The sequence below is a fragment of the Sinosporangium siamense genome, assembly GCF_016863435.1.
GTDB classification, from domain to species: Bacteria; Actinomycetota; Actinomycetes; order Streptosporangiales; family Streptosporangiaceae; genus Sinosporangium; species Sinosporangium siamense.
The window spans coordinates 461,374-517,931 of record NZ_BOOW01000006.1 but is presented as its reverse complement, the minus strand read 5'-3'; the positions used below and the strand labels follow the sequence as shown (position 1 = coordinate 517,931).

Here is a 56,558-nt window from a genome sequence, read left to right as displayed (position 1 = left end):
TCGGGCCGTAGGCCTCCTGGCGGGGCGGGTTCGCATGGTCGAAACGCAGCTCGCGGGTCCGGTCCGCCTCCTCGTGCCGCGCCTCGGGAACGTCGGCAGGACGCTGCTCGCGCGGCGTGACCGGGTCTTGCGAGAATCGCAGCGACATGTCTTTCCTCATTCGGTGGTAGGCGGGGTCGGCAGGATCGGCGTCCTGGCAGACGAGCCGGAAGCGCAGCCGCAGGTCGCAGGGGCGGCTGATCGCCTCGGCGGGCAGGCGCACGGCGGGCAGCCGCACCCGGCCGCGCACGACGCCTTCGGGCAGCGCGACACGTTCGACGGCGGCCTGGACCGCCATGTCGAGGTCGAGTGAGGGGGCGTCCTCGACGTCGACCTTGAGCCGCTGCAACCGCGCGCCGTGGGGGCCGAGCCCGAGCACCTCCAGCGCGGGCAGGTCATACCACCCGTCGCGGGGGCGCAGCGTGAAGACGCCGAGCATGCCCCGCACGACCGCGCCGCTGCCGTCGGGGACCGAGGCGGCGATGCGCGGCTCCGGCGTCACTCAAAGCTCCGCAGCTTGTCGATCAGGTCGGCGTAGGGCGAACGCCGCTCCCCCGCCGCCTCGCGGGGCGGGGCGGAGCGCAGTTCGGCGGGGGTTGGGAATCTGCGGCGGGAGAGTTCGGCCTTGATCTGGGCCGCCGTGGAGCGCAGGGTGTCGGCGAGCCGGTCGGTGGCGACGTCGAGCAGCGCGGCGGTGAGTTCGCGGTGCAGGCGGCGCACGTGGATCTGGTGGCGCATCGCACCCCGCGTCTCGGCGCGGGTGAACGACGCGTCGGCGTGCCACGGCAGCATGTAGGAGTCGCGCAGGGGAAACCGCGCCGCCGGGTCGAGGCCGCCGCCGTCGCTCGCCACGGGCTCCACATCCGCCACCCACGGCAGTTCTGCGTACGGCGCGAGCCTGGCCAGCGGGCCGGCCAGCTCGGGGTGGTCGGCGGCCGTGCGGGCCAGGGAGGCGCGCAGCTCGGCCATACGCTCGGTCTGGCCGCGCCGCCACGCGGCGACGACGTCGCGGGCGATGGCGCCGATCACACCGCCGAGCTCGTCGTGGGCGTCGAGGAAGCGCTCCCGGAACGGCACGGTCGTGGCGGGCAGGTCGGGGCCGCCCTCCTCCGGCACCACGACGCCGCCGCGCACACTCGCATATAGCGGCTCCCATTCGGGCCAGTCGCTCACCATGCGCGCGACGGCGGCCTCGGTGATCTCCACGAGGGTCCGGCCGTCGCCGTAGGGGCGGCGGTGCAGGTCGCTCATCTCGGCCTCGACGGCGCGCTGCAACCTGGTGTACTCGGTGCGGAGCTTCTCCGACAGGCGCAGCAGCTCCCGCGTGGCGAGCTGCCCCTGCGGTGAGGCCTTCCTGCGGTCGGCGGCGGCCAGCCGCTCGGCGATGTCGCGGGCGGCCACCGCGGCGCCCGCGACCTGGCGGCCCACCTTCTCCGCGGCCAGGACCAGGCCGTATTTCGTTACGTGGCGGCCGATCACTTCGCGCAGCCGGCCCACTCCCCCGTCCTCGGCGAGGGCGGCGAGCGCCGTCGCGAGTTCCTCGTGCGACGGCAGGTCCTCGCGCAGCACCGCCGCGGCCGCCGCGTAGTCGTCGCCGCCGGGCGGCTCACGGTGGTAGTGCGCGGAGACCAGCAGGGTCTCGGCTGCCCTGCCGCCCGGCGAGGCGCGGCGGCACTGCTGCACGACGGCCGCGAGGTGGGCCGCCCGCGACTCCAGCACTGCGGAGGTCAGGGGCCTTGCCGCCTGGGCGAGCCACTTCACGTCGCCGTGCAGCAGGTCGGCCTTGGTGCCGCAGGCCAGGCGGCCGTGGTCGCGGCGGCTCTGGGTGGCCTGGCCGCCGACGTAGAAGTCCTCGATCATCTGGAACGGGGCGTGGTCGTGCGGGAGGCTCGCGTCGACGGCGACCAGGGAGACGGTGACGTGCCGCAGGTCGCGGCGGGCCAGGTAGCGGTCGCGCAGGCCGGTCTCGTTGTTGCCCGCGCCGGGGAAGTCGTAGATGAGGCCGCCGTCGCCGAGGAGCGTCGCGCCCCAGCTCCCGTGCGGCACGTCGACCGTGATCTCGATGTGGTCGATCAGGTCGAACACCGCCTCGGCGGTCTCCGCGGTCAACCTGTCGCCTCGCCGTACCTTCCGGACGGGGATCGCGGGGAGCACGGCCGACTCCTCGGCGTCCTTGCGGCGCTGGATGGCCGACACCTCGCGGAGGATCTCGTCGTCGACGACGAAGGTCGCGCCGAGCAGGTCCCTGCCGTTCTCGTAGGCGCCGAGCAGCCGGTTGAGCTCGGCCAGGCGGGTGCGCAGCGGGCTGATGTCGAGCCGCCAGGCACGCTCCAGGAAGGCGCGCAGCGCGGCGGTGTCGCCCGGGTCGGCGGCCTCCAGGGCCGCCGGGTCGGGTCCGCCGGGTACGGCGAGGCCGCGCACCATGGCGGCGACCGAGCCGGCCATGGAGGTGATGCACTGCCTGAGGTCGTCTTCGGTGAGAAACCAGACCTGGGTGCCGCTGCGGATCGCGGTGCCGACGTCGGCGGCCCGGAGCCTGAGCACGGTCACGTTTCCGGTGGTCGGGTCCCACTCGCTCGGCAGGAGAGCCGGGTTGCCGAGGAGTGTGCCGATGAGGCGGGACTTGCCGGAGCTGTAGCGCCCGATGAGCGCGAGGCGCACGGGTTCGGCGACCAGGGCGCGGATCTCGTCGGCGGAGGTGTGCAGGCGTCTCAGGGCCTCGCCCAGGTCGGGGAGCGGTCCGGCCGCCCGGAGGGCTTCGAGCAGGCCGTCCACCTTGGCCTGTGCCGCGGCCATCGCGGCCCGGTGGTCCGGCGTCGGCGCCGCGGGGTGTGCGCCGGTGTGTTGAGCCATCCCTGATTGCCCTCCCCGTTCGTGGCGATTCCCTACCAACACTACGTAAGAGCAGGCCAGGCCAGAATCCTCATTAATGGGGATAGCGGGGGAACTTGGCGCGTTCCACGAGCTTTTCCGAACTCGGCGCTGGGCAGGTTGTCACGTGATTAGGTGCATGATAAAAACACGAAAGGCCATGCGAAAGCACCTATTTCGCATGGCCTAGGGGGGCGGGTTGTGGTGGGGTGCCCGATCCTGGGGTTGGATGTGCCTCTTTAGCGCTGGGTGCGCAGGGGCCTGTTCAGGCGCCCCGGTGTGCTTCCAGCACCTCGTCGATCTCGGCGCGCAGCGGCATCGACGTGCTCGCCCCCTCGCGCTGCACCGCGAGCGACGCCGCCGCCGAGGCGAACCTCAGCGCCTGCGCGGGAGGCCGCCCCTCGGTCCGCGCCACCGCCAGCGCGCCGACGAACGTGTCACCCGCCGCCGTCGTGTCCACCGCGCGCACCCGGCGGGCCGGCTCGGTCAGGCGCTCACCCGTGCGCGAACCGTATACAGCGCCGCGTCCGCCGAGGGTGACGACCGCCTCCGGCACCAGGTCGAGCAGCGCCGACAGCGCCTTCCCCGGGTCGGAGCAGCCGGTGATCCCCTCGGCCTCGTGCTCGTTGGGCACGATCAGGGTGACACATTCCAGCAGCTCGGCGGGGAGGGCGACGACGGGGGCCGGGGTCAGCACGACCTGCACTCGCGCCTCGCGGGCGGCACGGGCGGCGGCGATCACGGCGGACATGGGGAGCTCAAGCTGGAGGAGCAGGGCACTCGCACCGGCGAGCAGCGCCCGGTCGCCGGCGTCGGGGCCGGTCAGGGTGCCGTTCGCACCCGGCACCACGATGATCGAGTTGCCGGCGCCGTCGTCCACCACGATGTGCGCCACGCCGGACGGGCCCGGCACCGTGCGCAGGCGTTCGACGGAGACGCCGGCGTCGGCGAGAGTACGGCGGAGCCCGGCACCGAAGGCGTCGTCCCCGACTGCGCCGAGGAAGGCGACGTCCGCGCCCGCTCTGGCGGCGGCGATGGCCTGGTTGGCGCCTTTGCCACCGGGGATCGTGCGGAACGCCCTGCCGGTCACCGTCTCGCCGCGCTGGGGGGCTTTGGAGACGTAGGCGACTACGTCCATGTTGGCACTGCCGTACACCGCTAGCAATGAAACTCCTCCTTGCTGAGGAGGCCCAGCGTACGGCGGACGGGTGGGGACGATTGTCCCCACCCGTCGTCAGATCACCGTCCTGCGGTGTTCTGCATGTTGCGCTGCGCGGCCGCCCGGAGAGGCGGTGTCAGGTTGACGAACGCGGTGCAGTTGCCGGGCCAGGCGGGGTTGCTGCCTGTGCCCGGGGTGGGATTCACGGTGCACGAGCTCTGCGCCACGCCTCCACCGCTGGTCAGCACGGTCACGTGGACGTCGTTGCCCATGGTGGACAGAGCGACACAGGTCACGTCGGCCGGCGCCTGGGTGATGGTGTGCCACGGCGGCGTTGTGCGCGGGTCACGGATCTGCACGGTGCCGTTGCCGGACGCGAGACCGATGAACTTGTTGTTGCCCTGGAAGGTGGTGCTGATGCAGCTGGTCGTTCCGGGAGGCCCGGGAGGACCACTCGGTCCGGACGGTCCGGGCGGGCCGCTCGGACCGGGCGGACCGGACGATCCAGGCGGGCCGGACGGTCCGGGCGGGCCGCTCGGACCGGGCGGACCGGACGATCCAGGCGGGCCGGACGGTCCCGGAGGACCGGACGGACCGGTCGAACCGCTCGGTCCAGGCGGACCGGACGGTCCCGGAGGACCAGAAGGTCCGGGCGGACCGGACGGTCCAGGCGGGCCGCTAGGTCCGGGAGGACCACTCGGACCGGGAGGACCACTCGGACCGGGCGGGCACTTGCACTTCTTGTGCTTGCAGCACCGGTGCCTGACCCAGTCTTCCCATTCAGGGTTGCTCGCAGTTCTAGGGTCGAGCCGGGCTGCTTCAGCAGGGGCCGGCTCCGGAGCAACCCGGGACATCTCCGCACTGTGCTTGGCGGCTACCCCCGACGCCGACCCCGTCAGCCCCGACAGGCCGGTCGTCACCGCCACGGCCAGCAGGCCGACGCGCAGACTCTTGCTGCGTGTCAGGCCGGCTATCCGGCTTTTCTGATGAGGAATCAACCTCTTCCCCCCGTATCCCTCTATAACCGAGAAAGTCGCGCGACGTTCTCGGCACCATGATCATTGGTGCGGATCGAGAGATACCCCGGTCAATGTCGGAGGATGCCCGACGGACCACTCAGCCTGGCAAATAAACGCTATAAGCCAGGAAAGCAAATCAGCGCTTCGGGCTTATACGTCGTGGAGGGGAAATCATATAAAGGCCGAGAATATCCGGCGGATCCGCCAATCCCGGACCACCCGCGCGGACCCACGCCGCGATGTCGTCCGCGGCCTCCGCCTGGTTGACCAGCCCCAGCCACACCGGGCGCCCGCCCGCGGCACGCCCCTCCCGTGACGGCCTTACGACGATGACGTTGGCCTGCTCGCACACGTCCAGGCAGTCGACGACCCGCACCTCCGCGACCTCCGACAGGCGCCGCACCTGCTCATCGTGATCCAGGGCCGGCACCTTGCGCACGGTGCCGCAGCAGCATCCCCGGCAGACGACGACCCCGCTCACCCGGCTCCCCCGCCGTGCCGTACGGCTCGCGCCCACTGCTCACGGCGCACCTCGGGGTCGAGCAGGGCGCAGTCGCCGCACAGGGCGTCCGGGGCCACGCGGTAGTAGAGGCAGCAGCTCCGCCGTACGAAGAAGGTGTGGCCGGGGGCCGGCTCCGCCAGCTCGCCGTTGCCGCGCAGCCGCCCGATCTCCAGCAGCGCCCGGCCGAGCGCGCCCGCGGTCTCCGCCGCCCCGGCCCGCTCACGCTCCACGGCGCGCATGGCCTCGGCGACGCAGGAGGCCGCGTTGCCCCAGAGCAGGCCGGGCGCGATCTTGACGATCTCGCGCAGGGTCCCGGCGAGCGGCTCCAGCACCCCTTCCACGACCATGCGGTACAACCCCTCGGCCAGCTCGCCGGGGCTCGCCGTGCGGCGGCCGGTGGGCCCGGCCGTTTGCGTAACCTCACCGGGGCTTGCCTCGTGCGGGGCGGTGAGCCCGGCCGTTCGCGTAACCTCGGCGGGGCTTGCCTCGTGCGGGCCAGTGGGCCCGGCCGTTCGCGTAACCTCACCGGGGCTCTCGGCGTGCGGGGCGGTCACGTCTCCGGGGTCCGCCGTACACCGTGCGCTCCACACCCTCGTCGCATCGGCGTGCACGGTCCGCAGGGGCAGCGGGCCGCTCGGCACCGGCCGCCAGTGCAGACGGTCAGGCGTGAAGTCCACGAGCAGGCCGTGCACGGCGGCCACACCGAACGGCGGCGACAGGAAGCGGGCCGCGAGCCCCTGAAACAGGATGGACGCCGCGATCCGGCGCTCGGACGCGCCGAGCCGGTCGGCCACCAGCGTGACCCTCTCGTCCAGCACGGCCTTGTCGCCGAGCAACTCCGTCAGGGGGCGCCACCCGGTGTCCGCGGGGCCGATCTGCAAGGAGAAGAAACCGCCGATGGCGGAGATGTCGGCCACCGCCAATCCGAAAATGTCACATGGCACCGGCGACACAGGCAATCCCATCCTCTCTTGGGGAGATCCGCCCCAATTTCCGTGAGGAGGTGACCGCGTGAGTCTCCTGGCTTTCGGGTCACAGCTCGTCCCGGCCTTCCCACCCATATGCGGGCAGTGGCGGTGTCGGGATCCGCTCGCCGATCACAGTGGCGGGACCGCGCCGGAGTCGCACCGGCTTCCTCGTTCCGCCGTCACCTTCGCCGTCCATGGTCGCATAACCCACATTGCGCGCAAAGCACACGGCCCCGCTTCTTCCCGGCGGGGCCGTGTGCTTTGCCTGCAGCGAGCGTGACGCGTCAGTAGTGGTAGGGATAGTCCGACCAGTCGGGGTCGCGCTTCTCCAGGAACGAGTCGCGGCCCTCGACCGCCTCGTCCTGCATATAGGCGAGGCGTGTGGTCTCCCCGGCGAAGATCTGCTGGCCGACCAGGCCGTCGTCGATCAGGTTGAACGAATATTTCAGCATGCGCTGGGCGGTCGGCGACTTGCCCATGATCTTCCACGCCCAGTCAAGCGCGGTCGACTCCAGCTCGGCGTGGGGCACGGCGGCGTTGACCGCCCCCATGCGGTGCATCTGCTCGGCGGAATATGCCTCGCCGAGGAAGAAGATCTCCCGCGCGAACTTCTGCCCCACCTGGCGCGCGAGATAGGCCGAGCCGTAGCCCCCGTCGAAGGAGCCCACGTCGGCGTCGGTCTGCTTGAAACGTGCGTGCTCGGCAGAGGCCAGGGTGAGGTCGCAGACCACGTGCAGCGAGTGCCCACCGCCCGCCGCCCAGCCCGGCACGACCGCGATGACGACCTTCGGCATAAACCGGATCAAACGCTGGCACTCCAGGATGTGGAGCCGCCCGGCGCGCGCCGGGTCGACGGTCTCGGCCGTCTCGCCCGTGGCGTAGCGATAACCGGACCGGCCGCGGATGCGCTGGTCACCGCCCGAGCAGAAGGCCCAGCCGCCGTCCTTGGGAGAAGGGCCGTTGCCGGTGAGCAACACGCAGCCGACGTCGGGGCTCGTCCGGGCGTGCTCGAGTGCGCTGTAAAGCTCGTCGACCGTGTGGGGGCGGAACGCGTTGCGCACCTCGGGGCGGTCGAAGGCGATGCGCACCGCCCGCTTTCCGGACCGGCTCTCGGCCGTGCGGTGATAGGTGATGTCGGTGAATTTGAATCCCTCGACTTGCACCCACGCTTCCGGGTCGAAGAGCTCGGAAACCCTGTCGTCTGCCATGCCCGGCATTATAGCCGTCCGTCCCCGCGGCTTTTCCGGCATGCCCTGCCGCGCAGGGCCTATGGCCTGGCCGAGGTTGCGGAGAACCACCTGTCCGGACTTTTTCCAGGGACAATTCCCATGCCCAGGGCCACATTTTCACGCCGCCTTCTGCAAATGCTCACGGAAAAGCGGGAAAACGAGTGCGGCAGGGCCCCGCGATGCCGCCGTCAGCGGTCGAGGTCGACCGGGCGTCCCTGGGTGCGGGCGGAGTCCGTGACGCGGTTGACGCCGGTGGTGTGCACCAGGATCCGGGTGCGGTCGGCGCGGAACAGGTCGTGGGAGAACTCGAAGGCCACGCCGCCGGGGTCGCGGGTGGTGCGGGTGATGGCCAGCAGCGGGGCGTTCTCGGCGATGTCGAGGACGGCGGCCTCGGTCGGGCCGGCCGGGATCGCCTCGATGCGCTCGGTGGCGTCACCCGGGCGCACGCCGTACACCTCGCTCAGCAGTTCGTAGATCGAGCCGCCGAGGTGCATGTCGAGCAGGCCGGGGAAACGCAGCGCGGGGAAGCGGGCGTTCTCCAGGGAGATGGGGTGGCCGTCTGCCAGACGGATGCGGACGATCTCGGTGACGAGGTCGCCGGCCTGGAGGGAGAGCGCGGTGGCGGTCGTCTGGTCGGCGCCGGTGATGGACGCGCTGACGACGCGCGACCCGGCGGTGAAACCCTGTTCGCGCAGCATCGCGGGGATGCCGACGACCCGGGAGAGGTCACGTTCGATCTTGGGGCGGCTCACGAAGGTGCCGCCGCCCCGGCCGGGAACCCTGCGCACGGCCCCGGTCTGCTCCAGCAGGACCAGTGCCTGGCGGAGCGTGGCCCGGCTCACGCCGAGGTCGAGGGAGAGTTCGCGCTCGGCGCCGAGGCGCTCACCGGGCTGGAGTTCGCCCGAGGAGATCATCTCCAGGAGGCGGCGGTGTGCCCCGGCGACGGCGGTCTTCTCCCCTGTGCCGGGAACCGTCCGGCCCGCCGTGCTGTTGGTGGTTTCTCCCGGCACGCAGTCACCCGCTCGTGTTGGTCTCTAGAGGCTTCAGGATATGGTCAGACCGGATCACGGGCCGGTCAACGGCACGCGCCGATCGGGGCGGGGCACGGCTTTCGGCGGCGCCGTCCCCTTCGGCGGCGTCTTCGCCTTCAGCGGCGTCTTCGCCTTCAGCGGTGTCTTCCGAGCGTGGGCAGCCGGCCGGTGAGGTAGCGCTCGGCGAGCTCGCAACTGCCCAGCGTGTAACCCGCGCCCAGCTCCCCCGCGATCTCCGCGCCCGGGTGGGTGCCGATCCAGGCGACCAGTTGCAGCCTGCGGAACATCACGAACGTCCAGATCTCGGCCTCGTCCTCGGCGGGGAGGTCGAGCACCGTGCGATAGCCGCGCAGCCACGCGTCGATCATCTCCGGCACCCTCGGGTGGTGCTCGATGAAGCTCAGCGCCGCCGCCAGATCGTAGAGATACCACCCGTGGCCGCAGTCGTCGAAGTCGATGACGCTCGGCGTCGGCGAGCCGTCCACCAGCAGATTGGCGAGCCGCAGGTCGGCGTGGATCAGGCCGTAGCGGTCCGCGCCCGTGCCCCACGCGCCGAGCCGCCCGCGCAGCTCACGGTCGAGCCGCCCGAGCACGGCCAAAGCCTCGCCGCCGACCCCGACGCCCTCCTGCCAGCGCCCCCAGCGCGCCACGGCCCCCAAGGCGGCCTCGTAGTCCCAGTGAAACCTCGTGAACCCCTCCGGCGCGGCCCAGGACCGCGCGTGCACGTGCATGCGGGCGGTGAGCGCCCCGAGGGCCTCGAACCCCTCGACAAGCCCCTCCTCGGCGGGCTCAGCGCCCGGCAGGAACTCGAACATCACACACCGCCGGGGCTCGCCCTCCCCGGTGCCGTCCACCGTGACGACCCGCTCGCCGGCCCGGCTCCGCCGTACACGCGGGGTGCGGACCCCCGCCTCGTCCCGCAGCGCGGTGAGCCAGTCGAGCTCGGACCGGATGGCGGCGAGCGAGTGGTAGCCGAGCCGGTGCACCCGCAGGATCGCCCGCTCGCCGCTGACGGGGTCGTCGACCCGGAATGTCGCGTTCTCCGAGACGTTGATCAGCGTGACCTCGGACGACGGGGAAAGATCGTAGGCCGCGACGGCCCGGCGGGCCGCCCTCTCGACTCTGGTCAGGACGTCGTCCCCGGCGGAGAGGTCGTGGACCCTCAATTGACGTCTCCTCAATCACGGAAAAGGTGCGCACATTATGTCCCGCCCACTGGGGCCTTGCGTCACTGTGCGTGTCAGGAGGGCCGTGAGGGGTTTCCGCCTGGGCTGCCGACGGGGCTTTTGGGATTGCCGGGAGTGCTTACCGCTGTCGGCAATCCGCTATCCGCTATCGGCTATCGGCGGGAGTGCCGGGGCCGGCGCGACCGGGTTTGGGAAGCCGGTTCGGGGAAGCCGGTTCGGGGAATGAGCACCGCCCCCAGGGATGAACCCGACCGGGATCGGGATCCCGGCTCCCCCGGGGGCGGCACCACCTCCGGAGATGGGTCCGGCTGCGAGGTTTTGGGCCCCACGGCTTCCCCAGAGGTGGATCCTGAGTGCGGCGACCGGGGTGTCTCACCCCCCACGGTCTGCCGACTGGCATGGCCGGAAGTCTGTAACGGTCAGACCAGGTTAGTCAACGGTTCCCATCGCATAGATGAGGAAACATGACGGATATCGCCGGTAGCGCACCCTTTGAAGTACGCGATCACCATGCCCAACGGCCCAGCGGCACAAAGGGTTCCGTACGGCAGCGCCTCGCATTTGAGCGTGCTCTCGAACCGGCCCCGGGGCGGGATCGCGAACCGGGCCCAAGATCCAGCGCCCGCCACCCACAACCCACCCGGCTGCCGGAGTCTCCATCCGACCGTCAGCCGACCCGGCCATCAGGTCGAATCCCCACCCGACCATCCGTCCGCCCGGCCGTCGGGCTGAATCCCCACCGGCTGACGGACAGCACCGAAGCCCCAAAACGCCTAACCGCCCGGCGGTTGAGGGGGCAAGAGGGATAAGAATTCTCCCTCTCCGCAACGGAGGGTAAGTGATCTTGTGTCGGGTTCGGCAGAATTGAGGGGTGAACCTCATCGACTACCTGCCCGAAGACATCGACGCCGACCCCGACACCGTCTTCGACGCGTTCGTCCGGTGGAACACCGAGAGAGGCTTCACGCTCTATCCGCACCAGGAGGAGGCCTTGATCGAGGTCGTCTCCGGCAACAACCTGATCCTTTCCACGCCGACCGGCTCCGGTAAGAGCCTTGTGGCGGCCGGAGCGCATTTCGCCGCGCTCACCCGCGATGTGCGCACGTTCTACACCGCGCCCATCAAGGCCTTGGTGAGCGAGAAATTCTTCGACCTCTGCGCCATGTTCGGCACGGAGAACGTCGGCATGATGACAGGTGACGCGAGCGTCAATGCCGGGGCGCCGATCATTTGCTGCACCGCCGAGATCCTGGCCTACATCGCGCTGCGCGACGGCGCGCGGGCCGACGTCAACCAGGTGGTGATGGACGAGTTCCACTTCTACGCCGAGCCCGACCGCGGCTGGGCATGGCAGGTGCCGCTGCTGGAGCTGCCGCAGGCGCAGTTCATCCTGATGTCGGCGACGCTAGGGGATGTCGCGAGGTTCGAGAAGGATCTCAGTCGCCGCACCGACCGCCCCACTTCGGTGGTCAAGGACGCCGAACGTCCCGTCCCGCTCTACTACTCCTACCGGTTGACGCCGCTGCACGAGACGCTCGAAGAGTTGCTCGCCACCCAGCAGGCTCCCGTCTACGTGGTGCATTTCACCCAGGCCGCCGCCCTGGAGCGCGCTCAGGCACTCATGAGCATCAACATGTCCACCAAGGCGGAGAAGGAGGCCATCGCCGCGCTCATCGGCAACTTCCGGTTCACCACCCGCTTCGGCCGCGCGCTCTCCCGGCTCGTGCGCCACGGCATCGGGGTGCATCACGCCGGCATGCTGCCGAAATACCGCAGGCTGGTCGAGCGGCTCGCGCAGGCCGGGCTCCTGAAGGTCATCTGCGGCACCGACACCCTCGGCGTGGGGGTCAACGTGCCGATCCGCACGGTGTTGTTCACGGCGTTGTCGAAATACGACGGCAACCGGGTGCGGCTCCTGCGCGCCCGCGATTTCCACCAGATCGCCGGACGGGCCGGCCGCGCGGGCTTCGACACGGCCGGCTATGTGGTGTGCCAGGCCCCCGACCACGTAGTGGAGAATGAGAAGGCGCTCGCCAAGGCCGGCGACGACCCGAAGAAGCGGCGCAAGGTCGTGCGCAAGAAGGCTCCCGAAGGCTTCGTGAACTGGAGCGAGGAGACCTTCGAGAAGATGCGCCACGCCGAGCCCGAGGCGCTCACCTCCCGCTTCAAGGTGACCAACGCCATGCTGCTCGCGGTGATCAACCGGCCGGGCGACTGCTTCGCGGCCATGCGCCAGCTGCTCACCGACAACCACGAGGACAGCAAGCGGCGGCGCCGCCACATCAGCCACGCGATCGCGATCTACCGCTCGCTTCTGGCGGGCGGCATCGTGGAGAAACTCGCCGAGCCTGACGAGCAGGGCCGCATGGCGCGGCTGACCGTCGACCTGCAGGAGGACTTCGCGCTGAACCAGGCGCTGTCCACGTTCGCGCTGGCGGCGTTCGAGCTGCTGGACACCGAGTCGCCGAGCTATGCCCTCGACATGGTGTCGATCGTGGAGTCCACCCTGGACGACCCCCGGCAGATCCTCTCCGCCCAGCTCAACAAGGCCAAGGCGGAGGCCGTCGCGCAGATGAAGGCCGACGGCATCGAATACGAGGAGCGCATGGAGCTCCTCACCGAGGTCACCTACCCGATGCCGCTGGAGGACCTGCTGCTCGGGGCCTACGAGACCTACCGCCGCGGCCACCCGTGGGTGGGCGACCACGTCGTGAGCCCCAAGACCGTCGTGCGGGATATGTACGAGAAGGCGATGACCTTCACGGACTTCATTCAGTACTACGACCTGACCCGCTCGGAGGGTTCGGTCCTGCGTTATCTCGCCGACGCCTACCGGGCGCTCGCCCGTACCATCCCCGAGCATCTCAAGACCGACGACCTCGTCGATCTCATCGAATGGCTGGGCGAACTCGTCCGGCAGGTCGACTCCAGCCTGCTCGACGAGTGGGAGGCGCTCGCCAACCCCGCCGCGGCCATGGAGGAGCAGCAGCGGGAGCTGGAGTCCAAGCCGCGTCCCGTCACCGCCAACGCCCGCGCCTTCCGCGTGCTGGTGCGCAACGCGATGTTCCGGCTGGTCGAGCTGTCCGCGCTGGAGAAATACGACGAGCTGGAGGAGCTCGCCCCGGACATCGACTGGGAGGGCGCGCTCGACGCCTACTTCGAGGAATACGACGAGCTCGGCACCGGCCCCGACGCCCGCGGGCCGGCGCTGCTGCAGATCACCGAGGAGAAGGAGCTGTGGCGGGTCCGGCAGACCTTCCACGACCCGGCGGGGGACCGCGACTGGGGCATCTCCGCCCAGGTCGACCTGGCCGCGTCCGACGAGGAGGGCCGCGCGGTCGTGCACGTCACGGCGGTGGACCGGCTCTGACCCATCCTGTGTACGGCAGAGCCTGGCCGGGCTCTGCCGTACACGCTGCCCGGCCGTGGCCGGGCTTCGCCGTACCCGCCGGCTGCGGTGTGCGGGGACCTCGGGACACCTGGTGGCCGGCGTCTGCCGGGCGGGCTCAGGGGTGCAGGTCGCTCGCGGGGAGGCTCTGGGGGCCGGGGCGCTGGGAGGGGCGCCAGAACTGGCGCTTGCCCTCCTCCTTGACCACGACGCCGATCTTGCCCAGCTCGTGGCGTAGGTCTCGGACGTCGGACTGGTCGCTTTTCTCCAGTGCCTTCTGCCGGGCTTTGAGCAGTGCGTCGGCGCCTGGCGGCAGGCCGGGCATATCCGGCACCCAGCGGCGGAAGTCCGCCTTGTGCGGATCCCCGTCGAGGTATCGGTAGCCGTGACCGGTGAACGCCGCCTCAAGCTGGGAAATCGGCAGGCCCTCGTGTTTTTCCCGCGCCAGCTCCTCCGTGTGGTGGCCCAGCACTACGAGGTGTTTCGCGTCGACGAAAACCGCCTCCACGGCCTCGCGCGGAAAAGCGCGCTCCTTGCCCATGGTGGTCAGGGCCACCCTGTCGTCGGAGATCGTCACCGACACGCTCTCGTGGAGGGTGATCATGCTCACGACCAGCCCGATCAGCAGCCCGGCCGCCGGCAGTCCGACCGCGAGCCAAGGGTCGGGAATGGAGTCGATCAGGTCGATCGGCCCCTTGAACGGCACCCAGGGAAGGTCCGCCAGCCAGCCGATCAGGAATACCAGCAGCCCGCCGAGACCGACGCCGATCAGCGGGAAGAGAACCCACAAAAAGAGGTGCATCGACGCCTTCTGCGTCACCTTGGTCGTGCGATGAGGCCGGGGCTCTCCGGTGGTCATGCGCGAACTCCAAAAAGAGACCGCCTCGCCACTCTGTGGCGAGGCATTCAAACGGGGATGTCGCCCCCCTGAGCGACCGAACCGACAAGTCAGTTTACTTGCTTGAACGACATCCCCTTGAAGCCGAACTCTCTTTAGGCGCTTTTAACCGGCCGCTTCGCGTGAACAATTACCCCCAGTAATCCACAGCTCATCCTCAGCGTCCGGCAGAATCACCCGGAGTGCATGAGTCAGTCGCAGACCGCGACGGTGCCACACACCTTGGCCGACATCTTCTTCGCGTCCGCCAGCACACTCTTGAAATGGCTCAGCGCGGGCTTGCCCCACTCGCCCGCCTCGGAGTAGACGAACACCGCGTTGCCGCGCCGCGCCACCACCGCGCGCTCGCCGAGGAGCTGCGCCTTGCCCTTCTGGTAGCTGTGCCCGATAACCCGGACCGCCTCGTCGCCGACCTTCACCGGCGCCTGGCTGTAGCGGTAGGACCCCCCGGCGATCGAACGGCACTTACGCAGCGCGGCGCGCACCTCGTTGACCGCGCTCGCCGCCGCGTCGCTGTCGGCGTAGACGATGACCTGCTCGACGCGCTTGAAGTCCGGCACCCCGGCGTAGTTGATGGTGCGGGCCACCTGGCGATCGGCGATCGCCAGTCCCGACTTGGAGCAGGGGTTCACCCCGAAGCGGGCGGTCAGCTTGTTGCTGATCGACCACTGGTGCTCGGGGTCCTTCTTGCCCTGCGTCACAGCCTTCTGCTCGTAAAGGAGGAAGCCCTTGGGGATGGCGCCCGCCGCGGACGCCGCCGCAGGCGACGCCGCCGCAGCGGCGAACAGCATCCCCGCCACGACCACGGACCCATACACGAACTTCTTCACTGGACTTCCCTCTCACTTGGGTTGTTGCAACGTGCCACATGATCAGACGCCGCAACCTTGCCAGAAGTTCGCCCCGATTTCCCAACATCTCCGCATCTCACAGGGATGACCCCTGGAAATAGACATAGACCCACAAAGGCATATCATTCCGGCACGCCATCTCTCAGGCTTGTGCCGTACGGCGTGAGCCTTGCGGACCTCGCGCCTCACGCTTTACGTCCGCCCAGGCCCGCGCGCCACCGTCAGCCCCCGGAGATGTCGAGCTCCGCCGCGGCCCCGGGCACCGCGCAGTCGTCGGCGTCGTCCAGCCAGCCGTCCGGCAGGTGCACGTGCGAGCGCTCCGAACTCTTGCCCCGCGGCCCGTCGGCGTCCGCCGGCCAGGCCTGGCCGGGATCGAGCTCCGCCAGACGATCGCGCAACTCGGTCAGCGACAGGGACGTCGTGAGGCCGCGGCGCACGTCGCCGCCTACCTCGAAGCCCTTGAGATACCAGCCGACGTGCTTGCGGAACTCCGTCACCGCCTGCGTCTCGGACCCGTGCCACTCGGCCAGCAGCCCCGCGTGCCGCGCCATCATCGCCGCCACCTCGCCTAGCCCCGGCCGCGCCCGCCCCGCGTCCCCCTCCATCGCTCGCGCCAGATCCCCAAACAACCAAGGCCGCCCCAGGCAGCCCCGGCCCACCACGACCCCGTCGCATCCCGTCTCACGCATCATGCGAACCGCATCGTCGGCGCACCAGATGTCCCCATTGCCGAGCACCGGAATGTCGGGCACAGCCTCCTTCAGCCGCGCCACCGCCTCCCAGTCCGCCACACCGCCGTAATGCTGCACCGCCGTACGGCCGTGCAGCGCCACCGCGCTCGCCCCCTCCTCGGCCGCCGCACGCCCCGCCGACAGATAGGTCAGATGCCGGTCATCGATGCCTTTACGCATCTTCACCGTCACCGGCAACCCGCCGGCACCCTCCACCGCCGCCCGCACGATCGCCCGGAACAACTTCCGCTTGTACGGCAGAGCCGACCCTCCACCACGCCTCGTCACCTTCGGCGCGGGACAGCCGAAGTTCAGGTCAATGTGGTCGGCCAGCCCCTCATCGGCCACCATCCGCGCCGCGCGGCCCACGACATCGGGGTCCACTCCGTACAACTGGATGCTGCGTGTGCGCTCGCCGGGATCGAAGCGGATCATCTTCAGCGTCTTGGCGTTACGCTCCACCAGCGCCCGCGTCGTGATCATCTCCGACACGAACAACCCACCGCCCTGCTCCCGGCAGAGCACACGAAAGGGCGCACTGGTGATGCCGGCCATCGGCGCGAGCACCACGGGCGGCCACACTTCGATCCCCCCGATTCTCACCCTCCGAGGTTAGCGGCCCCCCAAACCCCCTCCGGAATCCACAGCCGACCTTGTAGTGAACCCCAGGAGCCCCGGCCTTGGCGCGCGCCTCACCCCGGCATTAGCATCCGCCTCACCCCGGAAGCTGGAGATAACCAACCGGCACCTGGTCCACCAGCCAAACCCCGTTGGCACTCACCCGGAACTCGTGCCCATCGGCCCACATCTCCCCCGCCGCGACCACCAGCACCACGGGAACCCCCCGCCGCGCCCCCACAGCCGTCGCGGTCACCCGATCCGCCGACAAATGCACATGATGCCGCCCCATCGGCAACAACCCCTGCTCCCGAATAGCCGCCACATTCCGCCCGACAGTCCCGTGGAAGAGCACCTCCGGCGGCTCGATCACCGGCAGATCCAACTCCACCGGCACCGAATGCCCCTGACTCGCCCGGATACGGTCGCCCGCTATCACAAACCTCTGCTTGTCATTGGCCGCCACGACCTGGCGCAACTCGGCCTCCGAGATCGGAAACCCATGCGCCTCCGCAGCCTCCAGCAACACCCGCACATCCACCCAACCCCCCGCATCCAACGTGACCTCAATGCGATCCGGACAATGCCTGAGATGCCGCGCGAGGTACTTCGACACCCTGACCATCCGCCGCTCATTCACCACAAACCTCCTCAACACCACTCCCCCACATGATCGCAACCCCCTCCTCTCCGCGCATTCAGTTACACACCTGCGCCCAAAACCCGCTAGAGTTCTTCACGTCACCGGCGGCGAAACCCGACCGGCAGACACGCGGACGTGGCTCAGTTGGTAGAGCATCACCTTGCCAAGGTGAGGGTCGCGGGTTCGAATCCCGTCGTCCGCTCGGAGAGGTCAACCTGTCTGGCCTCACTCGGTGGAGTGGCCGAGAGGCGAGGCAACGGCCTGCAAAGCCGTCTACACGGGTTCAAATCCCGTCTCCACCTCGTGCTACCGGGGCGATTAGCTCAGTGGGAGAGCGCTACCTTGACACGGTAGAGGCCACTGGTTCAATCCCAGTATCGCCCACCAGGTTCCATAGCAGACCTGGTCTGACCTGGTCAAACGCAAGATATAGCCCCAGCTCACGGCACCAGCCGAGAGTCTGGGGCTTCTTGTTGTTTGTCGTTGTTCTCCGTAGTTTGCGGGACGAGTGATGGGTTTGTGATGGGTCCGGGCAGGCTCGACGCCTCTCCTCTCCCACCATCCGGACCAGCGAGCTGGGCTCTCATCAAGCGGCTGAACGGCCCCTCAGCCTGGTCGGAATGCAGTGAGTGGCCACCCCACTTGAGAGGCGCTGATCCGTTAGGCTTTCGCCGTCCAGCGATCAGCGATCCACGGCGGGAGCGACCTTTGCAGGAGATCGAGGTCAAATACCGCCTGCACGAGCTGACCGCCCTTGAGGCAGCACTGGCCCAGCGCGACGTCACCCTTTCAGCGCCCGTCCACCAGGACGACCAGGCATACGCGCAGTCCGGCTGGTCCTACGGCCAGTCCAAGATCGGCGTGACATTCGCGCGGCTGCGCACCCAGGAGGGGCGTCACCTGTTCACGGTCAAGACCCCGCTGGCCAACGAGATGGCCTGCCTGGAGCACGAGTCGCAGGTCGCCGACCGCGACCAGATGCACGAGGCGATCAAGCAGATGGGTTTCCGGCCCACGGTGCGGATCGTCAAAATCCGACGTACCGCGTACCTGGACGGCATCGCCCTGTGTGTGGACCAGGTCGAGCAGGCGGGGCTGTTCCTGGAGCTGGAGACGGTGGCTGCGGCAACTGAGTCGGGCACGGCCGCACAGGCACGGCTGGACGGCTTCGCCCGCTCGCTCGGAGTCGAGTTGCACCGGGTGAACGACACCTACGACTCCCTGATCCGGCAAGCGCTGTCACCGGCTTAGAACAGGGCGATCTCCGAACGCTCCCCGAACGAGCCGGTGCTCAGAGCGCACCCTGCGACCCGCAACGTGGCGGTGAGCGCAGCGTGATCGGTCAAGCCCTGCTCGCGAGTCTCATGCAGGTAGGCACACGCGTCGATACGCCCGGCCAGTTCCGCGCCGACGTGGAGGTAGTCGTAGCGGTAGCCGTCGCCGGTGCGGCCGATCCAGCTGTACGGCTGCTCCTCGGTCCGCAGCAGATCGTGGGCGTCGCGCAGGCCCTGCTCGTTCAGGGCCTCCAGCAGGCCGAACTCGAACGGCAGGAACCCCCGGTGGAGGGGACGGTGGGTACGCCCGATGACGTTGTAGTCCCCGCCCAGAACCAGATGCCGGCGGGTCTGCTCGGGCAGCGCGGCCAGTGTCTTGAGCAGGGAGGTGATGAAGGTCTCCTTGCGTTCGGTCTTGGCCAGGCTGCGATCGCGCGAAGGCACGTACACCGCCGCCACACATATCTGCGGGCTGGTGTCGAGTACGGCTGCGGCGATGCGGCCCGGAATCGATACCGCGCCGAGGTCCACGCTTTGGTCGGTGAGGGCGATCCGGCTGACCAGGGCAGCCCCCCGGTCGCCGTCGTCGGGGGTGTTAACCACCCTCCAGCCCGCCCGCGAGAATTCCTCCAGCAGGAAGGCGGTGCCGGTGCCCGCGCTGGTCTCGGTGAGCAGCACCACCTGCTCGGGGCGCGTGGCGAGCCAGCCCAGCAGCCGTTCGGCTCGCTCGCGGGAGGCCGCGCCGATGTTGACCGTGAGCACCGACAGCACGATGGGGTCTCCTCTCATGCTCAGATGATCGGCTGGTCGAGGTGACCGAGCATGGCGGTCACGATGACGTCCGTGGTCAGCCCCCGGCAGTCGATATGCTCCTGCCGCCAGCCGAGCGCGGCTAGGAACCGGTGTGCTTCGGCGTAGAGGGTCAGTTCACGCTTGGGTGAGCCGATGCGTTCCAGCCGGGAGCGGTGCCGTCGCTGATTCAACCGGTTCTGGATGATCGCCGGGTCGTGTTCGAGGTAGAAGGTGATGTCGGGTGCGACTGCGAAGGAGTTGTACTGCCAGATCTCGGCGGTAGCCAGCCCGTCCAGGCGCTGCAACACCAGGGAGGATGGCAGATAGCGGTCGCTGACCACATAGTGCCCGGCCGAAAGCGCGGGTTCGATGGTGCCGGCGATGTGGGCGGCGCGGTCGGCGGCGATGGCCAGCGCCAGTGGCCGCCCCGCCAGCCCGGATTCGGCGCTGCGGGTCAGCTTGCCCAGCGGGCTGTCGGAGGGTTCCCCGGTCAGGAGGACCGGGATGCCCCGGCTTTCCAGGCGGGTGGTCAGTGCGAGGGCTGTGGTGCTCTTGCCGACACCGTTGGGGCCTTCCACAGCGATGAAGCAACCGCCTGCGGTGCCGGTCATGCGGGCCGCCGCCCGATCTGCAACAGCGGCCTGCCCGGTCCGCCGGTGCGGGGACACTGCTCGTCGTCCACCGCGCCGATGGCCAGGCCGCGTGAGATGACGGCGGCCGGGCAGCCCTTGCCGCAGGAGCTGTTCAGCGAGCAGGCGGTGCAGGTGGGGTTGGCGCCCATGGCCAGGGTGGCGGGAAGGTCGAAGGCGTCCAGCGCGGGGGCGACCTCGTCGTGGAGGATGTTGCCGACCAGGAAGTCGCTGTCGGGGTAGAGCGAGTGAGGGCTTCGGGCGGCGAAGACCAGGTAGGGGCAGACCGCGGTGGCCCCATCGGCGAAGACGTAGATGAGCTTGCCCGCGTCGCATCCGGCCAGCGGCAGCTCGTCGTTGGGGAAGCGGATGTGGACCAGATCCACTCCGCGCGGCCGGAACCGCTCGGTGACAGTCTGGATGGCGCGCATGGTGTCGGTGTCGGCGGCCAGGCGCGCCTGGCTCTTCACGCCCCGGCCCATGGACGACAGCGGGTTCATCAAGACGTACTCGGCGCCGACCTCGACGGCGAACTCGCACAGGTCGGCGAACTCCTCCACGGTGGTGAGCATGTTGGGCGTGGACAGCAGCCCTTGCAGGAGCCCCGCTTCGGCGAACTTGCGGACGGTGGCCACCGTCACCTCGAAGGAGGACCGGTCGCCTCGGAACCTGCCGTGGCTGGCGGGGCGGAAGCCGTCCAGGCTGACGTTGATGTGGATGTTGCCGAGCGCGGCCATCCTCTCGATCTGCGCATCGCTGGTCTGGGTGGCATTGGTGCAGATGCCGACGGGCATTCCCAGATCGGCCAGGTGGGTGCACAGCCCCATGATGTCGGGGTGGACGAAGGGTTCCCCGCCGGTCAGGGTGATCCGTTCCACGCGAGCGCGCCGCAGGCGCGGGATGACGGTGGTGGTGAGTTCGGCGAGGGAGAGGTCCCGCCCTTCTTTGACGGATGAGACGAAGCAGTGGGCGCAGTGCAGGTTGCAGCGCTCGCTGATCTGGATGAGCGCTTTGCGTCCGTCGCCGCCGACCGAGGTGCGGAAGTAGCAGGAGCTGGCGGCGGTGTCGACGATCAGGGATCTGCGCACGGACAACCTCCCAGAGGTGGCTCGGTGTCGGCAAGGCGTCTTGCCGGGTCGTGCTGTCGTGCCGTGTGGCGGGCCTTGCTCAGGCCCGCCTGATCGCATGATGGGCCGAGTTCGGCCCGCGCGACTTCTGCTCAGGGGGAATCACGGTGGTCGGCTGGACAGTGCCGTCGCCGGCCTCCAAGGCGCGTAGCCTCTCCTCAGCCTTCTTAGCGAAGGGGGAGGCGATGCGCCGGTACAGCTCATCGGAGCGGCGGTAGCAGGTCGCCGCCTGCTCCTGGTCACCCGCTCGGGCGGCCAGGTCGCCCAGATGCAGGCACAGGTCGGCGATCTGGGCGAGCGCGCCGATCCGCTCCGCCAGCTCCAACGCTGTGCAGAACCTCTCACCGGCCTGTCCGGGGTCGTCGAGCATCAGGTGGGCCTGTCCCAGGAAGGTGAGGGCCCTGGCGTGGTTGTAGTCGTCGCCGAGGGTCTCGAACAGGCCGCACGCGCTGCCCAGGATGTCGGTCGCGGCGGGGTCGGCGGCCTCCAGCGCCAGCTCACCCGAGCGGCGGGTCATCAGGGCCACTCCGCGTACCCAGCCGCCGTGCTCGAACAGGGGGATCGCCCGCTCATACAGGTCGCGGGCGCCTTGCGGGTCGCCGCTGTGCTGGGCGATGGCCCCCTGGGTGGACAGGGCGGACGCCTGCCCGAGCACGTCGGCAGCTTCCTCGGCCTGCTCCACCGCTTCGGTGAGCATCGGCCCGGCCTCCCCGGGCCGGTCGGCGTGCTGAAGGTAGGACGCTCTGCCCGTCAGCATCCGGCCCAGCACCTCGGGGTCGTCCAGGGCACGGGCCGAGGCCAGCGCCAGCCCGGTGACCTCATCCCAGGCCCGGTAGCAGCGGCGGTGCAGGAACAAGGCCCGCAGCGCCTCGCTGAACGGCCATACCAGCTCGTGCATCCCCCTGGTGTGGGCGTCGGCCTGCACGGCCATTAGCTCCTCCAGCGAGTTCTCCAGCCAGTCCAGCGCGGCGATGCCGTCGTCGAAGAGCGCATTGCGGCCTGCTTGCCGGTATAGCGGGCTGAGCCGAAGCCGGTGCGGCATCACTCGCACGTCGGCCTCGATCGCGCGGCCCAGGTAGAGGCCGGCGATGCGGGAGAAGGCGTCCCGGCGGTCCTGGTGCAGCAGGGAGTTGAAGAGGTACCGGCCCTGCTCGTCCCGCTCCAGCAGAGACACCGACACCAGCCCGTCCAGCAGCGTCTCGGGCTCCTCCTGGCCTAGGTCGAGGGCGGCCTGGGCCGCCCGGAGCGGGATGTGCGGCCCGGGGTGCTGGGAGAGCGCCCGGTAGGCGTGCTTCTGCCGGTCGTCCAATGCCTGGTAGGAGGCGTCGAACGCCGCCCAGACCGGCGCGAGCGTCTCTTCGGTGTCTTCTGCGGACATACTTCTTCCTTGCCGGGTGATGGCTCGGACCAGGGTGCGGACCACCGGTCTGCCGGTGCCGCGACGGCTGGCCATGGCGCCTGCGCACGCGCGCAGCGCCAGCGGGATGCCCCCGCACAGCTCGACGAGCTGTCCGGCGGCCGAGCGCTCGTCTTGGACCTGCTCATCGCCGAGGGCGCCTGCCAGCAGGCGCAGGCCGGATTCAGTGTCCAGCGGCTCCAGGTGGATCGTGTGCGCGCCGTCGAGGGCCAGTTCGGGGAGCCTGTGGCGGCTGGTCGCCACGACCAGGGCGTCGGCGGCCAGGAATTCGCGGACGTGGCCGGCGTGGCCGATGTCGTCGAGCAGGACCGCCAGGCGGTGCCCGGTGGCCAGGGTCCGGTAGTGGGCCCGCTGCTCGTCGGGGTCGGGCGGCATCTGATCGGCAGGCACTCCCAGACCCCGCAGGAACCGCTCGACGACCTGACCGGTGGCGACCGGGCGGCCGGTGGCGGTGCGCAGGTCTGCGTACAGCAGACCGCCAAACCGGGCGCGGGCGGCGTGCAGCCACCTGACCGCCGCAGCGGTCTTGCCCGCGCCCGCCGTACCGCTGATGACCAGCGCCGGAGGTATCTGCGGCAGGTCCAGCAGGCGATGCAGCGACTCCAGCACCTGACTGCGGTTGACAAACAGGTGGACCGGGGCCGGGAGCTGCGCAGGAGGCAGCGGCCGGTGGGCGCTCGTGGTGATGCGGATACCGCCGTGCACCGGCCCGGTCTGCACGACCTGGCCGGTCACAGTGCCGCACACGTCGTTGGACAGCAGCATGTCAGCAGGTGCGCGCAGCGGTCCGCTCCTCCGTGATGTCCTCGTCTGGCTCGTCCGCGAGGTCAACCATCGACATGAAGACTCCGTAGTCAATCGGGATCACCTGGACGGGTACGGCGGCCGGGAGTTCGGTCCGGCCGCCGGGGAGCCACCGCTCTCGCAAAGCCCTTCAGACGCCCCCCAAGGCGAAGGGCTCCGCTGCCCTACCGCCGTGGCGGAGCAGGGCAGGCGACCCTGTCTTCTGCGATCCGCGGAGGACAGGCGATCAGCGCGGTGTGGTCGTAGTAGGTGCCGGCCAGGTAGAGCCCCCAGCAGAACTCGCGCCCCTGGGCCAGACTCTCGGAGGCGCTCTTGCGGTAGTCGGCGGCGGTCCTGCACTGAGCCGTCGACCCGGTGATGCGGGCGGCGATCTCGCCGTACTGGGCCTCCAGCCAGTCACCTGCTGCCTCCACATCGGTGAAGGTGCCCTTGACGTGGGCAGGCGTCTTGCGCAGCCAGTGCCAGAGGATCATCGGCGGGTAGGGATTGGTCGCGAAGGAGGCGCCGGACGGCCTGCGCTCACCCTCCCCTTCCCGCTTGAGCTGGTCGGCAGGTCCCGTCCAGCGGTAGCCGTGGAAATGCATCGAATCCCCCGAGCTGTAGGGCGTGTCCTAGGCGACTTTGGAGACGTCGATCCCGGCCGCCTCCAGTTCGGCGCCGGTGAAGCGGAGCGGAGCGGCGTCGGGCCTCTTGCTGTCGCCGAGCAGGTAGACGTCGTGGCCGGGGATGCGGCCGGCGGTGACGCACGCCTCGCCGTCCTCTCCGGTGTAGCCCCCGCACAGCGGTGCGAGCACCGCGCCGTCTGCGGGGAGGGTGTACAGGTCGTCCATGGTGCACCTCCGGTGCCGGGTTGCGGGTGTCGGTCTGGGGCGGTGCGGGGCCCCTGGTGGCCGCCGGGGGCTCCGCCGTCCACGAGGCAGAGCGTCAACGCGATGTCGTCATACGTCCCCTTCCTGCCGGGATCGGGTGGGGCCTGTTCAGGAGCCCCCCTCACCGGGGCTCCTGGTGCTCGGGCCTCAGCGCTTGCGCTTCTGCCCCGAGCCGCCGCACGCGTTGCAGGTCACCAGAGCGGGGTAGTGCGACTTGCCGCCGCGCCATACCACCCGGTTCCCCGACCGGACCTTCCCCTTGCCCTTGCACGCGGTGCACTTGCCGTCGTCCTTCTCGTCGCCCACCTGGTTCCCCTCAGCGGTGTACTCGATCGCAGCGGCCCGCCGCCGGTCGGTCGGCGGCGGGGATGAGGCCCGCCCGGCAGAGGTGAAGGCTGCGGCAGGCTGCCGGGCGGGCGGCGTGACCGGAGAAACGCGGCTTCCCCGCCGGTCACGGGACATGCGAGGCTGGGGGCCTCTGATGAGAAGTGGGGCGCGCTATGCGGGCCGCAGGTCGTGCAGCCTGACCACAAGCTGGGTGGCCAGCGCGGAGCGCAGCAGGTCGGTCCACTCCAGGGAGACGAACACGTTGTGCTCTCCGGTATGGACCGCCCGGCCTTGGGGGCCGGGCGCGAACATGTCGGCCAGCACGGCCGAGGGCTCGGCGGAGGCCGCCGTGAACACATCCCCGGATTCGCGCAACCGGGGACAGCTCGCCAGCGACTCCGGAATGCGCGCCCGGCAGGTAGCCGGGGCGCTGGTGTGGTGGCCGTCGCCCAACTGCCGGTAGGCGGTCTCGGTGATGATCCACCACAGCCTGCCCGTCTCCGGGTCGGCGGCCCGCCCTCCGCATACCTGGCACAGGTCCTTGATCATGCAGCGCCATTGGCGCAGGGTGTTGAGCAGCTTCCACTGCGGCTGCCCCCTGCGGTTGCCCCGCACGCGGGCGCGCAGCACACCCAGCGCCCAGTCGGTGCCGCGCGGGTCGGTGTAGGCCAGGTACGGCTCCCGCACGGCGCTGCGCCGGAAGGCCAGGTGCTGGGGGACGGCCTCCTCGGAGTAGGCGATCACATGGGGAACCCGCAAGGTGGACTGGACGGCGGCGCTGGTCACGCGGTGCGCCAGGTGCGGGCGATCCGCTTGGCCATGCACTCGTGCTCCAGTCCCCGGAAGGTGTCGCAGGCCGCGTCGGGCGGCGCGTCGGGCAACCCGTCCTGCCAGCGGGCCTCCCACCTACCGGACTCCTGACCGCTGACCTGGAACTCGGGGATCTCCCGGCCGGGACTCATGCCGGCCCCGCGATCACCGGGGAGCGGATCAAGCGGGGGATGTCGCCGATGTCCTCGGGGCGCACCATGAACAGCTTGTTGCCCTGCGGCGGCAGCGTCACCAGGTAGTGGCGGCTGTGCGCCCCGACCGCCACCTTCGCCAGCTCCCACCCGTGGCCATCGGTGACGTTCAGCTCCTCGGGCAGGGGGCGGCCGCTGGGGGAAGGGTTCGGCCGGGTCAAGGTCGTCGTGAAACCTTCGGCGTGCAGGAGGGCCCGGACCGGTTCCAGCGTGCCGGCGTGCTGTCCGGCCTCCCCCTCGGTGGTCTGCCGTTGGGCGGGGACCTCGCGGGGGTTCGCGGTGTGTGCTGAGGTCATGCAGACGACGGTAGAAGCGGGCGTCCGCAGGGCTCAACGATGTTTACAGATGTTGCAGCTCTAGCATCGCCACCCTGAGCAGTTCCCGGGCCTCCGGCCCATAGACGGCATGCCCCTGAAGGATGCTGAAAGCCTTCTCAAAAGTCGCGATCTCGCGAGGCTGCGTGACTCTGATCCCTGCCGTGGTGGTTTCGATCTTGACGAGCCGATCGTCGAAGATCCAGAACCCCTCACCTGGCCACAGGCTACGTAAGGCGTATGGCGGAATGATGCCCAGAGAGACCCTGGGCAAGGTCATCACGGCAAGCAGGCGATCAAGTTGACCGAGCATGGTGTCTGAGCTTCCAAAGATTGTGGTCAGAGTTCGAGCCTCGATGACGAACACAAACCTTCGATCGCCCCGGTAGAGATAACGCTGTCGCTCCATGCGCGCTTCGACTGCTTCATCGACATCCGTTTCGGTGACATAGAAACGTGAGGCAATTTTTAGTATTTCGGTACAATACTCGGCCGTCTGGAGTATTCCTGGGATGACATCAGATTCGTATACTCTAAAGCGGGCCGTCGCCTCATAGAGCGGAAAAGACTTCTCTTGAAAGCGCTTGAGGCTTCCTCGCAACTGACGCTGCCACTCAAGCCACATCCCTTCGATGCCCCGAAGTGTGGCAATCAGGTCGCTCTCTTGATTTTCAGCATCGCATGCACGACACCAGGCTCGGACGTCATCCTCGCTAGGACTTTGCCTACCGTGTTCGATGCGAGAGACTTTTGTGAAATGTATGCCTGATTGCGATGCCAGGGCCCGCCCTGTCAGGCGTGCATCTTTGCGCAGATCGCGCAGGCGGGCCCCGAACGCTTCCCTTGCTTGCTGGACCTGACTTGACACTGGAGGGATCAGGCCGGGTTGTACTCGTGGTCTGGGATTCCCAGAGGCCAGACGGCCTCAAAGGCCGCCTTGCATAGTTGAACCACATCCGGATCTACTGAGAGCTGACGTTCGACTACTTCGCCGGTGCCGGCGAATACAGAGAAGATGACCGTCTCCTCATCGAACAACCAGAAGTCGTTTCCCGGGAGAGGGATTGCTGAGACTCGCCGACGCGGAATCCATACAATCTGCTCACCAGCTTCGGTGAAGAGGTGAGAGTCCGACAGCACCCAACGCTGGTAGTCGGTGACGGGCTCAGAAACAATCCGGGCACGGCGAATAGACTTTCCAGCCTCTGTGGCAGCGCGGACCGTCCTAAACCAGGGCTGTAACCATTCACCCTCGTCCCGCTCTCCGCTTTCCCATTTCTTTAGGTGGGGCTGCTCTACTTGAGTGCCGTAGGTGTCGCGCATCTCCAGATGCAGCGCTTCACGGCGGAAGGTGTGAAAGAACTCCCGCCGCGCTTCACCCGTGATTAGCTTCAAATTTTACCCTCCGCTGAGCAGAGCCCGTAGTGATGACTTAGGGACCTCCACGCAGTCTTCGTGATCCGGGATGTCCATTTGCTCCCGTACTTCAGCGCTTGAGACTAGAGATCCCTGGATGATGAGGTTTCCCTCCTCCGTTACGAAGACAATGGGCGGCCTCCAGCTCGTGATAGTACCCCTGACGCCATCATTGATCAGATGCTTGAAGAGCCCCTTCGGGACCTCAACGATGGCCTCCCCCTCGGGCACTACGAGCTTGGCGAGTACCTCGGGATCGGTCACGATCCAGCCTTGCACGATGTAGGTGTCCTGCTCCGTTGCGTACAGGGTTGGGGACTCGTCTGGCTTTGAGTCCTTGCCCAAGAAGGTAAGGCTCACAGGGGCCTCCTGTCCGAATAGTTTCCGAATGTTTCACCATGAAGCGTCGGCCTGTGGGCGACAGTCGTCAAGGGCACCTCCACCTAGCTGTTGGGCTCTGTCGGCGCCTACGTTGACTGACTCCCCAGCCATAGGAGGTAGCGGGTAGAGAGGAGGCGCTCTTGGGGCTCCCGTGTAGCTCACGGAGCAACTCGGTAATCCTCCACCTGCACGCATGCTCTACTCCACAGCAGCAGGGTCTGCTGGTACCTCACACCACACCGTTCGAGCCCGTGTGCGGTGGTCGTGGACAAAAGTCCCCCAGCGGCCTGCCGAGAGGAAGGCAACGAGTTGCAGGCCACGGCCATGCTCAGATTCTTCGGCCGGCGTCTTCTGACGTGGCACGCTGGAGTAGGAACCTTGGTCTTTCACCTCGATGCGCCAGCAGTCACCGTGGTGGAGCAGGGAGAATCGGATGCCGCCGCCAGAGCGTGCCTGGTCAGCATGCATGAAGGCATTCGTTACCAACTCGGATGCCACCAGCATCACTGCGTCGAGAGACGGGTGGTCATACCCCATCCATCTGTTCAACGCTTCCCGGGCGAGGCCGGGCGCTAGATCGCTCCTGGGCAGCCTCAGAACGCCCATGACCTCAATGTCTGTCTTCCGAAGCACATGAATCACCGGGTAGTCCAGTTTGGTGTTGCCTCCGGGTCCGCGCCGAGGCCCATCAGAAGCCTTGGAGGCGGGAGTCAGCATTCTCAGGCTGCACGTGCACCCGAACAGACCATCTCAGAAACCCATTAGGGCTGACAGATGATGGGAAGCACTTTTGCGGCACGAATCGCGTGTGCTATCACACGAATGACGTGTGTTTCATGTGCAGCGCCTCGGAGGGTCATGAGATCACGAGACAGTGAGCAGGAGTCAGCGCTGGTGGCACCCCGTGTGAGGTTCGGGACGGCGTTGCGGGACCTTCGCAAAGCGACAGGAATGCGACAGAGGGACTTAGCTGCCACACTGGGGTGGTCGGTCTCCAAAGTCAGTATGGTCGAACGTGGGGAAAGGCCCGCTGATGAGGAGTTCGTCCGAGAAGCCGATGCTGCCCTACAAGCGGATGGCCAGCTTGTGTCCGCTTGGCAGGAAGCGTCCGAGCATGCCGCACGCTGGCCGACATGGCTGGCGCAGTGGGTAGAGATAGAAAGGGCAGCTCATACCCTTAGGACATGGCAGCCCTTGATCGTCCCGGGCCTGCTCCAAACGGAGGACTACGCGCGGGCAATCTTCAGCGGAAAACCGGGAATCACGGCCGACATGGTGGAGGCGAATGTCGCTGCCCGTATGGAACGACAACATGTCCTTGACCGTGAAGACGGGCCTATGATCTGGGCAGTACTGGATGAAGGTGTCCTTACTCGCCCCATCGGCAGCAGAGCGGTGATGGCAGGGCAGATGGCTCGGTTAGCCACCCTGACAGGCCACCCACGGGTCACTGTGCAGATACTTCTGCAAGACTCCTGGCTGACCACCGGACTCCAGGGCGCGTTTGTCCTCGCAAACGGGCAGAGCATCCCGGACATGGCGTACATCGAGTCAGTGACCATGAGTCAGATCACAGCCGATCCGGGCCGGGTAATGGAGACCAGGTCTAGGTACGACATGATCCACGGAGATGCTCAACCTCGGAGGGCGTCGCTCAACTTGATCAGGGAGACTGAGAGGCAATGGAAGTGACCAACGAACTGCTGGCCAATGCCGAGTGGCGCAAGGCTGAGCGTTCAGGGGACAGCGGGGACTGCCTGGAAGTGGCCCCCCTGCCTGGCGGTCAAGTCGGCATCCGCGACACAGAGCACTTGGACCAGCCCCCATTCGTGGTCAGCGCTAGTGTCTGGGGCGCCTTCATCGACGGGGCCAAGCGAGGAGAGTTCGACTTCTAGCCCTTCGGTGCGGAGACTCCGGCTACGCGGCTGGGTCTCCGCATCGGATTCGGCCACTTGCTAGTAGACGGGAACCCCCCACCCCTGGAACCGCCTGGCGGCGACAGCCGGTTCGGCCATTAGTGCGACCGCAGCGATGCGGCCTGCCGCGTCGTAGGTGCTGACACCACTGGATGTGACTGTAGGACCTGTCGCGGCGCCGAGCTGGTCGAGCACGATGACGGCAGGGGTGGCGGTGCCGTCGGTGCTGACGATGTTGACCCGTTCGGCCCAGGCTCCGCCGGACCCTGCCAGGGTGTAGTCGCGACCGGCCCACGAGCTGAGGGCCGTGCCGCATGAATGGATCGCCAGGTCGGTAGGCGTAACACCGGTCAGGGCCGGGCCGACGTACGGTCCGCCGCGTCTGATGATGGCGTTTCCGGTGGTGCGGATCGGGTCGCCGGTGACGGCCACGCCCTTGTAGCGGCTGATGGCCGCGATCGACTCCACGCCGTAGGTGGAGCCCTTGGTGATCGTGTAGGTGGCGGGTTCGCCGGTCGCGCGGCGCCAGTAGAGGCGCGACAGCAGGTCGATGGTGCCGTCCGAGACGGTCACGGCTAGGTTCCACCCGGCGAGAGCCGGGTTGGAGGCGGACTGGTTGTTGACGTAGGACAGCACCAGGAAGTCGCCGTCCACGGTCCCGGCCGGGACCGGCACCGTGATGCTCGGCCCGGTGTTGGAGACGGCCGTGGTGGAGTTGTGGAACGTGATGGCCATCTACGCCACCGTGATCTGGACGGCGAGGTCGGAGCCCTTGGCGGTGGAGCCGGTCTGGTCGACGTCGACCGTCACATAGTCGCCGACGGCGATGCCCGCGGCGGTCATGCCTGTGGTCCTGGTGGTGTTCGTCCCGGCGGCGATCGTCGGAGACATTGTCCGCCAGGCCGTCCAACTTGCCGAGCCCGGCGCGATCATCAATCTGCGCGGCGGCGCGGTCATCGCCGACGCATGGGCCAGACGCGCGGATGCGGCAGCCGACTACAGCCGCAATCTGACCGGCGGACGGTCGGAAACGGCGGGGACGATCCGGTCGCTGCTGCACATGCACCACATCCGGTGCATCGGGATCGACCCCATGAGCGAACGAACCTGTTATCGGCTCGCCCGTGCCATCGCGCTGGCTTGGACCTCACGCCGCCGAGAGGTGGTGCACCGATGAACCGTCTGCCAGACCTCGTTCCTCCCTTTGAAGTCGATCAGCAGGCTGCGGGCGTCCTGGCCCCGCGCCTCGCCGATGCACTCGCCGTGCCACCACCGCAGTCCGCCGATGCTGGTGAGGGACCTGACAGCCCACGCTGGGACGGTCAGTCCCTATCCTGCGGGCATTCCGGGATCGCACTACTGCACGGCATACGTGCCCTTGACGGCCATGGCCCCTGGACACGCGCGGCCGAGTGGTTCATTGCAGCCGTCCGAGAACCGATCGCGGGAGCGGGCGGCGCCGGCCTCTGGCATGGAGCCCCCGCCCTTGCCTTCGCCCTCCACACCGCCGTCCGGCCAGGCGATGCCGATCAACATCTCAACCGGCTCGACGTCGTCATCTCAGCGATGACGGATCGCCAGATCAAACGAGCCGACGAACGCATGGCAGAGGGCCGCAGACCCTCGCCCGGGGAGTTCGACCTTGTCCGGGGACTCACCGGTCTGGGCGTCTACTTCCTGCGCCGCGACCCCACGGGCCCGCACCTTCGTGAAGTGCTCGGCTACCTGGTCCGTCTGACCGCTCCCATCCCCGCCGAAGACTCCGCTGGAACGTGCACACCTGGCTGGTGGACCGGCCACCTGCCCGAAGGCCGCCCTGCCATAGACTTCGCCCACGGCCATTCCGACCAGGGCATGGCGCACGGCATCGCCGGCCCACTCGCCTTGCTCTCTTTGACCTTCCATGCCGGAATCATCGTCCCCGGCCAGGCTAAAGTGATCATGACGATCAGGGACTGGCTGGAGCACTGGCAGCAGACCGGCGAAGCCGGGCCGTGGTGGCCGGAACGGCTCACCCTCGCCGACCTCGACCACGCGCAACCCCACCAGAAGGGCCCGGCCCGGCCATCCTGGTGCTACGGAACCCCTGGAATTACCCGCGCACTCCAGCTTGCCGCCCTGGCTCTCGGTGACGCCGAACGCCAGTACCGTGCGGAACAAGCGCTTCTCGCTTGCATCAGCGACCGATCCCAGCTGTCCCAGCTCGGCAATCTGGCGCTGTGCCACGGTTGGGACCCTCGCCACCGCAGCCACCACAGCGGTGTTCGGCCCTGGCTCGATCGAGCCTTCCGCCGTGAACAGCGGGCGTGTGGTCGGGCCGATGAGTAATGTCGTCGCGGTGACCACCGACACCACCGCCCCCAACCCCACTCCCGCCGCACTCCGCAATGAGCTCGCCGACAAGATCCTCGGTCGTGGCACGTTTCGCACCGCAGCCGTGGAGCACGCATTCCGGACCGTACCCCGCGAAATCTTCCTCAGCGGCGTCGAGCTTGCCGGAGCGTACAGGGCTGGGCCGGTAGTGACCAAGTGGGCCGCCGACGGCACCGCCCTGTCGTCTGCCTCCGACCCCAACCTCGTCGCGACGATGGCCGAAGACCTGGACGTCAGGCCCGGCCACCACATCCTGGAGATCGGCGCAGCCACGGGCATCAATGCCGCCGTCCTTGCCGAGCTCAGCGGCCCCCAAGGCCGTGTCATCACGATCGAGATCGACCAGGACCTTGCCGACGGGGCTGCCGCCGCCCTCGCCAAGACCGGCTACACCACCGTCACCGGCATCTGCGGTGACGGCGCCGCAGGCTGGAGGGCAGCCGCCCCCTACGATCGGATCATCGTCACGGCCGGAGCATGGGATATCTCCGCTCCCTGGTGGGACCAGCTCGCCGCCGACGGCAGGATCGTCATCCCGCTCCGTCTCCACGGCAGCGGCCTGACCCGCTCCATCGCCTTCGATCTTCAGCCATCGGGTCACCTCACCGGCAGCCACACCCGCGTGTGCGGCTTCGTCCCCATGCGTGGAGCAGCCGCCCAGGCCACCACGTCGATCACACTCGCCGAGCACGTCACCCTCAACATCGATACCGCTGACGAAGCCGACCAGGCCGCGCTCGCGCAGGTGCTCACCAAGCCCGGCGAGGCCCGGTGGACCGGGATCAACGTCACAGACTTCGAGCCCGTTGAGCACCTCGATCTGTGGCTCGCCACCCACAGCACTGGCTTCAGCCGGCTCTCGGCCGGAGCGCCGGCACGCCGCGCCGGTATCGCCGATCCGGCACTGCGCTGGGCGGGTGCCGGGCTCTACGACGGCGCCACCCTCGCCTATATCGCCGCCCGCCCGCACGGGCCGGCCTCCAAAGAACTCGGCATCGTCGCTCACGGTCCAAGCAGTCGTAGCCTCACTGATCGCTTCATCGAACTCCTGCATGAGTGGAATCACACCCGGCCCGCCCGCCCGGTCATCACCGCTTACCGCTCGGGTACTCCCGACGACCGGCTCAAGGCCGGGACCCTCATCGAACGGCCCGACACCTGCCTGACGATCAACTGGTAACCACCTCGCCCATGGAGGCGCCGCGCATGGACACCCGAACCGCACCGCAGCGCCTCGCCGACCTGGCCGCGCGCCGCTTCCCGCTGATCGCGCGGTCCCAGGTCATCTCCCGGCCGCTCTCCACCCGAATCAGTCAGATCGAATCCCGGGCCGGGCAAGCTCGACAGAACGGTCCCGACGGCGTGCTCCGCGCTGCCGAAGCCCTCAATCTGGCCGCTCTTCTGATCAGTGACCTCGGCATCCCGCAGCTCGCCCGCGACTTGTGCTGGCGGCAGTTCGATTTGTTCCGCGCGGCCGGACCGCTGCCCTCAGCCGTCGCGCAACTCGCTCTCCAGCCGATCATCAACATCGCTCGCCTCCGAACTCGCGCAGGCGCCGGTAGCGCTGCCTTCCAGCTACTCCACGACCTGTTCGCCGCAGTTACCAGCCAGACGACCGACGAACTCGACGGAAGGACCGTTGACCTCTCCGGCTTCACTCTCAGCCACGACGACCACCACGAGATCCGCACCTGGCTGTGGGGGGTGCTCCTTGTTGACGGGATGCGTGCGCTCGCTCGTGCCGGCGACTGGGAGAGGGCTCTCGACCACGCCGAGCAGCTGCGCGCCGTCGGCCGAAACCTAGGCGACGGCCGTCAGATCGCAGTGCTCGCCCATACCTTCGCCGGAAGGTATGCCGACGCCCACCTGCTTCTCACCCAGAGCGAATTTGCCGACCTCTGGGAAGAGACGGTCGCAAACTGTCTGCTCGTCCTGCGCCTGCGAATGGCCGGGGAGAACGCGGAGGGTGTGGTCCGTCAAATGGTCAGCGATTTCCTCTCCCTCGATCATGAGCTGCCGCTGGTAGCCGTGACCAGCAGGCTCGGTCTTACGGTGCTGGACCTTTCCAACGAGGAGGGGCTCAGCCTTGACATGCAGCCGGTACTTGAGCGCTTATCGGCCATGGCCACCGCTCCGGGCGGCGGCTACGCGGCCCGGGATCTCCTCAAGCACCCTTCCTCAGCGAATCTTTCCCAGGTACAGCTACTGGAGCTCGCTCGGGCGGTGGAACTGGGAGGCTTGGGCAGAGGAGAACTTCCCGGGGACCTCAGGGCCAGGTTCTCGGTCGCCGTCGAAACGAGCGAGAGCCGACTCAGCGAACTACCACCTCCGTCATCGCGGTAGCAGATATGCTGACGTTGTACTCGCGAAGGTCGCTGTCGAGCCGCTTCAGCGGTGCGGGTCGCCCACACGCTTTCGGGCTGGCTTTTCTCAGCCTCCGGTTCCTCGGCCGGGGCTGTGCCGCCCTCCGTCTGGGAGACCGGTGTAGCGCTTGTAGCGGGTTCTGGAACGAGGCCGGGCAGGAACATCCTCCACGCCTACAGGAAGTCCCCGCTCATACCCCCTCACCACCCACCTCCCCCAGTAGTCGACACCCCTCAGGCTCTTGGAGCTGATCTGGAACGGCGCTAGCCGAAGACCTGAGATCCGGGCGGTCAGCTTCCATCTGTCCTTGGTTGCTCGCCGTTACTCGCGGGGGGTCGGTGAGGTGCCCTCAGCCTTCCGGGCTGTGGGCCAGGGGTAGGGTTTCGGCGCAGAGCGCTAAAACACCAACGCGATCTTTCCGGTGAGCCCGCGGGTCTCAAAGCGTGCAAAGGCCTTGTGCACCTCGGCGATCGGGAAGCTCGAATCCAGGCGTAGCCGTAGGCCGCCTGTTTCGACTAGCTTCACCAGGTCGGCCAGGTCCGCTGCGTTCTCCTTGACCTGGTGCAGTGTCGTGGTGACACCACGGTGGCTCAGGTTCGGGGGGTCGCCGTGCTCGCTGGCGATCGTGGCGTACCGGCCGCCGTCGCGGACCGCTTCGCCGACCGGGGCCCCGCATGTGTCGAGCACGGCGTCGTAGTGTCGCCGCTCGAGCTCCGCGACGTCCGTCACGGCCCTTTGAGCGCCCAGGTCGGCCACGATCTCCAGCTGTGCCGAACGGGACACCAGCGCGTCGACCGTGATCCCCCACGCCCGCGCCAGTTGTACGGCGAGCCCGCCCACGGCTCCCGCGGCTCCGGTGACCAGGAGCCGTTGACCGCTGGAGACGCCGAGCCAGCCGAGGGTCTGGGCGGCGGTGAGGCCGGGCAGCGGCAGGGTGGCCGCCTCGACCAAGCTCGTGTTCGTCGGTGCGGCCGCCAGGGTGCGGGCGGGCAGGGCAACCAGGTCGGCCCATGTCCCGCGTCCGGCCGCGAGCTGGGCCGACATCGCGATCACACGCTCGCCGACGCTGAGGCCACTGTCACCGGGACTGACGACCACGCCCGCCAGATCCCAGCCGAGGGTCATCGGCAGGGCGGGCCCACCGCCGCGTATCGTGCCGCTGCGGGTCTTGACATCCACCGGATTGAGGCTGCTGGCCACGACCCGGACGAGGACCTCGCCCGGACCCGGTTCCGGCGAGGGTAGCTCGCGGACCGCCACTACCTCCGGCCCGCCGAACCTGTCTATGTGAAGTGCGCGCAAAACATCTCTCCTTGCTGAATGTGGCGGCGTGAGACCTGGGCGCCGGCACTCGCAGGCGCGCCTTCGCTCAGTCGCCGGTGCTGTTGACCGCCTCAAGCAGAACGCGGGTCGTACGGGTGATGTGGGCCCGCAGCCTCGCCGCTCCCGTGTCGGCGTCGCGGGCGAGGGCCGCCTCCATCAACCGGCGGTGTTCGCCGGCGATGTCCCGCTCCCGGTCCTGGCCGATCGGGCGCGACCAGCGGCGGTAGAGTTCCGCACTGTCGCGGAGCGAGAGGGCGAGATCACACAACCGGGGGCTGCCGCAGCCGTCGAACGGGGTCACGTGGAAGTGCGAGTGCGCCTTCGCCCACTCCTCGCTGAAGAGCTCGGGGTCACTGTCCACCGTCATGGGCGTGTTCTCCAGCGTGTGGTGTGCCGCGATGACACGGCTCTCCCAGGCCAGGTCACCGCGCTCAATGGAGTAGCGGAAGGCCATGCATTCGATGTCGCACCGCAAGGCGGTGAGGTCGTCGAGGTCTTCCGGCGAGAGTGGCACTACCCGGAAACCCTGTCTCGGTCGAACATCCTGACACTGTCCCAGATCTCGACCTTCTGGATCAATGCCGCCAACGGCGCGATCATCCTCGGCGCGCTGCTCATCCAGCGGGCGACCGGGGAGACAAGCAAAGAACCCTGAGTCCCGGCCGCTTGATCAACCCCTGGTTGAAGGCACAATGGGATCGTCGGCTGGCGGGCCCAAGGTGGCCGGCCGCGGCGGCGCGCGCACTCCCCCCAGGCCGAAGTCACCTCCGGCCAGAGCGCCGCCCAGATGGAGTCGTGATATGCCGGTCACCCGCCTCGCCACGGTCGATGACGCCCCCGCCGTGACCTCCCTGCTGCGTGCGAACCGCGAAGCGTTCGCGCCGTGGGAGCCGCTGCGCGATGAGGACTGGTTCAGTTTGGAGAGGCAACGCGCCGTCTTGGAGGGAGCGCTCACAGCACATGCCCAGGGCACCACGGTGCCGCTGGTGATCCTCGACGGCGACAAGGTCGCCGGCAGGCTCAACCTCAACGGAATCACCCGGGGGGCGCTGCAATCCGCGGCGATCGGCTATTGGGTCGGCGTGGCACACCAGGGCCGGGGACTAGCCACGGCTGCCGTGGCGGACACGATCGCCCTCGCCTTCGGCGAGCTTGACCTGCATCGCCTCCAGGCCGAGACCCTGTTGCACAACACGGCCTCGCAACAGGTGTTGCTGCACAACGGATTCCGGCCGTACGGCATCGCACCGTCTTACCTGAGAATCGCCGGGTCGTGGCAGGACCACATCCTGTTTCACCTGCTCGCCAAGGACTGAGGGCGGAGGGGTCATGAGCTTCCGAGCACTCGGCCGCAGCGGATTACGCGTCAGCGAGATCTCGTACGACGGGCGTTCGGCCGATCGTGCTCAGGAATCGATCACGCAAAACCTTTTCCTGCCGGCGTCGTACGTGAGCTGGGGCGATGGGGTGATTCATCACCCTGGCGGCCCGGGGGTAGGTGAGCTGGACCGCGGAGGTGGGCGCCCCGGTGGGTCCCTTGCCCAGTGGTGCGACGGGGTGTCAGTGGCCAGGTGCGATGATGCTCGGGTCGTATCCCCAGGAGTGGGAACCAGCAGGAAGTGGACCGATGGACAAGGCATCCCTAATCCTTCACCCCGTACGCGCACGTATCGCCCTGGCGTTGACCCGAGGGCGGCACACGGCCGGTGACCTGCGGAAGGAGATGCCGGACGTCGCGGTGACCACGCTCTATCGGCACTTGCGGCGGCTGGTGGAGGGCGGTGTGCTTCAGGTGGTGGAGGAGACCCAGGTGCGGGGCACGGTGGAGCGCACCTATGAGCTTGACAGGGACCTCGCGCAGGTCGAGCGGCATGAGGGAGCCGCGCTCGCCCCGGAGGAGCACCATGCGGTTTTCACCGCCTACACGGCGCACCTGACCGGCGAGTTGGAGCGCTACCTGGATTCTGTGCGGATGGGGAACGCCGATCCGTTCGCGGACGCACTGAGGTACGTGCAGCTGAGCTGCTGGCTTGATGCCGAGGAGACGGAGGACTTCCACCGCCGGTTGGACGAGCTGCTCGCGCTCGTGAGCTCGCGGCAGCCGGCGCCCGGGCGGCGCAGGATCACCTTTGCCGTGGCGGTGGTGCCTGCCCCCGGGGTCGAGCCGGAGGACGCGCACTCCTGAGCTCGCTCTCCTTCCCCCTCCCTCTGCCGCGGATTTTATTTCCACTTCTGGCAATGTTACCGTTTCCGGCAACAAGACGGGCATGCCTCCCCAAACCGGCCAGGCATGCCCGCGATCGAAGTGGAGCAGTCTCATGCGCAAGAAGTCCCTGACCGTGGCAGCCGGGGCTGTGGTCCTGCTGGGAGTGGGGCTGACTCCCGCCCAGGCGGCAGTCGCAGGCGGACCGTCCGAGTTGTCGTGGTCGGCCTGCGCCAGCGAGAAGCTCTCCGGGCTGCAGTGCTCGACCTTGGCCGTCCCAGTTGACCGGAACGATCCAAACGGCGAGAAGATCCAGCTGCGTCTGGGCCGCTACCCGGCCGTGAACAAGAGCAAGGGGACCATCCTGGTGATCCCCGGTGGACCGGGCGCGGGCCTGGAGGTCATGCACACCCTGGCAGGCTTGATGCGCGTCAATGACCTGCGCAAGGAGCACGATGTCGTCACGTTCGACCCACGCGGGGTCGGAGCGAGCGCGGCGGTGGCCTGCTCGCTTCCCGACCCTCCCCCCACGACGGGCGTCGCCTCCCGCGCGGAGTTCGACCGGCTCGTGGCCTCACATGAGGCATTCATCAACAGTTGCGAGAAGGCGACCGGCAAACGCCTGTCACACCTGTCGGCACAGGACACCGCCGAGGACATCGAAGACATCCGTAAGGCGCTGGGCGAGGGCGGTCTCCTCGCCTACTCCGGTTCCTACGGCACCAACTACGCCGGCGCCTACCTGGAGAAGTACGGCGAGAACGTGAAGGCCCTCATCATGGACGCGGTCGTCGACCACAGCGTCCGCCTCTCCACCTTCGCCGTCCGCAACGCCAGAGGCGTCGAGAGCAGTTTCCGGCAGTTCACCCGATGGTGCGCCAAGGACATCACCTGCGCGCTCAACGGCCAGAACGTGACGAAGATCGTCGATGACCTCATCGCCCGTAAGACCCTCCCCGCACCGGGCGTATCCGGCCCCGTCACAGGCATGGATGTCAGGATGACGCTGGGAGACCTGTTCTCCGTCGGCGCCGAGCCCAACATGGGCTGGCCGTACCTCGCCAAGTCCTTGCGCCAGGCCAAGGACGGCGACGCCTCGGCCTTCGCACCCCACCCCTCCACGGGTCGCGGCCTCTTCCGGGGAGTTCTCTGCGCCGACTTCGGTCCTCAGAACGACTACAGGGAGCACGCGGCCGCAGCCGCCCGACTCGCCAAGGACGCTCCGCGGTTCGGTCCCGCCAAGTATTGGAGCATCGTCGCCGAGTGCGTGGGCTGGCGTAAGCCCGCCACCAACCCCCCGCACACCCTGAAAGCGGGCAACCACCCGAACGTGCTGGTCACCTCCAACACCCACGACCCGGCCACGCCGCTCAGCAACGCCCTCGCCGTGCACAAGCAGATCCCCAAGAGCAAGCTCCTGGTCGCCAAGGCCGACGGCCATCAGGCGATCATCTTCTCCAAGGGGGCCTTCGAGGTCATGACCCGCTTCCTCGACAACTCGACCTCGGTCCGCAAGTACACCTACGTGCGCGACTAGTTCGCCGGGCGACCGGGCCGCACACCGACGTGCGGCCCGGCGCGGAGTACGGCGCAGCCGACGAACCGCATGCGCAGGCGCTCTTCAGGAAGTACTTCAAGGCCGCAGCCCTCGCTGCCGGCCTGACGTACCTGGAATCCGATGCTCGAACGCACGGAGATCGTCTGTGTCGTCACCGTCTGCCGCGATGGCCCCGACCGCGACCATCTGCCCCCCCGGATCAGGGCGCCGTAGAAGCCGAGGATCACGCTCTTGCCTGCGCCGTTGGTGCCGGGCAAGGCCCAGTGTCCCCCACGTGCACGGTGAACTCGATGCCGTCGAGGGTCCGGGGGTTCCCTCGCCGGAAGGTCAGCTCGCGGCGACGGAGAGCCGGTTCGTTCACGTGAGGTTTTCTTTCAGGGCCGTCAGGTGGGTGCGGCTGTGGCGGGCGGCCAGGTCGCTGTCCCTGGCGGCGATGGCTTCGACGAGGAGTGCGTGGGCGCGGTGGTCGGTGGGCTCGTCCAGGGGTGGACGCAGGCGCAGCATGTCGATCATGGCCGGCCTCAGGCGGGGGACGAATCCATCGAACAGTTCGGTGAGTACCTCGTTGTGTGCGGCCGTGACGATCTGCCGGTGAAAGGCCATGTCGGCGTCGACGTGTGCCTCGACGCCCGCCTCCGGGGTGCCACGGGTGGCGAGGGCGCGGCGCATGAGGCGGAGTTGGGCGGGGGTCCGGCGTTCGGCGGCGAGGGCGGCCGCTTCCGTCTCGATCGCGATGCGCGCCTCGATGACGGTGACGATGTCGGCGCGCCGCAGTACGACATCCCAGTCCTCCGGCGCGTCCAGCGCGGTGACGAACACGCCTGCCCCCTGCCGTGACTGCAGGACTCCGCGGCCGGCCAGCTGTCTGATGGCCTCCCGGACCGTGGACCTGCCCACGCCGAGCTGCGGGGCGAGTGTCGTCTCCCCCGGCAGCCTCTCGCCGAGTGCCCACTCTCCGCCGCGAATGCGACCAAGCAGCAGCTCGGCCGCCTGATCCGCCAGCGGCTCCCTGCGCACCTGTGCCATCTGTCGTCGACTCCTCAACTTGTCTGAGGTGTTGTGATAAAGTCTAATCCATGATCTCGTACGGACTCCTCCTTCTTCGCCGCCACGGCGGGGCCTGACACAGACCGGCTCCCCTCCGTGGAGCCGAACGTGCGCCGGTCGACCTCACCCCGACCGAAGAAGGAAGAACCCCGTCGTGACCCTCTCCACTCCCGCGGGACCGATCCCGGACAACGCCCCGGCATGGAACCGGCAGCGTTACTCGCAGATGCCTTACCACCGTTACCGCGACATCCACTCGCGCGTCGACCTGCCCCTCGCCGAAACCGAGCGCATGTGGCCGAGCGCGCGGCTCACCGCCGCGCCTCTGTGGGTGCCGGTCGACCTGCGCGACGGCAACCAGGCGCTCGCCGAGCCGATGGAGCCCGAGCGCAAGCGCCGCTTCTTCGAACTGATGGTGGCCATGGGCTACAAGGAGATCGAGGTCGGCTATCCGGCGGCGTCGCAGACCGACTACGACTTCGTACGGCGAATCGCCGACTCCGACCTGGCGCCTCCGGATGTCACCGTGGTCGTCTTCACCCCGGCCCGGCGCGATCTGATCGAACGCACCGTCGCCTCCGTGCAGGGCATCCGCAACCCCGTCGTCATCCATATGTATACGGCGACCGCACCGACCTGGCGGGACACCGTACTCGGACATGATCGCGCCGGCCTGCTGAAGCTCATCCTCGCCGGAGGGCGCGACATCCTGGAGCTGGCGGGGCCGATGCCGAACGTGCGTTTCGAGTTCTCCCCCGAGGTGTTCAACCTCACCGAACCCGACTACGCCCTTGAGGTCTGCGATGCGATGACCGCACTGTGGGAGGCGAGCCCCGACCGGCCCGTGATCCTCAACCTGCCCGCCACCGTCGAGGTCGCCACCCCCAACGTGTACGCCGACCAGATCGAGTACATGCATCGCAATCTCGCCCGGCGCGACAGCGTGATCCTCTCCGTCCACCCGCACAACGACCGCGGCACCGGAGTCGCCTGCGCCGAACTCGCGGTCCTGGCCGGCGCTCAGCGGGTCGAGGGCTGCCTGTTCGGCAACGGCGAGCGCACCGGCAACGTCGACCTCGTCACACTTGCCCTCAACCTCCACGTGCAGGGCATCGACCCGATGATCGACTTCTCCGACATCGATGAGATCCGCCGCACGGTTGAGCACTGCAACCGCATCGAGGTGCACCCACGGCATCCGTACGCCGGAGACCTGGTCCACACCGCCTACAGCGGCACCCACCAGGACGCGATCAGGAAGGGATTCGCCGAGCACCGGGCCCGCGCGAGCGCAGCCGACGTGAACGAGCGCGACTTGAGCTGGCGGGTGCCGTACCTGCCGATCGACCCCGCCGACCTCGGGCGCGGCTACGAGGCGGTCATCCGGGTCAACTCGCAGTCCGGCAAGGGTGGCATCGCCTACCTGCTGGAGAGCGAGTACGGCATCGCGCTCCCCCGCCGGCTCCAGATCGACTTCGCCCGCCAGGTGCAACGCCACACGGACGCCAATGGGGGCGAGGTCACGGCGGCCGATCTGTGGCGCATCTTCGCTGCCTGCTATATGCCGCCGCTGCCTGAATCCCGGGTGATGGTGCACGCTTGTGAGACTTTGGGGCAGGAGACCAGGGTCACGGTCCGGATCGACGGCATGCTCCACACCGGCGTCCGGGCCGGCGTCGACCCGGTGGAGGCGTTGACCGCCATGCTGGGCGAGCATGGGATCGAGGTAGACATCGTGTCGCTCACGCGTATGCCGGCCGGGCCCTTGGGGACGCTGGCTCTGGTGGAGCACCGTACCAGCGCTGGAACCCGCTGGTCGGCGGGCTGCGACCGGTCCGCGCTCACGGCCACGCTGGACGCGGTGGCCCGTGCTTGTTCAGTTGGTGAGGGCGAATCTCTTTAGCCGCTGTGTTCCGCCCCTGGTTGTCGATCCCCGACGCTGTCCGAGATCGACAACCGGGGGCGGCTCGCGAACACGATCCGAGTGCGATCAGTGTTGTCTTTTCATGTGGTGTCACTGCCCGCAGAGTGCTCCAGCGGGAACGTCTGGCATACGCGTGGTTTGCTGCTTGTAATCAGCTTTCTCCCACTATTAGAAGTTTCCAGGACATAGCTGGAGATTTCGTAGATTGCGAGATAGGCTCGGCAATTAGTTTCATCCGGCACTGTATGCGAAAATCTCTGAGCACCTAAGGGTTGCTCCGACAGCGGGGCAACCACGAGCCCTTATCTAAACGGGACAGACGGTGCTCAACCTCACCATAGTCCAAACCATGGCTCATGCTCCGCTCATCGCCAACCCCATGGAGCCCTCCCTCCAGTCTCGCATCCGGAGTCCATGATGAATGCTGTCGGCCGTGTTTCGTCGGGCTCCCTCCTGACGGCTCTCATTTTCGCCATCACATCTTTCCAGTTCGCCCTCAGTATGACCATTCCCGCTTTACCCGCCGTCATCGACGGCTTAGGTGGGGACGCCGGCGCGATCGGCCTCGCCCAGGCGCTGTTCGCGATGGCGGGCGCTCTCGCGACGGTCTTCCTACCGTTATCCGATCGGTTCGGCCGTCGCAACTACCTGGTCGGCGCGCTGGTCATGGGCGCGCTTGGCGCGCTGTTATGTGCGCTGGCCGTCGAGCCCGGCCTGTTCGCCGTCGGCCGCTTCCTGCAAGGGGTTGGAGTGGTGGCCATCCCGTTGTCGAATATTCTCACTCACCAATACCTGCCTCCCGCGCGTTTCGGCCGGGCCCTCGGCCTGCTTAGCATGGTCAATCTAGGTGTCAGCGGGGCCGATGCCCTCTTGGCCGGGTGGCTCGCCGACACCTACGGTCACCGGGTCGTCTTCTGGATCATGCTGATCGGCCAGGTCGTGGCCGTGGTCACCGTCGCCCGTCTGCTACCTGCGGACATGCCCGATCCCGCCCGTCGCCCGGACTGGACAGGCATGATCATCCTTGCTTTCGGCATCGTGTCGTTGCTGACCGGGATTTCCAACGTCGGCACCTGGGGCTGGGACTCGCCCTGGACGCTCGGCACGCTGGTCGGCGGGCTGGCCCTGCTCGCTGTCTTTGTCGCGATTGAAAAACGCGTCACTCGGCCGTTGATCCAGGTAAGTCACCTGCGCTCGCGCCGTACCTGGCCGCTGCTGCTTGTGCCCATTTTCGCGATGGGCGGGTTGTTCGGGCTGACGATCTTCGTGTTGCCGCTGTACGGACAGGACTCGACCGTCGGCCTTGGCTTGTCCGCGCTGGAATTCGCCGCGTTGGTCAGCGTTCCCTCCTCGGTTTTGAATTGCATTTTCGCGCCGATCGCCGGCGGCATCGCCCTGAGAGTCGGTTGGCGGCGCCTGCTGCTGGTCGGCCTGGTAGGGATGACCGTCTGCATGGCCGTGCTGGCCGTTTTCCTACCGGTGCTGTGGGTTGTAATCATCTGTTCGGCAGGAGCGAGTGCGTTGTTCTTTGGACTTTCCGGGACCGCCGCCAACGGCCTGGCCGTCCTGCTGTCGCCAAAGGAGAGTTCCTCGTTCCTGCCGGCGATGATGTCGTGTGCGTTCTCCATCGGCGCCGCGTTGGGGATCTCCCTCGCCGTCTCGGTGTTGAGCGGCCTGGGCGGTGGGACTCAGCCCGCATTCACCGGCACTGTCGGGGTGCTGGCAGGAATGTCGGTGCTGGCCTTGCTGGCGGGCACTCTGGTTCCCGATCCCGGATCACGCGAAACAGATCCCGGATCACGTGAAACAGGCCCCGGATCACGCGAAACAGATCTCGGTATAGAACAGAGTGAACCCCTGGGCAAGGATGCTCCGCATCACAGCTGATCTGGAATCGCGTCGGACATCAGCCCCCAGGGAAGAGATCCTGGGGGAGGTGTTCCCCTAGGTGTTCGACGCCGGGGCGAAGGCACGGGAGGGAAAGCCCGCGCGCGTCCCCCCTACCCGAATCAGGAGATCGGGTCAGTGCTTACCAAAGCGGCCGACCGCTCCGGCGATCGCGCACGGAGTGGAGTGAAGCGGCTGGTGCTCCGGACGCCAGTGCACCACTGGAACCAGGCCGGGGTCGAGAAGCTCGACTCCGGCCATGATACGAAGCAGTTCGTGGTGGGGTCGTAAGGTCAGCGCCATCGGGGCCGAACGCGGCGGGGCATCGGGACAACCGATGTCCACCTGTTCGGAATGAGAGTGCGAGGTGGTCGCGTGGCTGAAGATCAGCCAACTTCCACTGGGCAAGGCGTCCCGGAGTGCATGCATGATCGCCTCGGGATCGGCGGCGGGAATCCAGTCGAACACGTGGGTGACGACCAGCGCCACAGGCCGGGACCAATCCAGGAATTCGGTGACACCGGGATCGCGCAGGAGTGCGTGGGGCCGGCGTAGGTCTCCAGGAACCACCCGGACATTGTCGTTGATGGCCAGCAATGCCCGGGCGTGGACAACCACAGTCAGGTCATTGTCCGAATAGACCACTTTTGTCGATGGATTTATCCGTTGTGCCACCTCGTGCACTGGATTCGCATATGGCAGGCCGACACCGATGTCCAAGAACTGGTCCACGCCGAGGTGGGACAGTACGGCTACGGCACGTGCCAGGAAGTGGCGGTTTTCCAGGCCGCCGAGAACGATGTCCGGCAGGCGCCGCTGCAAAAGCAGCGCTGCGTGGCGATCGGCGGCGAAGTTGTCTTTGCCTCTCAGCAGCGCGTCATAAACCCGCGCCATGTTCGGGTACAAGGTGCTGATGCCTGCCGTACGCCCGTCCGGCCATGCGTCACCGCTTCGCGGGGTGTGTGGAGAGGAGGCGCAGGGCAAGGATGCGGCATTTGCCAGGAAGGTCACTATCTCCCCCTCACACGTGTGAGTTGTCGCATTCCAAGTGCGGAGTCTGCGCACAGGGCCGGCAGCGCCGACCGGCGGTCCGTCATCTCATGCAGATGCCTCCGCAAGGGGCGCTGCATTGGCATTTCACACCTTTCTGGGTGGTTTTAGTGGCGACCAGCAATAGCCAGATGAGATGGCGAACTCTCGTCGTCGATGACGATGGCACTCAATCCCATGCTGCTGAAGGGCACCGCTTGCGACAAGTGTTGAGGTATTGACTGTTGAGGAAACACCTCACCTGCCCCCGGTGCCGGCGGGCTCTGTCGTCGGGGGGTTCCCGCAGCGGCGCCGGCGCACCGGCAAGAGCGTTGCGCATTGATTGAGGCGATCCACGAGGTATGTCGGAGAAGGGCGGCTGCCGATGGCCATGCACGCGATAGAGTGCGATTTCGCACACGATGGTGAAGCTCTCTTCTGACATTCTGCAGGAGACCCCCGATGCCCACGACGCCTGACCGTGCGCCGCCGTTGTTTGTGGAGGAGTTGCAGCGAATCCTGACGCGCCGTCGCATGTCCTGGCGCAAACTGGCCGAGATGGTCGGCTATGACCCCAGTTGGTTGAGCAAGGTCAAGAACGGTTGGGCGGCGCCGTCACCCGATTTGGTCCGCAGATGTGACGAGGCGTTGGAAGCCGGCGGCGCGTTGCTGGCGTTGGGAGCGGCAGGGCAGACACGACGTCCCGCTCAACTTCCCGCCCCGCCGGGTGGGTTCATCGGCCGCGGCCATGAGCTGCTGCGCATCCATGACGCCTTGGTCCAGCCTATTGCCGAGCCGGAATCAATCATCGTGGCTATCGACGGCCCGCCCGGTGTCGGTAAGACATCGCTGGCGCTTCGGTGCGCCCACGACGCGCTCCGGATGGATCCTCAGCGCTATCCCGATGGTCAGCTGTATGTCAATCTCCGCGGCTACACCTCAGACGAGCATCCCTTTGCCCCGGGGCGTGTGCTGGAGGAGTTTCTCCTCGCGTTGGGCGTGCCCGCACAGGACATCCCGCCGGAGGAAGATCACCGCGCTCGGCTGTACCGGTCGGTGCTGGCGTCCCGGCAAATGCTGATCGTCCTGGACAATGCCGCAACCTCCCGCCAAGTGGAACCGCTGCTACCCGGCACCACGACGTGCGGGGTCGTCATCACCAGTCGCAGAAGGCTGACGGCCCTGTCGATGCGCGTGACAGTCGAGCGAATCGAGTTGGGCCCGATGAGCGATAGCGAGTCGGTCCAGGTGCTCAACTGGGTGATCGGAAAGAGCCGCGTCGATACGGCGGAGCACGATCTGGCCACCCTGGCACGCTGGTGCGGAGGGCTCCCGCTGGCCTTGCGGATTGTGGCCGAACGGGTGTCGGCGCATCGCCACCATTCTCTCGGCGACCTGATCGAGGAACTGGCCAGCGAAAGACAACGACTGGATGCGCTGGCGACCGAGGAGTCCATCGCGATCCGCACCGCGTTCGCCTGGTCTTATCGTGACCTCAACCCCCGCCAAGCGTTGCTGTTTCACCAGCTGAGTCTGCATCGCGGTCCCCATATCAGCGCCGAGGCGACATCGGCGCTGGCCGGGTTGCCGGTGGTGAGGGCACGGCGGCTGCTCGGGGAATTGACCGCCGTGCACCTGCTGGAGTCGGCGCCGCACGGCCGTTATCACTTTCACGACCTGATCCGCGTTTACGCCGCCGAGCGCCTGGAGGCCGACAGCACTCCGGCCGACCGCAACGAGGTGGTGCGCCGGCTAACCGACTGGTATCTGCACACGGCATATGCCGGGAGTCTGGCTCTGGCCCCCTTCCGGCTGAGCCCACTCACGCCGGCTCCGCCGTGTCCGGGAGTGACGCCGCTGCGCTTCGACTCCGAGCAGGCCGCGCTGGCGTGGTATGACCTGGAGGCGCCGAACTTCGTGCCGATCATCCGGCTCGCGATCGATTATCAGCTCTACCAGACGGCCTGGCAGACGGCCATCGCGCTCTTTGACTATCTGCGGTTGTTGCGGACCTCGGGTGGTTTATGGCTGGCGACCAGCACGCTGGCGGAAAAGGCCGCCATCGCGTTGGGGGATCGCAGAGCCCACGGCTGGGTCACCACCAGTCTGGCCGAGGCTTACCGATGGCTGCACCAATATGAGCGTGCCCACCGTGTGCTTGAGCAGAGCCTGGCCTTGCAGCAGGAGATAGGGGATCGCCACGGCCAGGCGTGGGCGTCGGCCGTCATGGGGTTTGTCGCGGTGGATTGCGGTCGGCTGCATGACGCCCACACCTACGCCGGCCAAGCCCTGGCGCTGTTTGAGGAGGCGGGGGACCGTCACGGTCAGGCATCGGCGTTGTTCACGCTGGCCGACGCCTACCACGGATGGGAGCGTCCCGCCGACACCATGAAGGTGCTGACGAGATCGCTGAACCTCTTTCAAGCGATCGGAAACCACGACGGGCAGGGGCTGGCGCTGGCGAAGATCGCCGACACACACGCCGCACGTGGTGATCACGAGCGGGCGTTGGAGTGTCTGGACCTGTCCCTGCAGGCGCGACGCCTGGCCGGCTCGCGCTGGGGCGAGGCCGATGCCCTGGCCCGCCGTGGCCGCACGCTGGAGGCGCTGGGCCGGGAGGAGGAGGCTCGAGTGGCCTGGCGGGAGGCGTTGGCGCTTTACGAGGATGTCGACGATCCGCGCGCCCGGGAGATCCGCGATTACCTCGACGGCAGCGTCCCCACGCCGGGGGGCCGCGTGCTAACCCGCCCCGCCTGGTGAATCGGCGACGGTGAAAGTGACCGGGAGTTCGTAGAGGCTGCGCACGATCGAGCCGGGTCCGCGCTCCAGCTGATCGATGGGTACGGCAGGAGCCAGATCGGGCAGCCGCTGAACCACCGCGCTCAGCGCGACGGCCGCCTCCATGCGGCCGAGCGCGGCCCCCAGGCAGTGGTGCAGGCCATAGCCGAAGCCCAGGTGCGCGCCGGCGTCCGGGCGCGTGATGTCGAAGCGATCCGGGTCGGCGAACCGGTCCGGATCGCGGTGGGCGGCGGCCAGGGCGATGACGACCGGCTCACCCGCCGGGATGGTCGTCTCGCCGATCGTCACCGGCTCGGCGGCGAAGCGCCAGGCCGCCAGCTCCATCGGCCCGTCGTAGCGCAGCACTTCCTCCACCACGCCCTCGATCATGTCAGGGCGCTCGCGCAGCAGTGCCAGCTGCTCCGGATTGGCCGTCAACGCCAGGACTCCGTTTGCTATAAGGCCGACCGTGTTCTCATGTCCGGCGATAATCAGCAGGAACAGCATCGACAGCAGTTCGGTCTCACTGAGCTGTCCGGCTTGTTCGGCGGCGACCAATTCGCTGAGCAGGTCATCGGTAGGGGCCGCACGTTTGCCGGCCACCAGATCGCGCAGATATTCGTCGGGCGGGGGCGCATAAACCGGCTGCCCGTCGTCGGCGAGGACGGCATTGGACGTCCACTGCCGGAAATGGCCTTGATCTGCGAGAGGAATGCCAAACGTCTCGCACATGACGATCGCCGGCAGCGGGTAGGCCAGTTCGCCGACGAGCTCAGCGCTGCCACGGGCGGCGAAGGCATCGATCAAATCATGGGTGATCTTCTGGACCCGTCCACGCATGGCTTCGGTGCGCCGTGCCGTGAAGGCTCCCGCCACCATCCGCCGCAATCTCGTGTGATCCGGCGGCTCCCTGGTCAGCAGATGGATCCCGAGCCCCGACCCGTCCTCCAGATCACGATCGCGATCAGACTGCCGCCAGCTCGGGCCCGCGAACCGGGGGTCCCGGCTGAACCGCGGATCGGCCAACGCCGCCCGCGCCTCCGCGTATCGTAAGATCACCCAGCACCGTACGCCATCGCGCAGATAGACCGGACATACCGGAGCTTCGTCTCGCCTGCGACCATAAGCTGGATAAGGGTCATGCTCCACACCCGGCCCCAGTAATTGCTCCTTGATCTTCACTTTTCATCCCCTTGCCCGATGAGCGCGCTGGCATGTCTAGGACGTCGCTGGCTAGCGTATAAAGGTCAACTGCGGACCACGTCACAATGCCATTGCGTCTCTGTACCAGAAGTTGATCAAGCCCCCTTCGGCCACAACAGCCACGCCGCACGCCGTCAACGAGGAAGGCGCCGAGTGACCCGAGCTGTCTTCGCATATCGTGAGGCTCGGTGAGGTGCTCGGCCGGGGTTTCCCAGCCGAGCATTTTCCGGGCACTCGGCGTCCGGCCAGGTCAGGGGTGCAGGCCGGTCATGGTCTCGCCGGTCTTCGGGTCGTAGGGATAGGAGAGGTGCTGGTGGATCACCTCCCAGGTGGTTCCCGTTCGCCGGAACACGCGGGTTCCGCGTGACCAGCTCTCCGTCATCTGGCCGTCGAACTCCGCCTCCATCCGGTTCAGGCCCCAGGCCACGGCGATGCTCCCGTCGACCATGACCGTCAGATCGGGAACCGTCCAGCCGACGGCTCCCTGGGCCCAGGCGAGGCCGGTCCGGCATACCTCCCTGACGGCGGCCGATCCCTCGTGCTGCAAGGGGGCGTCGTGCTCGTAGGACACGATGTCGTCGGCTATGTGCTGCATCAGGCCGTCCAGGTCCTTGGCCGAGGTGCGGTCGGACCAGTGCCGGTGGATCGACCGGATTTCCTCTTCGTCCGCTGCTGTGCCCGGGTCGGGGAAGGAGTGGTGTTCGTGACTGACGAGCCAGCGGCCGTTCTCCTTGCGCAGGCCCAAGGTCAGGCGCAGGCGTAGCTCCGGGTCTTGTTCCAGCCCTTCGGGGGTGCCGCAGCGCAGCAGGGCGTGGGCGAAGGCGACGTCGTCGCCTGCCGTCACCTCCAGTGAGGTGATGTCGAAGCGGGCGCCCTGTGCCTGCCAGGTGAAGAAGCCGGGCCAGGTCTCGCGGTAGGCGTCGATGCCGTGGACGCCCTCGTAGGGCGGGGGCACGTCGAACATCACGATGTCGTCGGTGTGGCCGTCGAGAACCCCGTCCATGTCACCCGCGTGCACCGCGGCGGCCCAGCGCCTGATCAACTCTTCGATCTGTGTCTTGTCGTCGGTGGATGTCATGGGATGCCTCCTTTTGGCGGATGGTCGTTCAGGACTACAACCCGCGGGGAGACGTCGATTCATCGCTTCAGGGGCAAACCTCGGGCCTTTCGTTGGCGATAAGTGTTCTGGCGTACGGCGGGAGCATGGTGGGCGCCGACCACGGGTCCGTCCCACCGCCCCCGCGCGTGGGACGGACCCTCTCCCCCACCCGGTAGACGGGACCCAGGGCAGGCGCACCGGGTTCCCCGGGATCGACTGGGGGTGGCTCGCGGTCGCATCAACCGTTCGGTTGCGAGATCCGGCCGTGTCTTTCGTGGCCGGTTCAAGCGGGAGTCGGCTACAGCGGTCCTGGGAGGCGGATCACGCGCGCTCCGCCCTGGGATGTTCTGAAGGGCACGGAGCGGATCATGTGTCGCACCACGTGCGGGTGGAACCAGCGCACGATCGCCCAGTAGAGGTGTCCGGTCCAGTGGTTGATGCGTACGGCTGTCGTCACCGACATCCTTCTGTCGGCGACCGCGACGCCGACGCGGAAGGAGAGGTGGCGGTCGTCGACACCCATCACGATCTCGTCCGCCGAGGAGGCGAGCACCGGGAAGGGGCTCTCCCTGCGCGAGGCGTCCGAGGTGAGGAGGCCGAACGGTCGGACCAGACGGTCGCGGAGTCGCATCAAGGCGGCCACCGAGCGCGGGGGTTTCCCGAAGACCTCTCGGATCCAGGTCGCCGGGTCAGGGGCGTCGGCGGTGAGCAGCGGTGTGGTGAAGCAGTCGGCGGCGTCGGGGCGGCCGGGCATGGCGGCCGAGGTCAGGGGGCCCGGTGTTAGAGGGCTTCGCCGTACGTGGCGGCGGCGGAGGCGTGGGGCCACGGTGCGCACCCAGCGGGGGGCCGGGGCTGGGCGGTTGGCCGAGCCGGTCACGGTGCGTTCGACATGGTCGAGCATGTCTTCCACCGCGTTGTCGTGGATGTGTTTGATGAGCGTCGGCCAGGTGAGCCGGCCTCGCGGGGTGAGGCGTGCCCTGATCGTGTGCCGCAGTGCCGCGCTCGAGTCGTCGTGGGTGACGACCTCGAAGAGGTGTTCTCCGGCCAGTCCGATGCGCGGGTTGAACGCGAAGCGCACCAGCTTGCCCGGGATGTGTTCGATCACGTGATAGCGGACCTGGCCGTGGCCGCCGCGCGATCCGACGGATAGGCCGCGGTCCAGTGTGATGGGTTGGACAAGGTTTGAGTGCCAGATCGCGTCGTTTTCTGTGGCGAGGGTCTCCAGCATCTCGCCGAGTGTCGCGGGTGACACCGGAAATGTTCGTTCATGCACGTTGACGATCACGCATCCCCCTTCCGTACGCCACCGTATGGTGTGCTCCGTACGGTAGCGTATGGAGATGGCCGCATCCAACCCACCTGCCCGCAAATCGCCTCGCCTCACCGCGCGAGACTGGGCGGCCTCGGCTTATGAGGCGTTCACGGAGGGCGGGCTCGACGCCGTCGCGGTCGAGCCGGTGGCCGCCCGGCTCGGGGCCACCAAGGGCAGCTTCTACTGGCATTTCAAGGATCGCGCCGCTTTGGTCCAGGCGGTGCTCGACCTCTGGCTGGCGCAGACCGACCTCGTCATCGTGCGGATGAACGAGGTCGGCGAGCCGCGGGCCCGGCTGGAGCGGCTGTTCACCTCGCTCACGCGCGACAGGTCGTGGGCGCGCATCGAGACCGACCTGCTCGGCAAGGTCGCCGACCCCGCGGTATCGGCCGCCGTGCACGCGGCGGGGCGGCGGCGGCTCGACTTCATGGCGGACTGCCTGCGCGAACTCGGCCTGCCGGCGGACGCCGCCCACGACCGGGCTTTGCAGGCCTATGCGCTGTGGATCGGGCTGTTGCAGCTCACCGTGGCCGCCCCCGGCCTGCTCCCGCCAAGCGACCAGGCCCGCCGCTTCGGCGACGCCACCCTGGCGCTCCTCGCCCACCTTTTCCCGGCAGGGGCGGCGAGCGATTAGGGGCCGGGGTGGAGTCCGCCGCGCAGGGGAGCGATCGTGATGCCCTCACCACGGGCACCGAAGTAGCTCCATACCTTCTGGGCGCCGATCCGTATGCCGATGGAAACATCCTCGCGGGAAAGCTTAAAGCTGGGCCGACGCCAGGACGCCCAGCATCTCGATCGCGTCGGCCAGGCCGTCCTCCGGGCCGCAGTGGGCGAGGGCGACCTCGTTCACCCCCAGTTCCCCGGCCGACCAGAGGCCGAGAGCACGTGCGCACTGCTCCTCGCTGCCGCAGATCACGAAGTCGTCGAGCAGTTCGTCGGAGATCAGGTGCTCGAAAGCGGCTCCGCCGAGATACGCCGTGGCGATGCCGGCGATCACGTCGTGGTCGACGTGGGGACTGCGCTGGAGCATGCGCTCATATGCCTCCACCCCGTGGAAGCGCGCGAAGTTCTCGGCGAGGAAGGCGCGGCCGCGGCGGCGTGCCCCGACCGGGTCGCTCATGCTCGCGCTGATCGGCACATACACCACCACGTCGAGGTCACCGGGTGTCCGCCCGGCCTCCGCGGCCGACGACCGGGCCGTCGCGATCGAGTCACGCACCTGTGCACGAGGGCAGAACATCGAGATCAGCAGGCCGTCGCCGTGCCGTCCGGTCGCGCCGAGCATGCGCTGACCTATCGCCCCGAGGTAGACGCCGACGCCGGCGCAGGACGGGCTGGGCGGCTCCAACGTGATCGCGTGGTGGTCGGCTGTGCCGCCCGACATCACGGCCCGGAGGACCTCCACCGCCTCCATGAGATCCGAGAGCGGCTTTTCCGTGTGCACCCCGGCCTGGGCGAGCCGGGGCGCCGGTCCGGATCCGAGGCCCAGGCTGAACCTGCCGCCCGAGATCTCCTGCATTGCCGCGGCCTCCATGGCCAGGACCGCCGGATTGCGCAGGAAGGGGCTCACCGTACCGGTCGCCAGGCGCACCCGCTCCGTCACCGCGGCCATGGCCCCGGCGAGGGCGAAGGCGCCCCGGGTGTAGAGGTTCTCGGTGATCCACAGGCGGTGGACGCCTGCCTTGTCGGCCAGCCGCGCGGCGGTGACGCAGGCGGCCGTGGGCAACTGGGCCGGCAACACGGCACTGATCTTCAACACGACGGCTCCCGTCTCAGCTCACTAACTCCGGCGTCCAAGAGATGCAGTTTTGTAGGCATGTGCACCTTTGTCAGTAGATGGAGCGATACATAGCCTGTAGCTCCTGACGGATGGATTGGGTGGACAACGATGCGCCTCGATGAGGTTCTGGGCATCTGGGCCCGCGGCACCGGGCCGCTGTACGACCAGCTCGCCCTGGCGATCCAGCGGCGGATCGAGTCCGGCGATCTCCCCATCGGCACCCGCCTGCCCTCCGAGCGGGCACTGGCCAAATCCCTGTCCGTCAGCCGCACGACCGTGATCAACGCGTATGCCCGCCTGGACGACCTGGGCTGGCTGGAGCGGCGGCAGGGAGCGGGGACCTGGGTCGCCCGCAGGGTGGCGAGCCCCGCCGCCCCTGCGGACCGGGCCGTCGAGGAGGCCCGGTCGTACGCCGTCATGCGTGTGCTCCGAGCCGCGCTGGAGCCGGTGCCCGGGGTCATCGACCTCGCGACGGCGGCGTTCAAGGACGCGGAGGGGATCGCGGAGACCCTGGGGACGATCCCCCCTGAGGAGATCGCCGGGAACGGCGAGCTGGGCGGATATCTGCCGCTGGGGTTCCCGGTCCTCCGGGACGCGGTCGCCGCGTATCTGTCGGGGCGGGGCATCCCCACCCTCCCGGGCCAGGTGGTCATCACGACGGGTGTCCAGCAGAGCACGGTGCTGTTGTTCTCCGCCCTCGCCCAGGACCGGAACCTGGTCGCGATCGAGACCCCGACCTGGAACGGCACGCTCGACATGCTGCGGCACCTCGGGACGGCGGCCCTTCCCCTGCCGCCGGGCTGCGGCGACGACTTCGCCGAGACCGCGGCCCGCGTGGCGAGAACGCGGCGGCCGGGTCTTGTCTGGCTGACCACCGGGTTCCACAACCCGACGGGCCTGCGCTTCACGAGCGCGCACGCCAAGGCGATGGCGGAACTGGCCATGGAGATCGACGTGCCGATCGTGGAGAACGCGACGCTGCTGGAGTATCGGCTCGGCGCCCAGCCCGGGTACACCGTCGCGCAGTACGCCCCCGACGCTCCTGTCATCACAGTCGGTTCCCTTTCCAAAACGTTGAGCCCACCCCTCCGATTGGGGTGGATCCGGGCTCCGCGCACCGTCGTCGCCCGGATCGCCAGGCTCAAATCCCTCCTGGACAGCGGGGCGAGCCTGCTGCCGCAGATCGTCGCCGCCAGACTCCTGGCACGATGCCAGGAGCTGGTGGGCGAACGCCGGCAACGACTCCAGGCCAATTGCCGGATCATGGACTCCGGCCTGTCCGAGGCGCTTCCCGAGTGGACCTGGCGCCGTCCCGACGGCGGCCTGGCCCTCTGGGCCGAGCTGCCGCGCGGGACGGGCCTGAACTTCGCGCACGTCGCCGCGCGCTACGGCGTCGAGGTGGTGCCCGGATCGGTCTTCGACCTCACCGAGCGCCCCTCCCCCGCCGTCCGGATCTCATTGGCACGTTCCAGCGGCGAGACCGTCGAGGCGGTGGGCCGTCTCGCGGAGGCGTGGAAGCATTACCGGCCCTAGCTTGATCAGGTGAGGCGCAGGGGTTCGTGGGCCGTCTCCTTCAGGCGGAGGACGGTCCCGATGGCGACCACCGCGTAGGCGATCACGATCCACGCGGGGGCGATCGACGACGCCGTGGTGCTGATCAACCAGGTGGAGAGATACGGTGCGGTGCCGCCGAACATCGCGTGCGCCATGTTGAAGCCGAGGGCGAGCCCGCTGTAGCGGACGGTCGCCGGGAACAGCTCGACGAGAGTCGCCAGCATGGCCCCCATCATGGTCGCCTCGCACACCGCCAGCATCAACTGACCGAGCACGGCCAGCGCCACCGCGTCGCTCTGCATGAACATGAACGCCGGGTATGCCAGCACCGCGAATCCGGCGCTCCCCGCCAGCAGGACGGGCTTTCGGCCGAGCCGGTCGCAGACCCGGGCCGCGATCGGGATTACGCAGGTCGCCGCCACCAGGGAGGCCGTCGTCATCCAGGTCGCCGTGCTCGTGGCGTATCCCCCTTCACGCTGAAGGAAGATGCTGGAGTAGACGAACGCGATGTAGTAGCCGGGCGCCGCGAGGACGTTGATGCCGATGACCTTCAGGACGGCGGCCCGGTGCTCCCTGAGGACCGTCAGGATGGGAGCCGACTCCACCTTCTTCTCCTCCGTCACGGCCTCGAAGGCAGGCGAGTCCTTGAGGCTGGACCGGATGTACAACCCGACGAGCCCCAGCGGCAGGGAGATGAGGAAGGGGATCCGCCAGCCCCACGAGTCGAGCGAGCCGGCCGGGACCGCCCAGGTGACCAGCGCGACGGTGAGGGAGGCCCCGATCAGGCCCACCATCGACCCCATCTGCGACATGCTGGTCAGATAGCCGCGGCGGCCCTCGGGCGAGCACTCCGCGATGTAGGACGCCGCACCGCCGAGCTCACCGCCGGCGCAGAGCCCCTGGACCAGCCGGGCGAGGAGCAGCAGGATCGGAGCGGCGACGCCGATGCTGGCGTAGCCCGGCAGGATCCCGATCACGAACGTGGCGGCGCACATGCCGATGATGGTCAGCGCGAGCGCGTGCTTCCTGCCGAACCTGTCGCCGATGTGGCCGAACACGACCCCGCCGAGGGGGCGCACGAAGAAGGCCACACCGAAGACGATCAGGCTGGACAGCAGTGCCGTCGTCGGGTCCTCGTCGGTGAAGAAGACCCTGGCCAGCACGGTCGCCGTGTAGCCGTAGAGACCGAAGTCGTAATACTCGATGACGGTTCCGATGGTTCCTGCGCGCACGACCCGTTTCGTGGAACCTGGATCGGCGGCCAGCCGGTTGGTCGGCGGGACGGCGCTTGGGGCATCAGTCATGGTGGGCGACACCTTTCTCGGAGCGGGATGGAGAACGGGGGGGCCGAGAGGTGGGTACGGCACAGCCGCCGGACGGTCGAAGGGACATGGATAGGGGACGGGAACCGGATCGTCCTGGGTCAGGCATGGACGGGCCGGGGAGAGCCGCCGTCACGTGACCTGCGGCCGGGCGGGAAGGGCGACCGGCGGGGACGCCCGCAGCGCCGTCAGCCCCTCGGCCTCCAGCGTGCGGCACACCCGGAGGAGGAGGTGGTCGTGCCCGGACGGTGCGGTGATCTGGATGCCGACCGGCAGGCCGTGCCGGTCGAACCCGCAGGGCAGTGAGACCGCCGGCATGCCGGTGAGGTTCCACACCTGCGTGTTCCGCCACCAGCTCGTGAGGTCGTCGCGGCTGCCGT

General features: G+C 68.1%; 55 protein-coding genes, 3 tRNA genes and 1 riboswitch (2 of these 59 only partly in view). Of the genes, 19 read left to right on the top strand and 39 right to left on the bottom strand.

The genetic code is table 11. The annotated features are described in order from the left end of the window. The 9 genes from Ssi02_RS04315 to Ssi02_RS04275 all read right to left on the bottom strand — a co-directional run. A protein-coding gene (locus Ssi02_RS04315; RefSeq protein WP_204021185.1) for an acetate and sugar kinases/Hsc70/actin family protein crosses the window boundary here: on the bottom strand, positions 1-541 show its start. Its footprint begins 2,993 nt before the window's first position; 541 of the gene's 3,534 nt are visible here — the first part of the coding sequence; its start codon is at positions 539-541; its stop codon lies off the left edge, out of view. Beyond that, entirely contained in the window at positions 538-2,892 is a 2,355-nt protein-coding gene (locus Ssi02_RS04310) for a P-loop NTPase family protein (protein ID WP_204021183.1), read from the bottom strand. Before Ssi02_RS04310 ends, Ssi02_RS04315 begins: the two co-directional genes overlap by 4 nt. A gap of 283 nt (positions 2,893-3,175) precedes the next feature. After that, entirely contained in the window at positions 3,176-4,075 is a 900-nt protein-coding gene (locus tag Ssi02_RS04305) for a ribokinase (protein WP_204021181.1), read from the bottom strand. Between the two features lie 74 nt (positions 4,076-4,149). Beyond that, a complete protein-coding gene (locus Ssi02_RS38545) occupies positions 4,150-4,428 on the bottom strand; it encodes a hypothetical protein (RefSeq protein ID WP_239128581.1) in 279 nt (92 codons plus the stop codon). A gap of 796 nt (positions 4,429-5,224) precedes the next feature. Further along, complete coding sequence (locus Ssi02_RS04295) at positions 5,225-5,569, bottom strand: hypothetical protein (protein ID WP_204021180.1); 345 nt, start codon at positions 5,567-5,569, stop codon at positions 5,225-5,227. Continuing rightward, the gene (locus Ssi02_RS04290) at positions 5,566-6,507 is read right to left on the bottom strand and encodes a (2Fe-2S)-binding protein (RefSeq protein WP_204021178.1); all 942 of its coding nucleotides are present in this window, start codon (positions 6,505-6,507) and stop codon (positions 5,566-5,568) included. The genes Ssi02_RS04295 and Ssi02_RS04290 overlap by 4 nt, the downstream gene beginning before the upstream one ends. 76 nt (positions 6,508-6,583) lie before the next feature. Next, positions 6,584-6,771, bottom strand: a riboswitch (cobalamin riboswitch). A 71-nt stretch (positions 6,772-6,842) separates the two neighbouring features. Next, the gene (locus Ssi02_RS04285; RefSeq protein ID WP_204021177.1) at positions 6,843-7,766 is read right to left on the bottom strand and encodes a 1,4-dihydroxy-2-naphthoyl-CoA synthase; all 924 of its coding nucleotides are present in this window, start codon (positions 7,764-7,766) and stop codon (positions 6,843-6,845) included. Positions 7,767-7,975: 209 nt separating this feature from the next. Continuing rightward, on the bottom strand, positions 7,976-8,797 hold the full coding sequence (locus Ssi02_RS04280; RefSeq protein WP_204021175.1) for a GntR family transcriptional regulator: 822 nt from the start codon (positions 8,795-8,797) through the stop codon (positions 7,976-7,978). A gap of 155 nt (positions 8,798-8,952) precedes the next feature. Next, the gene (locus Ssi02_RS04275) at positions 8,953-9,984 is read right to left on the bottom strand and encodes a phosphotransferase enzyme family protein (protein ID WP_204021173.1); all 1,032 of its coding nucleotides are present in this window, start codon (positions 9,982-9,984) and stop codon (positions 8,953-8,955) included. Between the two features lie 892 nt (positions 9,985-10,876). Between Ssi02_RS04275 and Ssi02_RS04270 the strand changes: the two genes are divergently transcribed. After that, a complete protein-coding gene (locus Ssi02_RS04270; RefSeq protein WP_204021171.1) occupies positions 10,877-13,375 on the top strand; it encodes a DEAD/DEAH box helicase in 2,499 nt (832 codons plus the stop codon). Between the two features lie 136 nt (positions 13,376-13,511). Here the strand turns inward: Ssi02_RS04270 and Ssi02_RS04265 are convergent, their stop codons facing one another. From Ssi02_RS04265 to Ssi02_RS04250, 4 genes are all read right to left on the bottom strand, one after another. Next, positions 13,512-14,252, bottom strand: a complete 741-nt coding sequence (locus tag Ssi02_RS04265) for a YqeB family protein (RefSeq protein ID WP_239128580.1) — start codon at positions 14,250-14,252, stop codon at positions 13,512-13,514. A 230-nt stretch (positions 14,253-14,482) separates the two neighbouring features. Beyond that, positions 14,483-15,121: a hypothetical protein gene (locus tag Ssi02_RS04260; protein ID WP_204021169.1), complete on the bottom strand. Its 639-nt coding sequence runs from the start codon at positions 15,119-15,121 to the stop codon at positions 14,483-14,485. A gap of 242 nt (positions 15,122-15,363) precedes the next feature. Then, positions 15,364-16,476 (bottom strand): tRNA dihydrouridine synthase DusB, encoded by a 1,113-nt coding sequence (gene dusB / locus Ssi02_RS04255; protein ID WP_275410583.1) that lies wholly within the window; start codon positions 16,474-16,476, stop codon positions 15,364-15,366. Between the two features lie 112 nt (positions 16,477-16,588). Next, positions 16,589-17,131 carry an RNA 2'-phosphotransferase gene (locus tag Ssi02_RS04250; protein ID WP_204021168.1) on the bottom strand — a complete coding sequence of 181 codons (543 nt, stop codon included), beginning with the start codon at positions 17,129-17,131 and terminating at the stop codon, positions 16,589-16,591. Between the two features lie 132 nt (positions 17,132-17,263). Here Ssi02_RS04250 and Ssi02_RS04245 point away from each other — a divergent pair. The 4 genes from Ssi02_RS04245 to Ssi02_RS04230 all read left to right on the top strand — a co-directional run bounded on the left by Ssi02_RS04245 (position 17,264) and on the right by Ssi02_RS04230 (position 18,385). Continuing rightward, a tRNA-Gly gene (locus tag Ssi02_RS04245) sits at positions 17,264-17,336 on the top strand. Between the two features lie 29 nt (positions 17,337-17,365). Continuing rightward, positions 17,366-17,436: transfer RNA gene (locus Ssi02_RS04240), tRNA-Cys, on the top strand. Between the two features lie 10 nt (positions 17,437-17,446). Next, positions 17,447-17,521 (top strand) — tRNA-Val (locus tag Ssi02_RS04235). A 321-nt stretch (positions 17,522-17,842) separates the two neighbouring features. Further along, positions 17,843-18,385 (top strand): class IV adenylate cyclase, encoded by a 543-nt coding sequence (locus Ssi02_RS04230; protein ID WP_204021167.1) that lies wholly within the window; start codon positions 17,843-17,845, stop codon positions 18,383-18,385. Here the strand turns inward: Ssi02_RS04230 and Ssi02_RS04225 are convergent. From Ssi02_RS04225 to Ssi02_RS39730, 14 genes are all read right to left on the bottom strand, one after another. Then, the gene (locus tag Ssi02_RS04225; protein WP_204021166.1) at positions 18,382-19,197 is read right to left on the bottom strand and encodes an endonuclease/exonuclease/phosphatase family protein; all 816 of its coding nucleotides are present in this window, start codon (positions 19,195-19,197) and stop codon (positions 18,382-18,384) included. The two genes, Ssi02_RS04230 and Ssi02_RS04225, sit on opposite strands and share 4 nt — an antisense overlap. Before the next feature lie 2 nt (positions 19,198-19,199). After that, the gene (tmk, locus tag Ssi02_RS04220; RefSeq protein ID WP_204021165.1) at positions 19,200-19,811 is read right to left on the bottom strand and encodes a dTMP kinase; all 612 of its coding nucleotides are present in this window, start codon (positions 19,809-19,811) and stop codon (positions 19,200-19,202) included. Next, positions 19,808-20,917 (bottom strand): radical SAM protein, encoded by a 1,110-nt coding sequence (locus Ssi02_RS04215; protein WP_204021164.1) that lies wholly within the window; start codon positions 20,915-20,917, stop codon positions 19,808-19,810. Before Ssi02_RS04215 ends, tmk begins: the two co-directional genes overlap by 4 nt. Positions 20,918-20,996: 79 nt before the next feature. Beyond that, the gene (locus Ssi02_RS04210; RefSeq protein ID WP_204021163.1) at positions 20,997-23,138 is read right to left on the bottom strand and encodes a tetratricopeptide repeat protein; all 2,142 of its coding nucleotides are present in this window, start codon (positions 23,136-23,138) and stop codon (positions 20,997-20,999) included. 203 nt (positions 23,139-23,341) lie between these two features. Further along, positions 23,342-23,761, bottom strand: a complete 420-nt coding sequence (locus Ssi02_RS04205; protein ID WP_204021162.1) for a hypothetical protein — start codon at positions 23,759-23,761, stop codon at positions 23,342-23,344. A 27-nt stretch (positions 23,762-23,788) separates the two neighbouring features. After that, on the bottom strand, positions 23,789-24,007 hold the full coding sequence (locus Ssi02_RS04200) for a DUF397 domain-containing protein (protein WP_204021160.1): 219 nt from the start codon (positions 24,005-24,007) through the stop codon (positions 23,789-23,791). A gap of 186 nt (positions 24,008-24,193) precedes the next feature. Further along, positions 24,194-24,508: a hypothetical protein gene (locus Ssi02_RS04195; RefSeq protein ID WP_204021159.1), complete on the bottom strand. Its 315-nt coding sequence runs from the start codon at positions 24,506-24,508 to the stop codon at positions 24,194-24,196. Between the two features lie 36 nt (positions 24,509-24,544). Then, positions 24,545-25,159 carry a hypothetical protein gene (locus Ssi02_RS04190; RefSeq protein WP_204021157.1) on the bottom strand — a complete coding sequence of 205 codons (615 nt, stop codon included), beginning with the start codon at positions 25,157-25,159 and terminating at the stop codon, positions 24,545-24,547. Beyond that, the gene (locus Ssi02_RS04185; RefSeq protein WP_204021155.1) at positions 25,156-25,335 is read right to left on the bottom strand and encodes a hypothetical protein; all 180 of its coding nucleotides are present in this window, start codon (positions 25,333-25,335) and stop codon (positions 25,156-25,158) included. Before Ssi02_RS04185 ends, Ssi02_RS04190 begins: the two co-directional genes overlap by 4 nt. Next, positions 25,332-25,691: a hypothetical protein gene (locus Ssi02_RS04180; RefSeq protein WP_204021153.1), complete on the bottom strand. Its 360-nt coding sequence runs from the start codon at positions 25,689-25,691 to the stop codon at positions 25,332-25,334. Before Ssi02_RS04180 ends, Ssi02_RS04185 begins: the two co-directional genes overlap by 4 nt. 43 nt (positions 25,692-25,734) lie before the next feature. After that, a complete protein-coding gene (locus tag Ssi02_RS04175) occupies positions 25,735-26,577 on the bottom strand; it encodes a helix-turn-helix domain-containing protein (RefSeq protein ID WP_204021152.1) in 843 nt (280 codons plus the stop codon). Between the two features lie 8 nt (positions 26,578-26,585). Next, positions 26,586-27,104 carry a DUF6879 family protein gene (locus Ssi02_RS04170; protein ID WP_204021150.1) on the bottom strand — a complete coding sequence of 173 codons (519 nt, stop codon included), beginning with the start codon at positions 27,102-27,104 and terminating at the stop codon, positions 26,586-26,588. A gap of 3 nt (positions 27,105-27,107) precedes the next feature. Further along, the gene (locus Ssi02_RS04165) at positions 27,108-27,485 is read right to left on the bottom strand and encodes a hypothetical protein (protein WP_204021148.1); all 378 of its coding nucleotides are present in this window, start codon (positions 27,483-27,485) and stop codon (positions 27,108-27,110) included. Positions 27,486-27,704: 219 nt separating this feature from the next. Next, positions 27,705-28,112, bottom strand: a complete 408-nt coding sequence (locus tag Ssi02_RS39730) for an ATP-binding protein (protein WP_373870080.1) — start codon at positions 28,110-28,112, stop codon at positions 27,705-27,707. A gap of 168 nt (positions 28,113-28,280) precedes the next feature. Between Ssi02_RS39730 and Ssi02_RS39725 the strand changes: the two genes are divergently transcribed. Both Ssi02_RS39725 and Ssi02_RS04150 read left to right on the top strand, forming a co-directional pair. Beyond that, entirely contained in the window at positions 28,281-29,198 is a 918-nt protein-coding gene (locus Ssi02_RS39725; RefSeq protein ID WP_373870078.1) for a helix-turn-helix domain-containing protein, read from the top strand. Beyond that, positions 29,189-29,401, top strand: a complete 213-nt coding sequence (locus Ssi02_RS04150; protein ID WP_204021142.1) for a DUF397 domain-containing protein — start codon at positions 29,189-29,191, stop codon at positions 29,399-29,401. The genes Ssi02_RS39725 and Ssi02_RS04150 overlap by 10 nt, the downstream gene beginning before the upstream one ends. Positions 29,402-29,461: 60 nt before the next feature. Here Ssi02_RS04150 and Ssi02_RS04145 read toward each other — a convergent pair whose 3' ends face one another. Next, on the bottom strand, positions 29,462-30,157 hold the full coding sequence (locus Ssi02_RS04145) for a hypothetical protein (RefSeq protein WP_204021140.1): 696 nt from the start codon (positions 30,155-30,157) through the stop codon (positions 29,462-29,464). Between the two features lie 112 nt (positions 30,158-30,269). Between Ssi02_RS04145 and Ssi02_RS04140 the strand changes: the two genes are divergently transcribed. From Ssi02_RS04140 to Ssi02_RS04125, 4 genes are read left to right on the top strand one after another with little or no spacing between them, the layout of a single operon-like run. Beyond that, positions 30,270-30,599 carry a lantibiotic dehydratase C-terminal domain-containing protein gene (locus tag Ssi02_RS04140; protein ID WP_204021137.1) on the top strand — a complete coding sequence of 110 codons (330 nt, stop codon included), beginning with the start codon at positions 30,270-30,272 and terminating at the stop codon, positions 30,597-30,599. Then, complete coding sequence (locus Ssi02_RS04135) at positions 30,596-31,750, top strand: lanthionine synthetase C family protein (protein WP_204021135.1); 1,155 nt, start codon at positions 30,596-30,598, stop codon at positions 31,748-31,750. Before Ssi02_RS04140 ends, Ssi02_RS04135 begins: the two co-directional genes overlap by 4 nt. Beyond that, positions 31,743-32,975 carry a methyltransferase, FxLD system gene (gene fxlM, locus Ssi02_RS04130; RefSeq protein WP_204021134.1) on the top strand — a complete coding sequence of 411 codons (1,233 nt, stop codon included), beginning with the start codon at positions 31,743-31,745 and terminating at the stop codon, positions 32,973-32,975. Before Ssi02_RS04135 ends, fxlM begins: the two co-directional genes overlap by 8 nt. Positions 32,976-33,001: 26 nt before the next feature. Next, on the top strand, positions 33,002-34,138 hold the full coding sequence (locus Ssi02_RS04125) for a hypothetical protein (RefSeq protein ID WP_204021133.1): 1,137 nt from the start codon (positions 33,002-33,004) through the stop codon (positions 34,136-34,138). Positions 34,139-34,555: 417 nt separating this feature from the next. Here the strand turns inward: Ssi02_RS04125 and Ssi02_RS04120 are convergent, their stop codons facing one another. Both Ssi02_RS04120 and Ssi02_RS04115 read right to left on the bottom strand, forming a co-directional pair. Next, positions 34,556-35,461: an NADP-dependent oxidoreductase gene (locus Ssi02_RS04120; protein ID WP_204021132.1), complete on the bottom strand. Its 906-nt coding sequence runs from the start codon at positions 35,459-35,461 to the stop codon at positions 34,556-34,558. A gap of 67 nt (positions 35,462-35,528) precedes the next feature. After that, positions 35,529-35,996, bottom strand: coding sequence for a GntR family transcriptional regulator (locus Ssi02_RS04115; RefSeq protein WP_204021131.1), 468 nt, complete (start codon positions 35,994-35,996; stop codon positions 35,529-35,531). A 286-nt stretch (positions 35,997-36,282) separates the two neighbouring features. On the opposite strand from Ssi02_RS04115, the gene Ssi02_RS04110 reads away from it, so the two are divergent. From Ssi02_RS04110 to Ssi02_RS04100, 3 genes are all read left to right on the top strand, one after another. Continuing rightward, the gene (locus tag Ssi02_RS04110; RefSeq protein WP_204021130.1) at positions 36,283-36,798 is read left to right on the top strand and encodes a GNAT family N-acetyltransferase; all 516 of its coding nucleotides are present in this window, start codon (positions 36,283-36,285) and stop codon (positions 36,796-36,798) included. 311 nt (positions 36,799-37,109) lie between these two features. Further along, positions 37,110-37,667, top strand: coding sequence for a helix-turn-helix domain-containing protein (locus Ssi02_RS04105; RefSeq protein WP_204021127.1), 558 nt, complete (start codon positions 37,110-37,112; stop codon positions 37,665-37,667). A 133-nt stretch (positions 37,668-37,800) separates the two neighbouring features. Beyond that, positions 37,801-39,222: an alpha/beta hydrolase gene (locus Ssi02_RS04100; protein ID WP_204021125.1), complete on the top strand. Its 1,422-nt coding sequence runs from the start codon at positions 37,801-37,803 to the stop codon at positions 39,220-39,222. On the opposite strand, the gene Ssi02_RS04095 is transcribed toward Ssi02_RS04100, so the two are convergent. Beyond that, positions 39,219-39,500: a hypothetical protein gene (locus tag Ssi02_RS04095; RefSeq protein WP_204021123.1), complete on the bottom strand. Its 282-nt coding sequence runs from the start codon at positions 39,498-39,500 to the stop codon at positions 39,219-39,221. The two genes, Ssi02_RS04100 and Ssi02_RS04095, sit on opposite strands and share 4 nt — an antisense overlap. A gap of 100 nt (positions 39,501-39,600) precedes the next feature. Further along, positions 39,601-40,269 (bottom strand): FadR/GntR family transcriptional regulator, encoded by a 669-nt coding sequence (locus tag Ssi02_RS04090; protein ID WP_204021122.1) that lies wholly within the window; start codon positions 40,267-40,269, stop codon positions 39,601-39,603. A gap of 247 nt (positions 40,270-40,516) precedes the next feature. Here Ssi02_RS04090 and Ssi02_RS04085 point away from each other — a divergent pair, with 247 nt between their 5' ends. Both Ssi02_RS04085 and Ssi02_RS04080 read left to right on the top strand, forming a co-directional pair. After that, the gene (locus Ssi02_RS04085) at positions 40,517-42,193 is read left to right on the top strand and encodes a 2-isopropylmalate synthase (protein ID WP_204021455.1); all 1,677 of its coding nucleotides are present in this window, start codon (positions 40,517-40,519) and stop codon (positions 42,191-42,193) included. Between the two features lie 438 nt (positions 42,194-42,631). Continuing rightward, positions 42,632-44,101: an MFS transporter gene (locus Ssi02_RS04080; protein ID WP_204021119.1), complete on the top strand. Its 1,470-nt coding sequence runs from the start codon at positions 42,632-42,634 to the stop codon at positions 44,099-44,101. 135 nt (positions 44,102-44,236) lie between these two features. Here the strand turns inward: Ssi02_RS04080 and Ssi02_RS04075 are convergent, their stop codons facing one another. Then, positions 44,237-45,112, bottom strand: coding sequence for an SAM-dependent methyltransferase (locus tag Ssi02_RS04075; RefSeq protein WP_204021117.1), 876 nt, complete (start codon positions 45,110-45,112; stop codon positions 44,237-44,239). Positions 45,113-45,628: 516 nt separating this feature from the next. Between Ssi02_RS04075 and Ssi02_RS04070 the strand changes: the two genes are divergently transcribed. Beyond that, positions 45,629-47,890 (top strand): tetratricopeptide repeat protein, encoded by a 2,262-nt coding sequence (locus Ssi02_RS04070; protein WP_239128603.1) that lies wholly within the window; start codon positions 45,629-45,631, stop codon positions 47,888-47,890. On the opposite strand, the gene Ssi02_RS04065 is transcribed toward Ssi02_RS04070, so the two are convergent. From Ssi02_RS04065 to Ssi02_RS04055, 3 genes are all read right to left on the bottom strand, one after another. Beyond that, positions 47,870-49,090 (bottom strand): cytochrome P450 family protein, encoded by a 1,221-nt coding sequence (locus Ssi02_RS04065; RefSeq protein WP_204021113.1) that lies wholly within the window; start codon positions 49,088-49,090, stop codon positions 47,870-47,872. The genes Ssi02_RS04070 and Ssi02_RS04065 overlap by 21 nt on opposite strands. 271 nt (positions 49,091-49,361) lie before the next feature. Then, positions 49,362-50,189, bottom strand: a complete 828-nt coding sequence (locus Ssi02_RS04060) for a YybH family protein (RefSeq protein ID WP_204021112.1) — start codon at positions 50,187-50,189, stop codon at positions 49,362-49,364. Between the two features lie 319 nt (positions 50,190-50,508). Next, entirely contained in the window at positions 50,509-51,462 is a 954-nt protein-coding gene (locus Ssi02_RS04055) for a DUF2867 domain-containing protein (protein WP_204021110.1), read from the bottom strand. Positions 51,463-51,550: 88 nt separating this feature from the next. Here Ssi02_RS04055 and Ssi02_RS04050 point away from each other — a divergent pair, with 88 nt between their 5' ends. After that, positions 51,551-52,156, top strand: a complete 606-nt coding sequence (locus tag Ssi02_RS04050; RefSeq protein ID WP_204021108.1) for a TetR/AcrR family transcriptional regulator — start codon at positions 51,551-51,553, stop codon at positions 52,154-52,156. 123 nt (positions 52,157-52,279) lie between these two features. Here Ssi02_RS04050 and Ssi02_RS04045 read toward each other — a convergent pair whose 3' ends face one another. Then, positions 52,280-53,281: an LLM class flavin-dependent oxidoreductase gene (locus Ssi02_RS04045; protein WP_204021106.1), complete on the bottom strand. Its 1,002-nt coding sequence runs from the start codon at positions 53,279-53,281 to the stop codon at positions 52,280-52,282. A gap of 129 nt (positions 53,282-53,410) precedes the next feature. Between Ssi02_RS04045 and Ssi02_RS04040 the strand changes: the two genes are divergently transcribed. Further along, on the top strand, positions 53,411-54,835 hold the full coding sequence (locus Ssi02_RS04040; protein WP_204021104.1) for an aminotransferase-like domain-containing protein: 1,425 nt from the start codon (positions 53,411-53,413) through the stop codon (positions 54,833-54,835). 5 nt (positions 54,836-54,840) lie between these two features. Here Ssi02_RS04040 and Ssi02_RS04035 read toward each other — a convergent pair whose 3' ends face one another. Further along, positions 54,841-56,160, bottom strand: coding sequence for an MFS transporter (locus Ssi02_RS04035; RefSeq protein WP_204021103.1), 1,320 nt, complete (start codon positions 56,158-56,160; stop codon positions 54,841-54,843). 150 nt (positions 56,161-56,310) lie between these two features. Then, on the bottom strand, positions 56,311-56,558 hold the final stretch of the coding sequence (locus tag Ssi02_RS04030) for an amidase (RefSeq protein ID WP_204021102.1). The gene runs 1,171 nt beyond the window's last position; 248 of the gene's 1,419 nt are visible here — the last part of the coding sequence; its start codon lies off the right edge, out of view; its stop codon occupies positions 56,311-56,313.

Excerpts from the sequence above, each read along its gene's own strand:
- Ssi02_RS04310 (WP_204021183.1), bottom strand. The coding sequence starts at position 2,892 with ATGGCTCAACACACCGGCGCACACCCCGCGGCGCCGACGCCGGACCAC.
- Ssi02_RS04285 (WP_204021177.1), bottom strand. The coding sequence starts at position 7,766 with ATGGCAGACGACAGGGTTTCCGAGCTCTTCGACCCGGAAGCGTGGGTG.
- Ssi02_RS04265 (WP_239128580.1), bottom strand. The coding sequence starts at position 14,252 with ATGACCACCGGAGAGCCCCGGCCTCATCGCACGACCAAGGTGACGCAG.
- Ssi02_RS04225 (WP_204021166.1), bottom strand. The coding sequence starts at position 19,197 with ATGAGAGGAGACCCCATCGTGCTGTCGGTGCTCACGGTCAACATCGGC.
- tmk (WP_204021165.1), bottom strand. The coding sequence starts at position 19,811 with ATGACCGGCACCGCAGGCGGTTGCTTCATCGCTGTGGAAGGCCCCAAC.
- Ssi02_RS04210 (WP_204021163.1), bottom strand. The coding sequence starts at position 23,138 with ATGCTGCTGTCCAACGACGTGTGCGGCACTGTGACCGGCCAGGTCGTG.
- Ssi02_RS04205 (WP_204021162.1), bottom strand. The coding sequence starts at position 23,761 with ATGCATTTCCACGGCTACCGCTGGACGGGACCTGCCGACCAGCTCAAG.
- Ssi02_RS04200 (WP_204021160.1), bottom strand. The coding sequence starts at position 24,007 with ATGGACGACCTGTACACCCTCCCCGCAGACGGCGCGGTGCTCGCACCG.
- Ssi02_RS04195 (WP_204021159.1), bottom strand. The coding sequence starts at position 24,508 with ATGTCCCGTGACCGGCGGGGAAGCCGCGTTTCTCCGGTCACGCCGCCC.
- Ssi02_RS04185 (WP_204021155.1), bottom strand. The coding sequence starts at position 25,335 with ATGAGTCCCGGCCGGGAGATCCCCGAGTTCCAGGTCAGCGGTCAGGAG.
- Ssi02_RS04180 (WP_204021153.1), bottom strand. The coding sequence starts at position 25,691 with ATGACCTCAGCACACACCGCGAACCCCCGCGAGGTCCCCGCCCAACGG.
- Ssi02_RS39730 (WP_373870080.1), bottom strand. The coding sequence starts at position 28,112 with ATGGGCGTTCTGAGGCTGCCCAGGAGCGATCTAGCGCCCGGCCTCGCC.
- Ssi02_RS39725 (WP_373870078.1), top strand. The coding sequence starts at position 28,281 with ATGATGGGAAGCACTTTTGCGGCACGAATCGCGTGTGCTATCACACGA.
- Ssi02_RS04150 (WP_204021142.1), top strand. The coding sequence starts at position 29,189 with ATGGAAGTGACCAACGAACTGCTGGCCAATGCCGAGTGGCGCAAGGCT.
- Ssi02_RS04145 (WP_204021140.1), bottom strand. The coding sequence starts at position 30,157 with ATGGCCATCACGTTCCACAACTCCACCACGGCCGTCTCCAACACCGGG.
- Ssi02_RS04135 (WP_204021135.1), top strand. The coding sequence starts at position 30,596 with ATGAACCGTCTGCCAGACCTCGTTCCTCCCTTTGAAGTCGATCAGCAG.
- fxlM (WP_204021134.1), top strand. The coding sequence starts at position 31,743 with ATGAGTAATGTCGTCGCGGTGACCACCGACACCACCGCCCCCAACCCC.
- Ssi02_RS04125 (WP_204021133.1), top strand. The coding sequence starts at position 33,002 with ATGGACACCCGAACCGCACCGCAGCGCCTCGCCGACCTGGCCGCGCGC.
- Ssi02_RS04110 (WP_204021130.1), top strand. The coding sequence starts at position 36,283 with ATGCCGGTCACCCGCCTCGCCACGGTCGATGACGCCCCCGCCGTGACC.
- Ssi02_RS04105 (WP_204021127.1), top strand. The coding sequence starts at position 37,110 with ATGGACAAGGCATCCCTAATCCTTCACCCCGTACGCGCACGTATCGCC.
- Ssi02_RS04100 (WP_204021125.1), top strand. The coding sequence starts at position 37,801 with ATGCGCAAGAAGTCCCTGACCGTGGCAGCCGGGGCTGTGGTCCTGCTG.
- Ssi02_RS04090 (WP_204021122.1), bottom strand. The coding sequence starts at position 40,269 with ATGGCACAGGTGCGCAGGGAGCCGCTGGCGGATCAGGCGGCCGAGCTG.
- Ssi02_RS04085 (WP_204021455.1), top strand. The coding sequence starts at position 40,517 with ATGCCTTACCACCGTTACCGCGACATCCACTCGCGCGTCGACCTGCCC.
- Ssi02_RS04080 (WP_204021119.1), top strand. The coding sequence starts at position 42,632 with ATGAATGCTGTCGGCCGTGTTTCGTCGGGCTCCCTCCTGACGGCTCTC.
- Ssi02_RS04060 (WP_204021112.1), bottom strand. The coding sequence starts at position 50,189 with ATGACATCCACCGACGACAAGACACAGATCGAAGAGTTGATCAGGCGC.
- Ssi02_RS04050 (WP_204021108.1), top strand. The coding sequence starts at position 51,551 with ATGGCCGCATCCAACCCACCTGCCCGCAAATCGCCTCGCCTCACCGCG.
- Ssi02_RS04040 (WP_204021104.1), top strand. The coding sequence starts at position 53,411 with ATGCGCCTCGATGAGGTTCTGGGCATCTGGGCCCGCGGCACCGGGCCG.
- Ssi02_RS04035 (WP_204021103.1), bottom strand. The coding sequence starts at position 56,160 with ATGACTGATGCCCCAAGCGCCGTCCCGCCGACCAACCGGCTGGCCGCC.